Raw genomic sequence first — 57,671 nt, 5'->3', positions numbered from 1 at the left:
CTTTGACGATTGTCGGAGTCAAATCCTGCTGGATGTCCAAACCGACTTCGTCAAGCGCACCTGCCGGCCATACATAACCTGCAGAAGATGTCACGTCCTGCACGGCGATGCTTTTGCCTTTAAGGTCTTCAAGGGAATTGATATCGGAATCAGCTTTTACGACGAATTGCGCCAGATAGTAGTCCACTAGTTCATCCGTCGGTGAACCATCTTCTGGATTGACACCGTAGCGCTGGGACTGAAGGATAACATCGGCTGCACCCTTTTCATGTGCCAAAACATATGCTGTAGGCGGCAGGAATCCAACGTCTACCTGGCCGGAAGCCATCGCCTCGACGATAGTGTTGTAGTTGGTGGATACGCTTACTTCGACAGGAATATCCAATTCTTCCTCAAGAAGTCCTTCAAGCGGTTTTGCTTTTGCTTCAAGTGTCTCGGCATTCTGGGAAGGAACGAACTGCACACGAAGTTCTTCCAGATCTCCTTTGCCGCCGCTGCCGCCTTCTGCGTTTGAATCGTCAGATCCGCATGCGCTGAGCAAGCCTGCTGCCAGAAATAGAGTCGCGCCGACACCTGCAATTTTCTTAAACATGATATACCCCCAAAAATTGTTTAATTTGCACTGCATGAACAACTATATCACGACTTGTTCCAGTTTATGTTAACTTACTGTAATAAGAATGTAAAGATGGTTTTGTCATGTTATGATAGATAATAGCAAAAACTGTTTCAATTCAGAAAATGAGGTCGGGGGAATCAATAGAATGCCAGATAAAACGACAAATATCACACTGCTTGTCACTAGTGATGTGCATGGAAATATCTTTCCTACTACATACCGGGATCACGAACCAGCTCCTCAAGGACTGGCGCGGACTGCTGCTTTGATCAAGAGGATCAGAGAAGAAAATGAGCATGTCTTGCTCCTTGATAACGGAGATATGATACAGGGGACGCCCTTGACATATCATCATGCGAAATATAGATCTGATAAAGATAACCCAATGATCAGCTGCATGAATGAGCTCGGGTATGATGCAGCGGTGATAGGCAATCATGAGTTCAACTATGGCAGGCCGTACTTGCAATCAGCGATTCAGCTTGCGGATTTTCCTTATCTTTGCGCCAATATCCTGGATGAGGCAAAAAAGGAACCTGTTTTCGGTAAACCATATCTAATAAAGCAGATTGAGGATGTCAAACTGGCCATCATCGGTGTCACGACTCATTTCATACCGAACTGGGAGGACCCTCATCATATCGAGGGTCTTGCCTTTGAGCATGTATTGGAATCTACGAGGAAATGGGTGAAGGAAGTCAGGGAGAAGGAGCGGCCGGATGTCCTGATTGTTGCTTATCATGGCGGCTTCGAACGGGATTTGGAAACCGGGGATCCGACGGAATCACTCACTGGAGAAAATGTAGGTTATGAAATTTGCCATTCAATAGAAGGGGTCGATATTTTAGTGACGGGGCATCAGCATAGAACCCTTGCCGAAAAGGTGAATGATGTCACGGTTGTGCAGCCAGGATCGAATGGTGCATTTTTAGGTGAAGTATCGATTGCTGTCGAACATTCATATAATAGTAGGAAAAGTGTTGTATCAGAGTCGAAATTGCATGACATAACGAATGAAATAGATCCGGATGAAACGATTTTAAACCTAGTTTCTTCCTATGAAGAGGAAACACAGAAATGGCTGGACCAGCCGATCGGAAAAATAGAGGGAGATATGATCATCCACGACGCCTTTGAGACGAGGGTGAAGGAAACCCCGTTTATCGAGTTCATCAATAAAGTCCAGATGGATGCAGCCGGTGTGGCTATATCCAGCACGGCATTGTTCCATAATGCTTCACCTGGTTTCCCGCAAAATATAACGATGCGGGATATTGTCTCTAATTATATCTATCCCAACACCTTGAAAGTAATCGAAATTTCCGGAGCGGATATGAAGCAGGCGCTGGAACTATCCGCTACCTATTTCACTTTGGATGAGGAGGGACAGCTGGAGGTAAGCCGATCCTTCTTGGAACCGAAGCCGCAGCATTACAATTATGACATGTGGGAAGGAATCGAATATACATTGGATATCAGCCGTGAGGTGGGAGACCGGGTGCAAGGATTGTCCATCGAAGGCAGTCCTGTCGTGGCAGATCAAATGTATCATGTTGTCATGAATAATTACCGAGCTGCAGGTGGAGGTGATTATATCATGTTCAAAGGGAAGCGAGTGGTTCGGGAGTTTACCACAGACATGACGGAACTGATTGCTGACTACATCAGCAAGCGCAAAGTAATAGAAGCAACTTGCAATCATAATTGGCGTGTGAGCAAGTAAGGAACAGGGGCATAAACACCCTGTTTCTTCTTTATTTGGAAAATAAAAGGGAATTGTAGGGTTGTTTTTGTAACATTTATCCTAAGAAAAGCGAAAAAACGACAATTTTTCGAGGGAAAAACGTGATTGTAAACAAAGTCAACAAGAATTTCAAACTTATATCGTTCCAATATATGGAATAAATCAAGGTCTTTTATTACAGAAAACCCCTCTAAAGCTAGGTTATCCTCGGTTTTATTACAGGAGTGTTACAGTGTGACAATAATGTTTCTGTAAGCGGAGCTTGTAATATAACCTTAAACTTCCTGTAACCCACTCCCCTTCGCCCATGTGTTAGCATAAGTCTTGTTAGAAATTTAAGGAGGTAAACGACGAATGAAAAAAACAGTCGTATCTTTAGCTACAGGACTAGTAATTGCGGGGGCATTCGGTACATCAGCATCAGCTGCTGAATATAATGTTCAAAAAGGGGACTCCCTTTGGAAAATCGCAGATAAATACGAAGTTAGTGTTAATCAGCTTAAAGAACTTAACCAACTTGATTCTGACCTAATCTTTCCTAATCAGAAATTGACTATAGATAAAGAAACAAATCAAGCAGACACATACACAGTACAAAAAGGCGATTCTCTTTCTAAGATCGCAGGGAAGTTCAACATTTCGGTAGGCGAGCTAAAAGCTTGGAACAGCCTGAATTCCGATTTGATTGTAATAGGTCAGCAACTGGCGGTGACTGGTGGCGCGGTAGCAGAAACAGCACCAGTGAAGCAAGAAGCTCCTAAGCAAGAAGCAGCTCAGCAGGAGGCTCCTGAACAGGAAGCTCCTAAGCAGGAAACAACCCAGCAAGAAGCTCCTAAGCAAGAAGAAAAGCAGGAAGCACCTGCACAAACAGAACAAAAAGCAGAACCTGCTGAACAAGAAGCAGCTCCTGCCAAAGAAGAACAAGCGGCTGCAAGCACTAGCCAGGAAGCAGCAAAAGAAATCACAGTATCCGCAACTGCATATACTGGTCAATGTGAAGGTTGCTCTGGTGTGACAGCTACTGGCATCGATTTGAATGCAAATCCGAATGCAAAAGTCATTGCTGTAGACCCTAGCGTCATTCCTTTAGGATCTAAAGTATGGGTGGAAGGCTATGGTGAAGCAATCGCCGGCGATACTGGCGGTGCAATCAAAGGTAATAAAATCGATGTACACGTACCAGATCAAGGAACTGCATTGGACTGGGGACGTAAAACTGTAACAGTAAAAGTGCTAGACTGATAAGAATACCTTGAACAGGTGGAGCAAATGGCGGTTTGCTCTGCCTGTTTTTATTTATATTACAGTTTACCCGTTAGTGTGCAGGGTAAACGCTTCATCATTTGAATTTGCAGATGATTTACCTGTTTCATTTATTTGGTGGACTTCTCCTTCCCCGCGGAAAAGGCCGATGAGACTGAAACTGATGATCAGCAGCACAAAAATGCCGATCAGCCATTTTTGCATATAATTTCCCCCTTTTTATGTGTATACTAGTATCTTACAAACTTTTTAAGCGTACATCTATGGAAATTTCACATAATAATCATGGAAAAAGTATGAAAGAGGGAACGATATGAAGCTTTTCGAGGATTTGAATATAAAGCATGAACGGCTTGACGTATTACATAAATTGGGTTTGACTGAACCGACTCCAGTACAGCAGCAGGCTATTCCCGAGATCCTGGCGGGGAAAGATGTGATTGCCAAAGCACAGACGGGTACAGGGAAGACGCTCGCATTCCTGCTTCCGATATTGGAGATGCTCGAGGCTGACAGTGCAGGTATTCAGGCACTCATCCTCAGCCCGACGAGGGAGCTGGCGATCCAGATTTATGATGAACTGGCGAAGCTGATTCATCCCGAGGAGGAAATCGGCACATTGGCTGTCTATGGCGGTCAAGATATCATCAAACAGCTCAAGAGACTGGAAGGCAGGGTGGATATCGTCGTCGCGACGCCAGGGAGGCTGCTCGACCATATGCGCCGCGGAACAGTGGACCTTTCCCATGTCCGGACATTTGTCCTGGACGAGGCTGATCAGATGCTCCATATGGGGTTCTGGCACGATGTGAAGGATGTTGCAGCTGCGCTTCCCGAAGCTAAACAGACTCTGTTGTTCTCTGCGACCATGCCGAAGGAAATCCGTCAGCTGGCGGCTTCCCAAATGCAGAAGCCAAAGGAAATCACGATCGAATCAAACAATGTGACGTTGAAGGAAATCAAGCAGATTGTCCTGGAGATGCCAGATCGGGAAAAGCGGAATACATTAAAGGTTTTATTGCAGATGTATCGTCCGTTTGCTGCGATTATTTTCTGCAGGACAAGGAGGCGAGCTTCCGAGCTGCACGGCTATTTGCGCGGGCTGGGGCTTGAATCCGATGAGCTGCATGGCGACCTGTCGCAGGCAAAACGGGAACGTGCCATGAAGAATTTCCGGGAGTATAAGACACAATTCCTTGTTGCGACGGATGTGGCGGCTCGGGGATTGGATGTGGAAGGTGTGACCCATGTCTTCAACTATGATCTGCCGGAAGATACGGAAAGCTATATCCACCGGATCGGCCGTACGGGCAGGGCTGGCAGTACAGGTCTGACTGTAGCCTTTGTTACACCGCGTGATCGACAGCAAATCAAACAAATTGAAAAAGAGACAAAACAGCGTCTGCCGCGGAAACAACTGATTTTCGGGGAAAATGGCAAGCCGGAATTACTGGATGCAGAATAATTGTCCCTTGACAAACAAAAACGAGGGTACTACAATGAATCCAACATAACTGATACGTGAGCGACGACGAAGAGTAGTAGCTTATGTGGTCACTTCAGAGAGCCGGTGTTAGGTGGGAACCGGTGTGGCGCATATGTGAATGGACTTCCGAGCACCATGGCTGAAAATGACAGTAGGCTGTGGCGGCAACTCCCCCCGATAAGAGGAGCAAAGTGAGCTAGTTCGCTAGCTAACAAAGGTGGTACCACGGGTAATCTCGTCCTTTATAGGAGGGATTGCCCTTTTTTTATACGCATAAATCGTGGATGAAGAGGAGTACATGCTGTTGGATTTGCACAGAGAGCCGGTTGTGGTGGGATTCCGGTCAAGTCGGCAGCATGGAATGGACTTCAGAGAGATTCCTTGAACATTAGTAGGGGAATCCGGTTTCCCCCGTTACCGGGATAGGATATCAAGGCTCATTGCCTTCGTATCCGAATGAGCGGAAAGCAAGAGCTTTCAATAGAGGTGGCACCGCGGTGAAGAACCGTCCCCTATGTACATGAATCGATTCATGTACATAGGGGACGGTTTTTTTATTACAAAAAAGAGGGAGCGAAAAAGATGAAGGTTGCAGAAAGCATACGATTTGAGAAGAAGGAATTGAACGGAGATACATTGACACCTGTCGCGATTTATAAACGGCTGGCAGGCGAGAAGAAATTTTTGCTGGAAAGTTCGGTTCATCACGCAGGAAAGGGACGTTATTCCATCATCGGTGCCAATCCATACAAAGAATTGATCGGCAGAGGACGGGAAACGCTGCTCAAGGTATCCGGTCAGGAGGAGAGGGTATCGGGGAAGCCGTTGGAGATTTTGAAAAGTCAGATAGGCAGGATGGAGCTGCCGCTTGATTTTCCTTTTTATGGCGGGGCGGTCGGTTATATGGCATATGATTCTATCCGGCAGTATGAAGCAATAGGTGATGTTCCGGAGGATCCAATCGGTATGCCGGAAATACATTTCATGTTTTATGAGGACATCATCGTGTATGACCATAAGCACCAGCAAATCACTTTGCTGGCGATTGATGGCACAGGCAGCCGGTCCAAGGATTTGCTCCGGGCAAGGCTGGAGGAAATGGAGGAGGAAATAACAGCCTACAAAGACATACCTGATGCAGTACTGCCCCCAGTCCGATTCCGGCCGGAAACGGATCAAGCGACATTCATGAAGATGGTGGAAGATGCCAAGGCATATATCAAAGCTGGCGATGTATTCCAAATAGTGCTTTCCCAGCGGCTGACAGCGGAATTTGATGGAGATGCTTTCAGCTTCTACCGGAAGCTGCGAGCCAGCAACCCTTCACCATATATGTTTTTCCTTGATTTTGAAGACTATATCGTATTGGGTGCTTCGCCTGAAAGCTTGATCAAGGCAAGCGGCAATGAAGTGACGGCTAACCCGATTGCGGGATCGAGGCCGCGCGGAAAGACGCTGGTGCAGGATGAGCAGCTGACGGATGAGCTTTTGGCGGATGAAAAGGAGCTGGCAGAGCATCGGATGCTTGTCGACTTAAGCCGCAATGACCTGGGGCGTGTGTGTAAGGTGGGAACCGTAGAGCTGACCAAATATATGGCAGTGGAAAAGTATCAGCACATCATGCATATCGTTTCCGAGGTACGGGGAGAGCTGGCTGATGGCATGTCTGGATTGGATGCACTGATAGCTGCCCTTCCAGCCGGGACGGTATCCGGTGCCCCGAAAATACGGGCAATGGAACTGATCAATCAATTCGAAAGGAAAAAACGGGGCCTTTACGCTGGGGCAGTCGGTTATATCAATATGAATGGCGATCTTGATCTGGCGCTGGCAATCCGGACGATGATCGTAAAGGATGATAAAGCATATGTACAGGCGGGAGCCGGTCTTGTATATGACTCCGATCCGGAGACGGAGTATCACGAAACGCTGCATAAAGCGAAATCTTTAACGGAGGTTGGTTCACATGATCCTGCTGATCGATAATTATGATTCTTTTACGTATAACCTTTTCCAATACATGGCGGAACTTGGCGAAGAGGTCAAAGTTGTCCGGAATGATGCGGCCACGATCCGGGAAATCGAAGTGCTGGATCCAGAGGCAATCATCATTTCACCTGGACCAGGCAGACCGGAGGATGCCGGTATTTGTATCGAAGCCATCCGGTACTTTGCCGGCAGGATTCCAATCCTTGGCATCTGTCTCGGGCACCAGGCGATAGGCGCAGCCTTCGGGGCAGATATCGTCCGGGCTGGCCAAATCAAGCATGGCAAGACATCGACACTTCGTTATGTAGGGGAACCAGCCATCGAGCACATCATCAAAGATCTGCCCATCATGCGCTATCATTCCCTCGTCATTGATAGACGCACTGTTCCGAATGAATTGGCAGTCATTGCTTATGCAGAAGATGACGAGGAAATCATGGCTGTCCAGCATAGCCGTTATCCTGTTCATGGATTGCAGTTCCATCCAGAGTCCATCGGGACCGAAGCGGGCAAGGAGATCGTGAAGTATTATATTCAACTCATGAAAGAAGGGGAAAGTAATGGAACCATTATTGGCTAAGCTTGCAAATACAAAGGCTTTGACGTATGCAGAAGCATTGCAGGCATCACGTGAATTGCTGGATGGCAGCATGCCGGATGCTGTAGCAGGAGCCTTCCTTTCCATGCTGCAAACCCGCGGGGAAACAGCCGATGAAGTGGCAGGCATGGTGGCGGCGATCCGGGAGAAAGCGCAGATCATCCCGCTTCAAGCAGCCGATGTGATGGATAATTGCGGTACAGGAGGCGATGGGTCGCAGAGCTTCAATATCAGTACGACAGCAGCCTTTGTCATTGCAGGTGCCGGCATCACGATAGCCAAGCATGGCAACCGCAGTGTATCCAGCAGAACCGGCAGTGCGGATGTACTGGAGAAGCTGGGTATCCCATTGTATTTGCCTGCTGAGGAGATGACGCATCTGCTTGAAGAGAATGGCATCGCTTTTCTGTTCGCGCCGCATGTACATCCAGGTTTGAAGCAGGTGATGCAGCTTCGCAAAGTGCTGCGTATTCCGACGATTTTCAATTTGATCGGGCCATTGACGAATCCGGTTCGGCTTGATTCACAGCTGCTCGGCATTTATCGTCGCGACATGCTGGGGATGATGGCAGAAGCTCTTGATAAGCTGGGGCGCAAGCGGGCAATCGTCATCAATGGTGCGGGGTACATGGATGAAGCATCATTGGCAGGAGAGAATCATCTTGTTTTGCTTGAGGATGGCAAGCAGGCAGCCTTCACTCTCCATCCGGAAGAAGTCGGCCTGCCGGTATATCCGCTTGAAGCGATCAAGGGCGGCGATGCAGCTGAGAATGCAGATATCCTGCTGCGTGTATTGAACGGAGAAGCTGGCGTCCACAGGGATACGGTCCTATTGAATGCAGGTCTGGGCATCTTTGCCAATGGCAAGGCAGCCTCCATCCAGGAAGGGATCCAGCTTGCCAAGGAAAGCATTGATAGCGGGGCGGCAAGACAGAAGCTGCAGTATTTGATCGATTATAAAAAGGAAGTGACACCATGACATTTTTGGCAAAAATACTAGAAGAAAAACGAACAGAAATCAGCTTCCTGAAGCAAACCTATCGTCCGACGGCAGCGCAGCGTCAGCCGATTTCCCTATATGAACGATTCCAGGAGCAGGAACAGCTTCAAATCATTGCCGAAATCAAGCGTGCTTCGCCTTCCAAGGGTATGATCAATCCCGATGTGGTGCCGGCGGATCAGGCTGCAATGTACGAAGCGGCAGGAGCGGGAGCCATTTCCGTCTTGACTGATACACCGTTCTTCAAAGGTACGATGGACGATTTGGCAGCTGTCCGGGAAGCGGTCGAAATCCCGATATTGAATAAAGATTTCATCCTTGATGAAATCCAGATAGACAGGGCTGCGGATTATGGTGCCGATGTGATACTGCTCATCGTTGCAGCTTTGGAACAGGAGCGGCTGCATGCTCTTTATCGGTATGCGGCATCGAAAGGGCTGGATGTGCTGATAGAGGTGCACAATGAAGGGGAATTGGCACAAGCGCAGGAACTCGGGGCAAGGATTATCGGTATCAATAACCGGAACTTGAAAACCTTCGAAGTTGACTTAGGCGTGACAGAGCGACTGCTCAAAAAAATCGATACCTCGGCTACACTTGTCATCAGTGAGAGCGGCATGGCGGTGCCGGAAGATGCAGCTCGCGCAGCAAAGGCAGGTGCAAGGGGTATCCTTGTCGGGGAAACACTCATGCGTGCATCTGATGTATCCTCCGTCTTGAAGTCACTTCAAGTTCCTGTGGGAGCTGCATCATCATGATCGTGAAAATATGCGGAATCCAATCAGTCGAAGCTGGGAAGGCTGCAGTGGAAGCTGGGGCTGACATGATTGGCTTCGTCTTTGCCGACAGCAGAAGGAGAGTGTCGCCTGAGCAGGCAGCCAGCATCACCCGACAGCTGCCGCCAAAAGTAAAAACAGTAGGTGTGTTCGTCAACGAACCGATCGAAAGTTTGCAGGATATTGCCGAGACTGCGGAACTGGACTATATTCAGCTGCATGGGGATGAAACGCCATCCTACGTCAGATCCATCAATAAGCCCGTCATAAAGGCTTTTTCAGTAGCATCGGAGGATGACTTGCAGCTGCTGGCGGCATATCCATGTGATTATTATCTGCTGGACAGTCCGGCGGAAGCATACCGCGGAGGTAATGGTACCACGTTCGATTGGTCGCTGGCAAGCTCCGACGCAATTCCGAGGGAAAAGCTTTTCCTGGCAGGAGGATTGCATGCCGGGAATGTACAGCAGGCCATCCGGGAAGTGCATCCTGCAGGAGTCGATGTCAGCAGCGGCGTGGAGACGGAAAGACAAAAGGATCCAGTTAAAATACAGCAATTTATTACAGCGGCAAAGAGAGGGAAGTGAAAAAATGGCTATTTATCCGACAGAAACAGGACTTTACGGCAGTTTTGGCGGCCGATTTGTACCGGAAACATTGATGCCGGCCATCTTGGAGCTCGAGCAGGCATTCCAAAAAGCAAAGACGGACCCAGCCTTCCAGGAAGAGATGCGTTATTATCTAAAGCAATACATCGGCCGGGAGACACCGCTTTATTATGCAGAGCGTCTTTCGGCGTCCCTGGGCGGTCCGAAAATCTATTTGAAACGGGAAGACCTCAATCATACAGGTGCCCATAAAATCAATAATACAATCGGCCAGGCGCTGCTGACACAGCGGATGGGCAAGAAAAAGGTCGTCGCGGAAACAGGGGCCGGCCAGCATGGTGTGGCCACTGCGACAGTCAGTGCCCTGCTTGGATTGGAATGCATCATCTTCATGGGAAAGGAAGACGTCAGAAGGCAGGCTTTGAACGTTTATCGTATGGAGCTGCTTGGTGCGCAGGTCGTATCCGTCGATCAAGGGAACGGTACACTGAAGGATGCTGTAAATGAAGCGATGCGTTACTGGACGGCAAATGTCGAAGATACGCATTATATCTTCGGCACGGCTGCTGGTCCGCACCCGTTCCCGCAAATCGTCCGGGACTTTCAGCGTGTGATCGGTGATGAAACGCGCAAGCAGATCCTGGAAGCGGAAGGAAAGCTTCCGGAAGCGATTGTTGCCTGTGTCGGCGGCGGAAGTAATGCAATCGGCATGTTCTATCCATTCGTGGAGGATAATGAAGTGAAAATGTTTGGTGTGGAAGCTGGCGGTAAAGGGCTGCCGACAGGACAGCATGCAGCTTCCCTTACCGAAGGGAAAGCTGGCATCCTGCATGGATCATTATCCTATCTTCTGCAAAATGAGGACGGTCAAGTGCAAGAGGCTCATTCCATTTCTGCCGGATTGGATTACCCGGGTGTCGGACCAGAGCACAGTTATCTGAAGGATACAGGGCGCGTGACGTATGATGCAGTCACCGACGAGGAAGCGCTGGGGGCAGTACGGCTTCTGTCCAGGACAGAAGGAATCATACCGGCATTGGAAAGCGCTCATGCAGTGGCATATTGCAAAAAGCTCGCACCGGCGATGAAGAAAGAGGATGTGCTGGTTGTCTGCTTGTCGGGACGCGGTGACAAAGATGTAAATACAATCAGGGAAGCACATGAGACAGGAGGGGATCGGCATGAGTAAAGCAAAGCTGGATACGGCATTCCAAACAGCGGCGGATGCTGGGGAAAAAGCATTCGTACCTTATATCATGGCTGGTGATGGCGGCTTGGACAGCCTGAATGAACGCATTCGTTTCCTAGCTGAATGCGGCGCAACAGCAATCGAGCTGGGACTGCCGTTCTCAGATCCGGTTGCTGACGGCCCGACGATCCAGGCAGCAGGCATACGTGCATTGGAAGCTGGTACGACGGTTCAAGCGGTTTTGAATGAGGTGGCAAAGGAGAAAGCGGGCCGTATCGTGCCTCTTGTCATCATGACTTATTTGAACCCAGTCTTTGCTTATGGAGTGGAAGCTTTTGCGTCCGCTTGTGCGGAAGCAGGGATATCCGGTCTCATCCTGCCTGATTTGCCGCTCGAGGAAGAAGGGCTGGTAACCGAAGCACTGAAGAAGCATGACATTGCATTGATCCGTCTGGTCGCATTGACAAGCACTCCGGAAAGGATCCGGGCACTTGCAGAGCGTGCGGAGGGATTCCTTTATGCAGTGACGGTGGCAGGAACGACAGGAGAGAGAGCGAGCTTCGTCGATAAACTCGGTACGCATCTGATGGCATTGAAAGAGGTCAGCAAGGCGCCCGTGCTGGCAGGCTTCGGTGTCTCCACGCCGGATCATGTCAAGGAACTGAGCCAGTACTGCGACGGTGTGGTAGTAGGAAGCAAGATCGTCGATGCCTTGCATCGAGGGGAAAGGCAGCAAGTGAGAGATTTGATTGCATCCAGGAAGCAGGCCTGAGCATTGCTTCCTCCGGGCAGAGTCCAGGGAAAACAATTATTTCCCTGGACTCTTTTTCCATGTCATCAAATTGGGTTAATCTCGTTATCCAGTGAAACATTGCCAGCATTCATCCGTATATATAGGAAAACAGGGAAGAAAGGATGGTGCTGGTGCTTGAATTGAAAGATGTGACCAAAAGGTTCGGCAAGCATACTGCTGTAGATCAGCTGACATTATCAATACCGGAAGGAGAGATTTTTGGATTCCTGGGAGCTAACGGTGCCGGGAAAACGACTACATTCCGTATGATTCTCAATCTATTGGAGAATACAGAAGGAGAAATATTCTGGCGAGGCAGCAAGATTACATACGACCAGAGCAATGAAATAGGCTATCTCCCGGAGGAACGCGGGCTTTATCCCAAGCTTACCGTGAAGGATCAGCTCGTATACCTTGCCAAGCTTAGGGGAATGGCAAAGGCAGACAGTGTCAAGGCCTTGAAGAGCTGGCTCGAGCGGTTCAATATAACAGAATATGAAAACAAAAAAGTGGAAGAGCTCTCCAAAGGGAATCAGCAGAAAATACAATTCATATCCGCTGTATTACACAATCCTCGGCTGCTGATATTGGATGAACCATTCTCAGGCTTGGATCCTGTCAATGTGGAAATGCTGAAACAAGCAGTCATCGAGTTGAAACAGGCCGGGACCTCGATCATATTTTCCTCTCACCGTATGGAGCATGTAGAAGAGCTATGCCGTTACCTGTGCATCATGAAGCGGGGAAGGCCGGTCGTGGAAGGTGATTTGGTGGAAATAAAACGTTCTTTCCGTAAAAAGAACATCACCATTGCAGCAGACTATGATGTAACTTTCTTGAAAGACACAGCTGGTGTGGTGAAATATCAGGAGACACAGCAGGGATGCAAACTGCAGATTGCATCGTCGGAAGATGCCAAAACCGTTTGGAAGCTGCTGACCGAGAAAGGCTTCGTCACTAAATTCGAAGTGGGGGAACCTACTCTGAACGATATCTTCATCGAAAAGGCAGGTGAGTCCTATGCGTAAGTTTTGGATTGTATTTTCGCATACCTATCTATCCCGGGTGAAAACAAAAGGCTATATCATTTCAAGCGCAATCTTCTTACTTGCCATTTGCGGAATTTTTTATGTGCCGGATATCATCGATCGTTTTTCTGGGGACAGCGAAGATCCGGTGGTGGCGGTGATTGATGAGACTGAAAATCAGCAGCTCTACAAAGCATTGAGTACCAGTGCCGATGGATATCAGCCTATGCTGTTTGACGGCAATGAAGAAGAAGCAAAGCAGGCGGTAGAAAATGAAGAATATGAGGGTCTGCTCGTCTTGAGTCAGTCGGAGCAAAACCTGCCGCAGGCTGTTTTTTATGGGATGCAGCTGACGAATGGCACCAGCGATGATATCGAGGCACAGCTGCAGCAAATCAAAGTAGCGCAAGCTGCTTCGCAGGCTGGGGTGGATGAAGCAACCATCCAGGATATTTATACGCCTGTTTCTTTCCAGCGGGAAGCACTTGATGAGGAAGCAAAAACGGAAGAAGAACTGGCAGGATCATATGGACTTGTCTATATTTTAGTCTTTGCGCTTTATATGAGTGTCATTATTTACGGCATGATGATCGCAACGGATATTACCAATGAAAAATCCTCCAGAGTAATGGAGATATTGATATCCAGTTCCTCTCCGGTCGGTCAAATGTTCGCAAAGATTCTTGCGATTGGAATGATGGGGCTTACACAAGTCGCATTGATCACAGCTGCTGTGTATGCCATGATCCAAATCCGAGGCCAGGAACTGGGCGGAGGCTTCTTCGATTTTATCGGGATAGCCAATGCTTCACCGGTCACATTGACCTTTGCGCTGATCTTCTTTATTTTAGGCTATTTCCTATATGCCACCATATGTGCCGGACTTGGCTCGGTGGTAAGCAGGATGGAGGATGTCCAGCAGCTTGTCAGTCCGGTCATCTTTTTGGTGATGGGTGCTTTCTTCCTTTCCATATACGGACTTGGCTCACCTGATTCGCCGATCATTGTCGCTGCATCTTACATTCCATTCTTTACACCGATGATCATGTTCCTTCGCATCGGAATGCTGGGAGTACCCGCTTGGGAAATAGCTCTATCCATCGCCATTCTTGTAGCAGCAATCCTGCTCATTGCCTGGTTATCCGCCAAAGTTTATCGCGGCGGGGTCCTGATGTACGGAAAAGGCGGTTCGTTCAATCAGCTGAAGGAAGCGTTGAAGTTATCGGGTAATATAAAAAAATAAAAATTGATCAAGATAACAAAAGGCTGCCGAGACTTTCTTGGCAGCCTTTCGACTCATTATCAATGATTTTCAGCGACAGTGGATACTTGCCATGTAACGCCGAATTTATCTTTTACCTGGCCGTATAATGGGCTCCAAAATGTTTGCTGCAGTTCCATGATTACCTGGCCGCCGACGGAAAGCTTATCAAACACATCCCTTGCTTTTTCCGGTGTGCTGATGGAAACGGCGATCCCCACTTGATCACCCAGCTCAAACGGCTGTCCTGGAAATGTATCGGAAAGCATCAGGTCATTGCTTCCTATTTTTAAATGCGCATGCAAAACACGGTCCTTGGCTTCGGCAGGTATGGGATGATTCGGGTCTTCCGGCATATCACCGAAGGTTTGGATGCTCAATACTTGCGCATCCAATGCATCCTCATATAATTCGACTGCTTCTTGTCCATTGCCATTTGTGACGATATAAGAATTGATGCCCTGTACCATTTTCAACATCCTATCTGTAGTTATTTCAATCCTGTAAGATATTCGCTGTCAATGGCGGGATTCCTGTCCGCAAGCAGCAAAAAACCATCCATCAAGTCGTTGAAATTGATGGATGGTTTCGAATTATCTTCCGAAGTTCGTAAACACACCGCCGACGTAATCGGTCACATTTTCCGGTTTGACGTTTTCTATTTCGTCCCGGTAATCGTCTGGATCATCTTCGGGTTGATAACCGATTTTGGCTGCATCGCGATTGTCAAAATAATCATTATGCAGGGAAGAGACACCATAATGGACAGCTGTACCAATCCGATCTGCCTCCAGGCATCGGACGATCAGCTGATTCATATCCCTGACGCTTATCCATGTGTTCAGGTTGCGATGTTCAGCAGGCTTTTCCAAATAGCTGCCGATACGCAGGCTGGCAGTCTCGATGCCATGTTTTTGGTGATACATATTGGCCAGGTTCTCACCGAAGGCTTTGCTTGCGCCATAGTATGTATCAGGCAAATGAGGGGCATCCGGACCGATGGATTGATTGATAGGATGGAAGCCGACTGCATGATTGCTGCTGGCGAAAACGATCCTTTTCACTCCATGCTTTTTGGCTGCTTCATATATATGGTAGGTCCCATTGAAATTATTTCGGTTGATTTGCTCATATGTGCTTTCGGTTGCAATACCGCCGAGGTGGACGATTGCATCCGCGCCTTCAGCAAGTTTCTCCACTTCTTCCAATACCGCTAGATCCGCCTGCCGGAAGTCCCCGAATTCCTTCAGTTCTTCGTCCTGCTTGATATCCGTCAAAACCAATTCATAATCCTGATGGATAGCTTTCACCAGATTCTTCCCGATATGGCCGGCAGCTCCCGTTACAAGTACTTTCATTTCTCATCCGCTCCTTCGCTGTTCAAATTCCAACAGCCATTCTTTTCGCCAAGGTTCCCAGCGATATCCTGAGACAATACCGTTCTTACCGATGACTCGGTGACAAGGCACGACGATGGCATACGTATTGCGTCCGACAGCACTGGCAGCTGCCCGCACTGCCCGTCCATTTCCAGCTTGTTCTGCGATTGCACTGTAATAGCTTGATTCCCCATACGGAATCCGGTTGATTTGCTCCCACACTCGTTTCTGGAAAAGGCTTCCGTTCATGGCAAGCGGCAGCTGGAACTGTGTGAGCTCCCCGGAAAAATAGGCTTGCAGCTGGGACTTGGCCAGCTGCGTCAGGGAGTTTTCGTTAGCCGGAAGTTCCTCGGCAAAGAGGATACTGGTAATGAACTGCTCCGTTGCAGTGATCTGTACATTACCTAAAGGCGTCTCGACATTACTTATATAAGACATGGCGGCCTCCTAAAGAACAAGCTCCAAAGCAGGGGCCTTGGAGCTTGTTGGTTTAATTGTACATTGCTACGATTTCTTTTTGCAGCTTCGTATCGGAAACATATTCATCATACGTCATTTCTTTATCCACAATACCGTTCGGAGTGATCTCGATCAGACGATTCGCGATACTGTTCACAAACTGTTGGTCATGGGAAGTGAATAGGATGACACCTTTGAACTTGATCAACCCTTCATTCAGCGATTGGATGGATTCAAGATCCAAGTGGTTCGTCGGTTCATCCAGCACCAAGACATTGGCTTTGCTCAGCATCATCTTGGAAAGCATGCAGCGTACTTTTTCTCCTCCGGAAAGCACACTTGCCTCTTTCAGCGCATCTTCTCCGCTGAACAGCATGCGGCCAAGGAAACCGCGCAAGAATGTTTCTGTCTGATCCTCAGGGGAATATTGGCGAAGCCAGTCAACCAAAGTGAGGTTCACACCATCAAAATACTCGGAGTTATCTTTCGGGAAGTACGATTGGGAAGTCGTGATGCCCCATTTATACTCGCCAGCATCAGCTTCCATTTCACCCATGATGATTTTCAGCAGTGTCGTTTTTGCGATTTCATCACGTCCGACCAGGGCCACCTTGTCTTCGCGGCCGATTGTAAAGCTGACATTATCCAGTACTTTGACACCGTCGATCGTTTTCGTGATGCCTTTTACCGTCAGTACATCATTGCCGATTTCGCGCTCTTGCTGGAATCCTACATACGGATAGCGGCGGGAAGAGGGTTTGATATCTTCCAATGTGATGTTTTCAAGCATCTTCTTACGTGATGTCGCTTGCTTCGATTTGGAAGCATTGGCACTGAAACGCGCGATGAAGGATTGCAGTTCTTTGATTTTCTCTTCTTTTTTCTTGTTTTCATCCTGCGCCATTTGCGTTGCCAGCTTGCTGGATTCGTACCAGAAATCATAGTTTCCGACATAAAGCTGGATCTTGCCGAAGTCGACATCCGCAATATGGGTGCAAATCTTATTTAGGAAGTGACGGTCGTGGGATACGACGATGACTGTATTCTCGAAATTGATCAAGAATTCCTCCAGCCATTGGATGGCCTGCAAATCAAGTCCGTTCGTCGGCTCATCCAGCAGAAGGACATCCGGGTTGCCGAACAAAGCTTGTGCCAAGAGCACTTTCACTTTCTCCGCACCAGTCAGTTCCGCCATCTTTTTGTCATGCAAGCTTTCCGGGATACCCAGTCCTTTCAAAAGGACAGCCGCATCGGATTCTGCTTCCCAGCCGTTCAGCTCTGCGAATTCACCTTCAAGCTCGGCAGCACGCATGCCATCTTCCTCGGAGAAGTCAGCCTTTGCATAAAGGGCATCTTTTTCCTCGATGATCTTGAACAGGCGCTCATGCCCCATCATGACGGTCTGCAGGACTTCATGCTCTTCATAACCAAAGTGGTTCTGTTTCAGGAAGGCAAGACGCTCTCCGTCGCCGATTGCCACATTGCCTGTTTGCGGCTCGACTTCACCGGAAAGTACCTTCAAGAAAGTGGATTTTCCGGCACCATTCGCACCAATGACCCCATAGCAGTTCCCTGGGGTGAATTTTATATTAACTTCTTCAAATAGCTTCTTATCGCCATATTGCAATCCTACATTATTTACCGTTATCATGTATTCTTTTTCCTCCATGATCAAAAATGTCACGCATGCCTTAAGCTTACGGGATTTATAGGTGTAAGTCAATGTTCTGAATTTTGTATGACGCAGGCAGGAGGCAAGAGCCGGCTTATCAAAATGAATCCTGTCAGGGTACTGTCCCATGCCCGGCGCTCCCGAAAAAAGCTGCCATGTGCTACACTATAGGAAGTGATTCGAGAAAGGATGTTTTCATGGGTAAAACGGTTGTACTGGCAGAGAAGCCATCTGTCGGCCGCGATATAGCTCGTGTTCTTGGATGTACGAAGAAAACGAATAGCTATATGGAAGGAAAAGACTATATTGTAACGTGGGCGCTTGGTCACTTGGTGACGCTGGCTGACCCGGAGACATATGACGATAAATATAAAACATGGAAGATAGAGGATCTGCCGATGCTGCCGGACAAGCTGAAGCTTGTCGTGATCAAGCAGACTGGCAGACAGTTCAGCACGGTCAAAACACAGCTGAACAGAAGCGATGTCAGCGAGATTGTCATTGCGACGGATGCCGGACGCGAGGGGGAGCTTGTGGCACGCTGGATCCTGGAAAAAGCACGTGTCAACAAGCCGGTGAAGCGGTTATGGATCTCCTCGGTGACGGATAAAGCGATCAAGGATGGATTCAAAAACCTGAAAAGCGGCAAGCAATTCGAGAATCTTTATAAATCGGCGGTAGCACGTGCAGAAGCAGACTGGTATGTCGGACTTAATGCGACACGGGCTCTGACAACGAAGTTCAATGCGCAGTTATCCAGCGGGCGCGTGCAGACGCCGACGCTGGCAATGATCCATCAGCGGGAAGAAGAGATCAAGAACTTCAAGCCGGAGACATTTTACGGTATCGAAGCCAAGACTCAAAAAGGGTTGCGCCTCATCTGGAAGGATCAGAAGCATAACAGTACACGCACGTTTTCCAAAGACAAGGCAGAACAGGTGCTGCGGAAGCTGGATCAGGTGAAGGGCACCGTGCAGGAAGTGGAGAAGAAGCTGAAGAAAAGCTATGCTCCGCAATTGTATGATTTAACGGAACTTCAGCGTGATGCCAACCGGCTGTTCGGTTTTGGCGGTAAGGAAACGCTCAATATCATGCAGCAGCTGTATGAGCGTCATAAACTTTTGACATATCCGCGGACTGATTCCCGTTATCTGTCCTCGGATATCGTCCCGACACTGAAAGATCGTGTAAAAGCCGCTGGCGTGGGAAGCTATGGCCGTTTGGCTACAAAAATCGCCAATGCACCGATCAAGGCGACGAAAGCATTTGTAGATGATAAAAAGGTATCCGATCACCATGCAATCATTCCGACGGATCAGAATGCATATGGTGCCGATCTTTCGGATAAGGAACGGAAGATCTATGACTTGGTCATCAAGCGTTTCTTTGCGGTGCTGTTCCCGCCATTTGAATATGAACAGACGACGTTGACTGTCGAAGCTGCGGGGGAAGTGTTTACCGCCAAAGGGAAAATCGTGAAGAAACAAGGCTGGAAGGAAGTCTATGCGAATCGTTTCGATGACGAGGAAGCTGATGATGACCAGACGCTGCCGAATGTCGAAAAAGGGGAGCAGTGGACGCTCGCATATCGGATGACAACGGGGGAAACAAAACCTCCGGAAAGATTCACGGAAGGTACCTTGCTGCATGCGATGGAAAATCCGGTCCGATTCATGGCCGGAGAGAACAAGGATCTTATCAAAACGATCGGCCGAACTGGCGGACTGGGCACAGTAGCGACACGCGCCGATATCATCGATAAGCTATTCAATACGTTCTATATCGAGAAGCAGGGCAAATACTTGAAGATCACATCCAAAGGGCGGCAGCTGCTGGAGCTCGTACCGGAAGAGCTGAAATCCCCTGCGCTGACAGCGGAATGGGAAATGAAGCTGGGTGCCATTGCCGAAGGGAAGCTGAACCAGAAGCAATATATCTCGGAAATGAAGCAGTATGCCAAAGAAGTCGTCACGCAAATCAAAAACAGTGAGCATAAGTACAAACACGATAATATAACTGGCACGCAATGCCCGGATTGCGGCAAGCTGATGCTGGAGGTCAATGGTAAACGCGGTCGTATGCTCGTCTGTCAGGATCGGGAATGCGGACATAAGAAGAATATCGCCAAAACGACGAATGCCCGCTGCCCTAACTGCCATAAACGTTTGGAGCTCCGCGGTGAAGGGGAAGGACAGATGTTCTTCTGTAAGTGCGGCCATCGTGAAAAGCTAAGTACATTCAACGAGCGCCGGAAAAAGGAAAAATCCAATAAAGCGAGCAAACGAGATGTACAGAAGTATCTGAAGAAGAACCAGCAGGATGATGGCTTCACCAATACTGCCTTGGCTGATGCATTGGCAAAATTCAAGAAACAATAAACGAAAGTAAAGACCTGCCGATTGGATATCGGCAGGTCTTTTTCAATGCATGCGGACTGGAGTCCCTTCTTGGAAGGCGAGTTTGCGAACGACCTCATCCCACACAATTTTCCCCCCATATAGGAGGAAGACAAAACCGAATACTGCATCCAAATATGCTTGGAATCCGAGGACGATCTTACGGATACGTTTCATGCCGATAAGGAGCAGTGCCCCGACGTACCAAGTGCTGTTGCCGAGCAAGAAACAAATGATCAGCAATAATGGATTGTGCAGCTGATCGGTACTGGCGAATTGCGGAAAAATACTGAGGAAGAACAGGCTGACCTTCGGATTCAGGAAATTGCTTAAAAATCCCATGCGAAAAGCATGTGTTTTCGTGATTGTAAATGTCGTGTTTTCCTGCTGTCGTTTCTGTCTGCGAACGAGATGGATAATCCTCTTGATTCCGAGATAAATCAGGTAACAGGCACCGAGAAGCCGGATGCCGGTGAACAGGAGGATGGATTGCTGCAGGATCATCGATAGACCAAGCAAGGCAAAACTGATATGTATAAGCAGACTGCAGCGGTTGCCGAGCAGTGTGATGAATCCGGATCTTTTGCCTTGTGCCAATGTGTTCCGTGTCATAAGCAGGAAATCAGGTCCTGGCGTTGCAGCCAAAGCAAATCCAAGCAGGATGATATCAAGCATAGGGAAAACCTCCTTTTCAAAGATTCTAACATTGTGGGGTGCGGAATGGCATGCACATAAAAAATCTCTATAACAGCAGGAAAGGGTCATTTTCTTATGGGAGGAATAAAGGAAGGAGGAGAGTGATATGCCGCCTAAACATATCGTTTATGCAGCGGCGATTGTGCGTAATGAAGCAGGACATATTCTTTTGATCAAAGGTCCGAGGAGGGGCTGGGAAATGCCTGGCGGGCAGGTGGAGGAGGGTGAATCCCTCGCCCAGGCAGCAGTCCGCGAAGTGAAGGAAGAAAGCGGCATTGAAATCGAAGTGACGAAGTTTTGCGGGATTTATCAAAATACCGGGAAAAGCATCTGCAATACATTATTCCTTGGCAGGCCGATCGGCGGTATTTGTACACCGTCTGAGAGAATCGAGAGCTGTCTGGATGAAGCCCAGCATCCCTTTTATGTAGCATTCTGATACATAGGAAGCACCTTGCTCAGGAAAAATAGGCAAGGTGCTGTTTCGTTTTCAGACGAAGATTGCAGGGAAAAGCCAAGTGAAACAGGGAAGGGTGACGTTATATGGCAATGCCGAAGGAAGAAGGTCTGGACCATACCCTGGCTTTCTTGAAGGAAGGGTATGAATTCATCCTGCATCGGAGGAAGAGCTTTCAGTCCGATGTATTCGAGACTACTTTGCTTGGAAAAAAGGCGATTTGTCTCGGCGGAAAAGAAGGAGCGGAGCTTTTCTATGATACAGATAAATTCATCCGAGCTGGTGCTGCTCCGAATCGCCTCGTCAAAACACTGTTCGGGGAAGGCGGCGTTCAGACACTGGATGGAGAGCAGCATAGAAATCGAAAAGAGATGTTCATGTCCATCATGACAAGAAACCAGCTTCAGAAATTGGATCAGCTTATCGAGAGGGAATGGGACCGGGCGAGTGAAAAATGGGATGAAGCAGACCAAATCAAATTATACGAAGCATCACACCATATACTGATGAAGGCAGCGTGTGGATGGGCAGGTGTACCGCTGGATGACGAAAAGAAAAGGACAGAACAAATGCGCCATTTATTCGAAGCGCCGGCTGCCCTTGGAGCTTCCCATTGGCAAGGGCGAGTCTCGCGTTCCGGTGCGGAAAAGTGGATCTCGGAGTTGGTGCAGCAAGTACGCAGCGGTGACTTGCACCCGATCCGGGAAGGCGCGCTCTATGTCTTTTCATGGCATCGGGATGCAGATGGCGAGCTTTTGCCTGCGGAGGTTGCGGCTGTTGAAGTGCTGAATATACTCCGGCCGATTGTCGCCATCAGTATTTACATTGTATTTGCCGCCCTTGCCCTGCATCAATTTCCGGAGGAAAAGAAACGCCTGGAACGAGGGGATGGCAGTATCCATCGTTTCGTACAAGAAGTCCGCCGTTTTTATCCCTTCTTCCCAGCGACGCTGGCCAAGGTGAAAAAGGATTTTGAATGGAATGGCTATCAGTTCAAAGAAGGCACGATGACATTACTGGATTTATACGGCAACAATCACGATCCGCATCTATGGGAACAGCCTGATTTATTCCGGCCGGAGCGATTTCTCGATTGGGATAAGAGCCCATTTGACTTCATCCCGCAAGGAGGCGGGGATTTCGGCATGGGACACCGCTGTGCCGGGGAGTGGGTGACGATCCAGGTAATGGAAGTGAGTGTGGATTTTCTTGTGAATAAGCTGAGGTATACGGTGCCGGAACAGGATTTGAGCTATAGCCATTCGTCCATGCCGAGCATGCCGAAGAGTCAGATGATACTGACAGATATTCGGAAAGTCAGCAGCTGATCCATGCATATTATGCGATAATGAAGAGGAGGGGATATGTATGGAAATCCTGCTTTTCCTTATCGCATTCACCGTACATAATATAGAGGAAGCTTTTTTCTTGCCTGAGTGGTCCGAGACAAGCAGATGTCGACGCACTGTGGAGCCTAAGGTCTTCCATTTTGCTGTGTTTCATGCCTGATCTTTTTACTTTTCGCCGCCGGGGAAAGAATCTTCAAGTTGTAGCTTCCAAGCATCGGCAATGATGCATTCATAAGGAGAGATATAGGGGGAATGCAGTATCCATGAGAGTATACTGCCTATACCAGAAAACTAGCATGAGAGAAGGAAGGGGATTTCCGCATGGAAACAGATTGGTATAAACTGGATAGCGCCGGCAAGCTATATGCTTCCACTGTTACATCCAGGGTTTCCACCGTCTTTCGTCTTTCGGCAAGTATGTATAAGTCGATAAACGCTGCATACCTTCAAGAAGCTCTGGAGGAAACACTGGAAGAGATTCCTTCTTTTAAAGTGGTCGTGAAAAGAGGCGTCTTTTGGTATTATTTCGAAAAAACAACGGCTATTCCCGTTGTTTCCGAAGAGCACTATTACCCTTGTTCCAATCTATTTTTCAGAGGACGCAACACATTTCCCTACAGGGTTCTTTACTATAATAAGAAAATCTCCTTAGAGCTTTCCCATATGCTGACTGACGGAACCGGCGGAAAGGAGTTCTTAAAGCTTCTCGTGAGGAACTATCTGAAAAGGGAAGGAATCAGTGTCCCGTCCCCGGGAAAAAAGCTAGGGGACTTTAATTTTGATAATGCATTCATCCAGCATTATGAAAAATCGGTTCCAAACTGGCAGGAGGCGCTGGATAAAGCCTATAAGATTCCTATCAGATTGGACAAGAGGGGAGTGTATCATGTTACAACCGGTAAGCTGAAAGTAGAGGTCTTGAAAGAGGTATCCAGAAAACATCAAACCAGCGTCACAACCTATTTGCTGGCATTATATACTGAGATTTTGATCGGCATTCAAGAACAAAATTCAAAAAAGAGGAAACAGCCCATCACAATGAACGTCCCTGTCAATCTGCGTAACTTCTTTGAAAGCAGCACACTGAAAAATTTCTTTGTAAGTGTTCCGATCACAATCGATCCCCGTCTCGGTACCTATAGCTTCGAGGATATTGTGGAAGCGATCAGTATCGAGCTGAAACGATATTTAAATGGTAAACAATTAAAGACGCTGATTGCCCGAAGTGTCAGGGGAGAACGGCATTTCCTGCTTCGGACGCTCCCTTTGTTTGTAAAGGACTGGATTTCCCCGCTGGTCCACGCCAGGTTTGGCGAAAACCTGTATACAAGTTCCATTTCCAATCTCGGGGTGATATCCCTTGAAAAAGAATTGGAAGAATATGTGCAGCGGTTTGATTTCTACCCCCCGCCAAGCATCGGCAACAAAATAAAAGCCGGCGTAATCAGCTACAAGGATGATATGTATATTACATTCGGAAATTTGTCGAACGATAGGATAGTGGAAAGGATGTTCTTCAGGAAATTAGTCGAAGAGGGCATCCAAATAAAAATTGAAACAAACAGGAGTGCATATTGATGGCTTACTGTCCTAAATGCGGGGTGAGTGTCGAGAAGGATCAGGTTCCTTGTCCGCTATGCTTTACCTATATACCAAAGGTCTTGAGCGATGAGGAATTGTTGGATACGAATGGCTTTCCGAAATATTACAGTTTGTATGAGAACCTGGTCAGTTTCTTTATCCGTATCATTTTCCGGGTTCTTTGTGTGTTGATGATATTGGGATTCCTGGTGCCTTCGTTGATAGACTTCCTATTGAATAAAGCCTTTACCTGGTCTTTATACAGCAATTTATCCATTTTGATGGGCTGGTGCTTCTTCTACGTTCTATTTGGCTATGTCAAAAGAACAAGAGATAAAATCATCGTTTTACTGATAACCATATGTGCTGGATTATTCGGATTTGACTTCATCCATGGATATACGGGCTGGTCTGTCGAGATAGCATTCCCGATATTGATCATAGCTTTGTTGCTGCTGTTGCTGAATATAGCAATTTATAAAAGAAATAGAAGCTGGTTCCGTCAAAGCGGATATATTATTTTTTCGCTTCTCATTCTGATCGTTGGAATCGATTTTGTCTTGAAAAGGTATTTGCATGCTGAAGATATCATCCTGCAATCTTCGAAAGACCTCCTTCCTTCTACTTTGCTGGGATCTGTTCTGCTGCTGATTTCCTATAGGATGCCGAAAAAATGGATGGAGAAATTAAAGCGTAAATTCCATATCTGATGTTTATCGTCCCAATGCAATAACAATGGAGAAGCTGAAGGAGGCTGGGACATAACTAATTTCCCAGTGCTTAAAACCGAGTCTTATTCTTGAGCGCTGCTTTCCACGGGCACGGCCTCAGCCTCCTCGTGGAAGGGTCCCCACTGCGGGGTCTTCAGCTCGCGCTGTTCCCGCAGGAGTCTCCGCGTTCTCCCTACACTGGGATAGATAACTATTCAAAAAACCGAACTTATGCAAATTTTCGTATGAAGATTTGCAGTATAGTTCGGTTTTTTATTTGGCTAAAACACTTTTGTCCCAGTCTCTTTTTGTTTGTCTTCATTGAATTGATATTCCCAAGAAAAGCCCTGCGTGGGATAAAGCGCCCACTCCGTGCTTTCTCACTTACCGCTCTGTTTCTAATCAGTCCCCTTCGCTTTTCGTAAGACCAAAGTCTTACTTAAGTTATGGCTGGGGGTCGTTATGGTGGAGGGGGAATGAAGGTAGACTAGGAGTATGAAAGGAGTGAGGCGTGATGAAGAAGGTTTTATTGATCATTGGCGCTGTCATTGCTGGGGCGGTGCTGCTGGCGAACCTTGGGTCGCTGCTTGTGCTGGCTGTCAGTGTGGCAATTGGTTATTACGGTTTGAGGAGATTCATCATGACCGATAGTGTCGGTGCCAAGATTGGCTGGGGCATTGTCATTGGGATTGGTGTTTGCATCTCCCTTTCCAATCTGCCGGCGTTGATCGGTTTGATTGCCCTGGCGGCGCTGTACTATATGTACAAAGCTTGGAAAAAAGAAAAGGAAGCAGAGAAGTTCGATTATACTCTTTAATTTAAAGGAGGAGCATAGTGGACGATTACTTGGAGCAGCGAGTACGTGTGCTGGAGCTGGAAGTGGAGGAGCTGAAGGAGAAGGCAAAGCCGGGTCGGGATAATACGTGGATATGGGCGTTTATTCCGATTCTGGCACTGTTGATTCCAGTACTGGCACTTGTCGGAGATATATTCTAATCAAAAAGGAGAGATACACATGGAAAACATTTTTACTCGAATCAAACAGGCGGTTGCAGCAGATTTTCACGAAATCTTGGATAAGAAGGAAGAAAAGAATCCAACGGTGCAGCTAAGCCAGTATATCCGTCAATGTGAGCAGCAGGCGAAGAAAATTCGCGAGTTGATCGAGAAGCAGTATCAGCTGAAGCATGATTTTACAAAAGAATATCATGCAGCACAGGCAATGGCGGATAAACGGGAGCGGCAGGCAAAGCTTGCGGCAGAGCAAGGGGAGGCTGAACTGGCCGAACAGGCACAAGAGGAGCGCGGACAATACCAAGAGCGTGCAGATAAGATCAAGGCAATGATGGAAAAAGCTGCTTCTGATCTGCAGGAGCTGGAGAAAAAATACGTCCAGATGAAGCATAAACTGAAGGATCTTTACGTGAAGAAAATGGAATTCGCGGAGCGGGAAAATGTCGCGAAAGCACACCGCGGGATGAATGAGATCCTCAAGCACAAGCCGGAGTTTGAATTCGCCTCCAACAAATTCAATGATCTGGAAGGATATATCGACCGGCTGGAGCGAAAGGTGGATGCGGATTATCGTAAGATGACACTGGATGCCAAACTGGCAGAGCTGGAAAGGAAATCTAGTTAAAATAAGCATGACGTGGTAATCTAGGAAGGACACAGACGGCTGTGTGCTTCCTTGTTTACACTTGCCGCATGAAAGGGGTGCCTCGGAGTGAAGCCGAACGATATGATACGCTGGCTGCTCATCACGGCAGCAGTGGTTTTCCTGGCTGAATTATTGCTATCGGGGACAGGTGTGCTGATTGGCATCGGTATGGGTATACTGTTCATCTATCTCGGAAAACGGCAGTTATCCGGTCGTAAGGGGACGATTTTATTTTGGCTGGGCATAGTCATAGTGGCCATGAGTTTATTGCAATCATTCGCTTTTTATTTAGTTTTGACAGCTGGAATCATCTATTACTTTTCCAAAATCCACGATACGACGGATAAACCGCAAACCTATCAGCCATCTTTTGACCAAGCATCATCGGAGGAGTCGGTCTTCGAAAAAAAATCATTGTTTCAAAATAGCTGGTTCGGTGCGCAGTCGGCAGGCGGCAATGTGTACGAATGGCAGGATACCAATATTCAGTCATTCATCGGCGATACGATCATCGATCTGAATTATACGGTACTGCCGAAAGAAGAAGCTGTGCTGATGGTGCGTAAAGTATTGGGGAATGTACGGATCATCGTTCCATATGATATAGAAGTGGATGTGCATCATTCCGTTGTTTATGGATCGATCGCCATCTTTGAGCATAGGGAACAGAACAGCTGGAATAAAGTGATTCATATGCGTACAAAAGGCTATCAGCAATCCTCCCAGCGCATCAAAATCGTCACAAGTGTTGTAGCTGGCAAGCTGGAGGTGGTGCGCGTATGAGCAATATCGTCAAACGCCATGTCGGTTTTGGCATGCTGTACAGTCTGCTTTTGCTTGCGGGATTGGCGGCATTGTATCTGCTGGATTTTCCAATCGATGATTGGAAATCGATTTGGACCATGCATGAAAGTAATATGCCGTTTTTGATTGCAGCACCGCTTTTCGTCTTATTTTCAGGTGCGATTCTTGGATTGTTTTCCGGCCTGTATTGGCGGAGGCGCTGGCATCAGGCAGCCCGGGAACTGGAGAGCATCCGGGAGGGGCAGCAGCCTTTGAAGAAGCGCAGCTTCAGTTTATCCGAGCTGCAGCACACCTGGGCCGAGCTGGAACGTCTGCAGGCTTATATGAACGAACAGGCTAAGCTTGCACAGAAATTGACGAATGAGCGGGTGATCGACCGCGAAGAAGAGGTCCAGCGCATCGTCTCGGAAGAGCGAAATCGTTTGGCAAGGGAGCTGCATGACTCTGTCAGCCAGGAACTGTTCGCGGCCTCCATGCTGATTTCCGCCCTGACCGAATCCGAAGAAGGAGAGACAGCAATGTTCACTGCATTGAAGCAGCTTGAAGCAATGGTCCAGCAATCGCAGCTGGAGATGCGGGCGCTGCTTTTGCACCTTAGACCTGCAGCCCTGAAAGGGAAGACGCTGCAGGAAGGGATGGATATGCTCCTGGAAGATCTGCGGGCGAAGGTGCCGCTTTCGATTGAATGGGAGCTGGATACCTTCCCTGTGGAAAAAGGTATCGAGGATCAGCTATTCCGTATCGTGCAGGAATCTGTATCCAATACGCTGCGTCATGCAAAAGCGGAAAGTCTTTCAATCAAGCTTCTCCAGCGTGACAGCTTCATCATCCTGCTCGTTGCGGATGATGGTATCGGCTTCGAAATAGGCACAGAACAGCCGGGAGCTTACGGTTTACAAAATATGAAGGAAAGAGCAGCGGAAATCGGTGCCCATCTGCGGGTGGTAAGTGTGCCGAACCAAGGTACACGCTTGGAGGTGCGGGTTCCGATGCTTGATAGGGAGGAAGAATGGACATGATCAAGGTTCTATTTGTAGACGATCATGAAATGGTGCGGATCGGTGTTTCGGCATATCTATCGACGCAAGCCGATATCGAGGTCATCGGAGAAGCGGACAATGGGGAGGAAGCGGTTCGACTGGCGCTGGAATTGAAACCGGATATCATCCTGATGGACCTTGTGATGGACCGGATGGATGGGATAGAAGCGACCAGACAGATCGTAACGGCCTGGCCCGAGGCTAAGGTGATTGTCGTCACGAGTTTTCTGGATGATGATAAAGTGTATCCGGCCTTGGAAGCGGGTGCAGCCAGTTATCTGCTGAAAACATCCAAAGCAACGGAAATAGCCAAGGCAATAAGATCTACATATAATGGAAATGCTGTTTTCGAACCGGAAGTGACGAATAAAGTGATGGCTCGCATGCGGCAGCCGCAAGCTCCTGCCTTGCATGAAACACTGACAGCAAGGGAGCGGGAGGTATTGCTTTTGATCGCCAAGGGAAGATCCAATCAAGAGATCGCCTCGGAGCTGTTCATCGCCCTGAAGACAGTAAAGGTGCATGTCAGCAATATATTGAGCAAGCTGGAAGTGCAGGATCGCACGCAAGCGGCCATCTATGTGCATGAAAATGGATTGCTCCAGTGAAAAAGCAGGCTTCCCTTTAAAGGGAATGCCTGCTTTTTTATAAACCGAATGTATCGTTCGGGATATACAGTTTGAAGCTCAAGTCATCATTCGGCAAATCGAATTGCTCTACTTCCACATGGAAGTTGTTTTGTAATTCCATCTGCGTGACAGCGACATAGATGGATTCCTTATCTGGATTGATTGTGACCCATTCAGGCATCTTATAATATCTGTCTATATATTTAAGGACCTTATCATTCGGCAGGGATAGACTTCCAAGGGAGATATCCCGCTGTACGAGCAATAGATCCCCATTTTCCTGTACTTGCGGTTCAAGGGTGATCTGCAGCGGAATCCTTACGCCGAATGCAGTGATTCCCCCTCTCAATTCCACAGCATCATCCCCGAGTACAACCGAATAATTATCGGAGTCATCGTTCAGTTCCTTGTCGATGTATGCGTTGATCAGTTCATTGACGTTTGCTTTGGTCGAGCTGATTGTGAACTCGGAAGAATCCGAGCTATCGAATTGGGCTTCCTTTGGCGGCTCCGGAGCCGGACTGAATGCCGGAAGGAAGATAAGCAAAAGCAAAAGCAGCAGGACAACACCGTTTGCAATAGCCAATATTTTAAAGTATTTTTTCCAGTCCCGCTGTTTCGGCGGCCGTGTTTCATTTTTTCTGTTTTCCATGATAGTCACACCTGCCTATTCATCGTCTTCCTGTATAACAGGTTTGATACTCTCCAATACCCGTTCGGCAACTTTTCCATACCCGACTTCATTTGGATGGAAGTAGTCATCAGCCAATAAAGCTGCTGTCTGATTATGGAATAAATCGGCTGTTTCAATATAATGCTGGTCTTCTTCTTCTGCAACCTGCTTTCCAATGGCATTATATTCATCTACGATCGTGCCGAGCTGATCCTCGATTTGAGGGAAGGATTCCTCAAAAGGATTATAAAAGCCGATCAAATATACTTCAGCATCGGGATTCAATGTCCCGATTTTATTGAATACTTCTTTCATCCGTTCTTCATAGGACGGCATGGCCGCGCTGTAGTCATCGTAATCCAGATCAGTGAAGTGATCCTTAGTCACTTTCATGATATCATTGGCGCCGATCGTAATCAGGACAACATCTGCATTCTCGATGGAGGCCGAGATGACAGGATCGTCCAGTCTTTTCAGCAGCTGATCCGTTCGATTGCCGCGTTTGCCGAAATTATCGATTTTGACGTGATCATCTGTTTCTTCGAACGTTTGCTTTAGAATGCCGACATACCCGCCATTCCCTGTCGTGTCTCCCACTCCTTGGGTCAGGGAATCACCGATTGCGGTGATATGCAGATCTTCCTTGATGAAGAGGCCGATTGTATCCTTGAGCAATCGCTGGAAAGCCTTCTTTATTTCGGAGGAAGTATCTGCTTCTTCTTCCGATGCAGCCGGATTTTCCGCGGTGTCATTGGAATTATCGGTTTCACTAGGTACAATTTCGGTAGGGGCATTCGTGACCGTTGCTTTTTTATCGGTTCCTGCAAAAACAATCACTGCCCCGATTACAATGGCGAGCAGGAACGATGCAACCATGTAGTAGATTTTTCTTTTATGCAAGCATCATCACCCTCGATCAGCAGAAATATGATTGCGTATTCCCGCCATTTGGGCGGCGGGATACTGAAAATACAATTGTTAATTGGTTGTAAAACTATATCTTACTAGATTCAGAGAAGGTTGGGTAGTGGGAACAGCTGGTACCCCGCAATGTTTTGCTGAATGTTTTGTTGGGAACACGTTTTACTAAAAGGGTAGGAGGAGCACAGTATGAAGGAATACGGTGCTATGCCGAATAAGGATGTATCAGGCTGGTACGTGAAAATGGAAGATGCTGCCGTTTTGGAGGCAGAAGGACTTGCCCGGGAAAATGCACCCAGCAAACTCATCATCTGTGATGCACAGCATGAGGTAAAAGAAGAGAGACGGTTTTAAAAATACCGGCTTTTGTTGCCGGTATTTTTTAACCCTTTGGGCAGTTCCTGAATAAGCTGAACAGCAGGAGGTGCAAGTATGGAATTTTCCTTGCTGCTGTTAGCTTTTTCGGGAATCGCATTGATCAGTATCGGAGTGCTGCGTCATGTCACCAAGGACCCGTTTGTTTTATTCATCCCAGCTGCTGTAACGGCACTGCTGCTGCTTGTAACCAGTATATTCTCTGTCCTGTTCCAGGGGGAACTCATCAAAGGGACATTATACATCTTTGCTTCTATCTTATGTGGATTATTCGTGATATTGCTTTTCTTGCCACCTTTTCGTAAATGAAGGTGGCTTATTTTACAGCTTCGGCATGCTTCAGCTGCTTTGTCGTCAGACGCTTCATGCGGATGCCGGATATGGTGTAGAGAAGCAATGCCCCCCAAATGCATGTGAAAGCAATCAAATGTGCATGTGTGAATGCTTCACCGAATAAAGTGACACCCAAAATCAGCATGAGTGTTGGTGCAATATACTGGAGCAGGCCGATCGTCGTCAAAGAAAGTCTGCGGGCGCCAAAGGCGAATAGCAGAAGCGGCGCTGCTGTGGCAGCTCCGGATAAGAATAGGACGACAGCTGTACCAGCTGATATGGGATCACTGTCCGCAGCAGGCACAAAGAGCAAATAAAGGATAGCCAATGGGGTGACGAACATCGTCTCGATTGTCAGTCCGAACATAGGCGGGATCGTCACTACCTTTTTAAGCAGGCCATAGACAGCGAAAGTGATTGCCAGCAGGAACGACACCCAAGGAAATACCCCATAACTGAAGGTGAGATATATGACGCCGATAGCTGCAAGGATGAAGCTGATGATCTGTAAAAGCGTGCTTTTTTCCTTCAGGACGATCATGGCGAGCAGGATGCTGATGAGCGGATTTATGTAGTAACCCAGGCTGGACTGCAGGACATGACCGGAATTTACTGCCCAGATGAATACGAGCCAATTGAGGCTGACCATGATGGAAGCTGCGAACAATCCCCAGAATGCGCGTTTATCCAAAAACAGATCCTTCAGCTGTCTGATGAAGGGACGGATTTTTCCCAGCAGAAGGACGATTAGGATCATCGTGACAAAGGACCAGACAATTCGATGGGCAAGCAAGTGGCCGGCATCGATTCCCTCTAATAAATTCCAAAATAACGGCAGTACGCCCCACATCACATATGCGATGGCGGCATATACGACACCTGACTTGGATGATTGCGATTGCATGATGGCATGCGCCTCTCTTTCTAATCTCTGTATGGATTAAGTGTAAGGTTTGTGTATCGGGGTTTTCAATACTTTTATTCTTTAAAGGGTAGAGAAGTTGTCAATGCCCGATAGAATGCTATATATTAGTATGGGTAATTGGAAATATATGAAGGGAGACGCTCATGTGCATATATTTGCGTATTTATTAGGATTATTAACTATCATAAATATCCTCCTCGCACTGGCAATTGTCTTCCTGGAACGGCGCGATGCCAGTGTCACATGGGCATGGCTTCTCGTACTGGTATTCATACCGGTGGCGGGCTTCGTGATTTATTTGCTTTTTGGCCGCAAACTCTCGGGCAAGATCTTCACCTGGGATACGAAGTCAAGGCTTGGTGTGAAGAAACAAGTGCAGGCCCAATTGCGTGCCATCGAGGAAGATACATTCGTCTATGAGCAAGAAGCAGTCAAAGAATACAAAGACCTTGCCTACATGCATCTGCGCAATGATGATGCCATCCTGACACAGGGGAACGAGGTGGAGCTGTTCACGGACGGCCAAAAGAAATTCCATGCGCTGCTGCATGATCTTTCACAGGCGAAGGACCATATCCATCTCCTGTATTATATCGTGCGCAGTGACAAGCTGGGGGAACGGCTGGCTGACGTGCTTATCAAGAAAGCACAAGAAGGTGTCAAAGTCCGGTTTCTGTATGATGATATGGGTTCGCGCAGCATCAAAAAGAGCTATGTGCGCAAACTCGTGAAAGCTGGAGTGGAGATTGAAGCTTTCTTCCCGTCTTTCATACCAAAAATCAACCTGAAGCTCAATCACCGGAATCACCGGAAGCTGGCGATCATCGATGGAAAAGTCGGCTACATTGGCGGCTTTAACATCGGAGATGAATATCTGGGCTATGATAAGAAATTCGGTTATTGGCGTGATACGCATCTGCGGATAACAGGAGAGGCAGTAAGAGCAATGCAGACGCGTTTCATTTTGGACTGGAACCAGGCCTCGCGCCATGATATCGAGTATGAGGATCGTTATTATTTGTCGGAACCGACGGGTAATATCGGAGTACAGATCGTCTCAAGCGGTCCGGATTCCGAGTGGGAGCAGATCAAACATGGCTACATCAAGATGATTCTCTCAGCCAAGAAATACGTCTATATCCAGACACCATATTTCATCCCTGATGAAAGTCTGGCGGATGCAGTGAAGATTGCAGTGCTGTCAGGGGTGGATGTACGGATCATGATCCCGAACAAGCCCGATCACCCATTCGTCTATTGGGCGACTTATTCCAATGCAGGTGACTTGATCAATGCCGGGGCAAAGGTTTATATCTACCAAAATGGATTCCTCCATGCCAAGACGATCGTTGTCGATGATAAGATATCTTCCGTCGGGACAGCGAATATCGATGTCCGCAGTTTCAGGCTGAATTTTGAAGTGAATGCATTTTTATATGACGAAAATACGGCGGGGGTATTGAAAGAAAAATTTGAAGAGGATATCCTATTATCAACGGAACTTTCACATACACTATATCAACAGAGATCAAATTGGATCCGTTTCAAGGAATCCCTCTCACGTTTGATCTCCCCGATCTTGTAGCCTAAAGTTTGGCGGAAAGAAGGAACCCAAGTGAAATCGAAACCATGCATCGCATCTTTGACAGTGAAAACGTCCCATGTACTTCCTCCCGATACGAATACCCACGGTACGCTTTTCGGAGGAACGCTTATGGCTCATATCGATGACGTAGCGGCAATCGCTGCCTATCGTCACGCCAGGCAGCTTGTAGTGACAGCTTCAACCGACAGTGTAGACTTCCTTGCACCAGTGAAAGAGGGAGATACAATCTGTGTCGAAGCTTTTGTCACATGGACGAACAATACCTCCATGGAAGTCTTTGTCAAAGCCGTGACAGAGGACTTACGCACAGGAGACAGAAAAGTATCGGCGACTGCGTTTGTTACGATGGTTGCACTGGATGAGAACAATCAGCCAGTCGAGGTGCCGGAAGTATTCCCGGAAAGTCCCGAAGAGAAATGGCTGCATGATGGTGCACCGCAGCGTGCTGCTTACCGCAAAGAACGTTTGAAGCGTTCCAAGGAGATGGCGGTGGCATTCGGAACTGATTATCCATGGTTCCGTAATGACGGACGCAACTTCGAAGAAGAATGAGCAAGACGAGCCTGTTTCACCGCAGGCTCGTCTTTTTTATGTCAGTATATTCTTTTCTGCATATTCCCGCAGGTCGGCAGCTGTTTTTGTAAGCTTTTCGATTTCGATCATGAACTCGTTCACCAGCTTGGCTTCTTCCTGTGTGGAACTGGAAATATCCTGAAAGTCATTTTGCATTTGATGGATGGAGTCCTTGATCGCATTCAATGTGTCCTCGATGCTGATCGTTGCATTTTTCGACTCGACACTCAGCTTGCGGACTTCAGCAGCTACGACGCCAAAGCCAGCTCCGGCGCTGCCGACGCGTGCTGCCTCGATAGCGGCATTGAGGCCGAGCAGATTCGTCTGTTCACTGATGCCTTTGATCGTTCCGGCAATATCGGTTATTTTGGCTGAATGAGCCACCGTATTGCGTGTGTTTTCCGAGATTTGCTCGGTTGTTGCGGAGAGCTCCTCCGAATGCGCGGCGATATGCTGGATTTTTCCAAGTAGGGCATCCGTGACACTTTCCATGCTGCTGATGATGTTTTTGAATAAATCCTGCTTGGCTGTCGTAACCGCGCAATTCATCCCGCCAATCATATTGCCGGCATCATCCTTTATCGGAATGGAGATGCTGTCGAAAGGTACACCGAATTCCTCTTTCGGCACTTTTACGACTGTGACACCTTCCGGATTGACTTGCTTGAAATGTTTATAGTCTTCTGGCAGCGGATCACCAGCCTGGTGATGGAAGTTAAGATCTGCGCTTGGAGAATAGTATAGATACTGCTCAGCATCAAAAATGGTGATCATTGCTTCCTCTCTGAGCACTGCTTTTATATATGGTACTGCCGTGATGATCGCTTCTATCTTTTTTTTTCAATGTCATCCCCCTTAAAATTCATACATTTGTATCTATCGGAGGAAAACGGAAATAGTTTAGTGTTTTTGATCACAAAAAAGAGAGCTGCAATATTTACAGCTCCTCTTTTTCCAATGGCTGGATCAAATGGCTGAAGAAGTCATTCAGCAGCTCGTAATGGTGCTTCAATTCCCGTCCATCCCCGTCATGTACAGTCAAATATTCGATTCGTTGATAAATGCTGTGGATCTCATGCTTCTGTTCCTCGGTGAGCGCCTGAACATCCAGGACGAGTGATGCGTCCATATCCTTTGGTTCCAATTTCTTCAAATCCTTGCCGTATTCTTTATGCGGATTTGCCATCAGCTCCTGCGCGATGTCACTGAGGAAATAAGCCATGAAAAGGTCTGCTTCCTGCTTATATTCATCATGGAAGTAAATGCCCATCAATTGATCCAGATGGCGGACATTGGTTTTATTGCGGACGATTTGAATTTGCTTCCGATTGAATACACTCACCAGGATAGGTGCTGCTTCCAATACGGAAAAACGGTACCAGGGCTTACGAGAGCGGATGATATGCCGCTGATCGACCCGATGGGATTTCCCGTCCTCCAAATATTGCTTCAAGCCATGCTCCAGTTCCTGTTCATCATCCACGCATAGAAGCAGCGTCTGCTCATCCTGCTGCACAAGCTGCTTGTAATCAATGTAGGAAAAGAAGGGCTGTTTCAATTGAGCAGCTTTTGAAATACAGGGCAGGAAGTGCTGTTTACCGATTTGCCATTGCCGCATCTTGCTGCTGTTAAAGCAGAAATACTGATTCGATCCGGTTTTTATGCCGTGTTTGGCACTGGCAAAATGCTTCAGCGGCCGTACATTCGTGTAGCGCTTTTGGCTTTCCTGGTAAAAATGCAATTTCCATTTATCAGCTGGATTCAAATCCTGTCGCCGGCGGATGATACCGTGAGGCTTTTTCCGGTCCGATAGGATGTATGCCTTTGCTTGCTGCAGTTCCTGAACGGACTGGGTGCGGATGAACTCAATTGCATCGCTGCTGCTCGATTTATCGAAAAGCAGCAAGGAGCTTGTCGTCGCCGCGCCTTTGAACCAGCCCATTTGGATATCGGTGTTGATGATTATTTTCAGGCTGCCGTCCTGGAGGAAATACTCTTTTATCTTCGTGCCATATCTAGCATTCAGGAAGTCGGAAGGCACGATGAAGGCAGCACGTCCGTGTTCGTTCAGCTGATGCAGGGATTTAAGCATGAATAGACCGTACAAGTTTGTATATGTAGAAAGCAAGATGCCCATCTTCTGCCGGAATAGATTCAAGTAAATCTCTTTTTCATCATGGTTTCGGAAAGTTATATAAGGCGGGTTGCAAATGATGCCATCATAAACCTTTTCCCAGTCAGCTGAAAGGAAATCCTGTTCATATAGGCGGATGGAGGACTGGGATGTGAAAAAGTCTCGGTTAGCCTCCAAAATCTCTTTATCATCATCATATGCATCGATTGTATATTCATCGGGTATATCTTTGATCAGCTTCCCCAGACCGACGGCGGGGTCAAGCAGACGGCCGCCATCCAGATTGTTCAGCACCCACTGTTTCATCATATCTGCGGCCGCATCGGGAGTGAAATATTGACCATAATGGCGGCGATGGAGCGCAGAGCTTTTATTTAAATATGATTCTTCCAATCGAGATTCTTCCAACAGGGCACACCTCCAAGGGCAATAGGTACAAAAAACTAGATTCATTGTATTATAAAACCTACATACTTTTCCAGTGAAAGGAGGGAATTTGACAAAAAACCCGATGGATGGACAAGTTTTGATAATATTAACCATACAGCTCTGATGATATGCAGGCTGGTTGATAGACAAGGAAGAAAAGGAGTATAATACAACCAGTTATAAAAAATGACAGCATGTATGCAAAAAGGGGTTACGGACATGAACAAAGCATTGACAATTGCAGGCTCAGATTCCTCTGGAGGAGCGGGTATCCAAGCGGATCTGAAGACGATGCAGGAATTTGGCGTATACGGAATGTCTGCTGTGACGACGATCGTCGCAATGGATCCTTACAATAATTGGCATCATAATGTATTTCCGGTTGATGTGAATACGGTGAAGGAACAGCTGAACACGATCGTTGTCGGTGCAGGCGTCGACGCAGTGAAGACAGGAATGCTTGGTTCCCCCGAAATCATTGAATTGGCAGCCAAGATGATCGAAGAAAATAATATTCCGAATGTAGTCATCGACCCGGTGATGGTATGCAAGGGTGCAGATGAAGAACTTCAGCCGGAAAACACAGTCAGCCTTCGGGAGAAGCTGGTCCCGCTCGCAACCGTCATCACACCGAACTTATTTGAAGCAGCCAAATTAGCGCAAATGCCATTGATTCACTCAGTGGAAGAAATGAAAGAAGCGGCACAGAAAATTCATGCCTTGGGTGCAAAATATGTTCTTGTCAAAGGCGGCAGCAAGCTGGAAACGGACAAAGCGATTGATGTGCTTTATGACGGGGAAAACTTCGAGATTCTTGAAAGCGAGAATATCGATACTACTTATACGCATGGTGCCGGATGCACAAGCTCTGCTGCAATCTGCGCATTGCTCGCAAACGGAAGCAGTGTGAAAGAAGCCATATACGAAGCGAAGGCATTCATTACCGAAGCGATTCGCGGAGGCTTTAAGCTAAATGAATATGTAGGCCCTGTCAATCACGGTGCCAGAAAGTCCATGCAGCAGCAATAAGCAAGGATGGATAAGGAAAAAGCCGCCTGTACGGGCGGCTTTTTCCTTGTTCGGGAAGGAGGAGGAAATGCGTATTTTCAGCGTGGAAAATCTTACGAAAACATATGGGGATAAACAGCTGTTCCAAGCAATAGGATTTCATATCGAAAGCCGTGAACGAATCGGACTTGTCGGTGTCAACGGGACGGGAAAGTCCACATTGCTGAAGGTGTTGGCCGGTATCGAAGGTGCAGATGCCGGGGACATCGACCATAGCAAGACATTTCAGCTCGCTTACTTGGCGCAGGAGCCGGAATTGACTCCTGGCAGGACGGTACTGGAGGAGGTGTTCAGCGGATCCAGCCCGATCCTGCAGACGATCCGCGCCTACGAAGAAGCGCTTTCGGATTTGGAGCGGGAACCGGATGATGCCAAAGTGCAGAATCGGTTATTCAACCTTCAAGCCAAGATGGATGCCGAAGACGCTTGGGATGCCAGTACCCAGGCGAAGACCATTTTGACGAAACTGGGTGTCGATTATTACACAACCTCTGTCGATGCTTTATCAGGCGGACAGCGAAAACGTGTAGCACTGGCAAAAGCACTCATTCAGCCTGCGGATTTATTGCTCTTGGACGAGCCGACAAACCATCTTGATAACGAGACAATCGAGTGGCTGGAAGGCTATCTGCCTAGTTATCAGGGAGCCATCATGCTGGTGACGCATGATCGTTACTTCCTGAATCGGATCACCAGCCATATCTTTGAACTGGAGATGGGCAGGCTATATCGATATGAAGGAAACTATGAAACATATTTGACGAAGAAGGCGGAGCGGAAAGCACAGACTCTCTTGGATCAGGAAAAGCATCAAAATACACTGCGCCGGGAGCTTGCATGGCTGCGCCGGGGGGCCAAAGCACGTACGACAAAACAAAAAGCACGAATCCAGCGTGTCGAGGAAATGAAAGAGGCTAAGTTCCAGACGCAGGATAATGAGTTGAATCTCCAGGTCGGAGCTGCCCGACTAGGCAAGAAGGTATTGGAAGCGAAAGATCTGACAGTCAAATTCGGTGATGAAACATTATTCAGTCATTTTGATTTCCTATTCAAGCCAGGTGACCGCATCGGCATCATCGGACCCAATGGCAGCGGAAAAACATCTCTTCTGAATACACTCGCAGGCAGGATTTCCCCGACAGCCGGGGAAGTGGAAACAGGGGAGACCGTCAAACTTGGCTATTACACGCAGCTGCAGCAAGACATGGATCAGCAGCTTCGCATCATCGATTACATCAAGGAAGTAGCAGAAGTCATCCATACCGCAGATGGCAATGTCATTACGGCGGAACAAATGCTCGAGCAATTCCTTTTCCCGCGGAGTCATCAATATACGTATATTCATCGTTTATCCGGAGGGGAAAGGAAGCGATTGTATCTGCTCCGTGTGCTGATGGAAGAGCCGAATGTCCTTTTCCTCGATGAACCGACCAACGACCTGGATACAGAAACACTGGGGATCCTTGAGGATTACTTGGATACCTATCCTGGTGTGGTCATAACGGTTTCCCATGATCGTTATTTCCTGGACCGTGTAGTTGATCAGCTGATTCTCTTTGAAGGCGAAGGAGTCATCTCCACATTTTATGGCAACTATAGTGAGTACCGGGATAAAGTGCAGGAACAGCCTAAACCGCAGCAGGAGAAAAAATCGGAACCAGTCCAAGAGAAGAAAGCAAAGAAAAAGCAGAAGCTCTCTTACAAGGAACAGCAGGAATGGAACACGATCGAAGATGAAATTGCGGAGCTGGAACAGCGGATCGAGGCTTGTACGACAGGCATCACCGAAGCAGGCAGTGACAGTGAGCTTGTCCAGAAACTATTTGCCGAGCAGCAGGAGCTGGAACAGCAATTAGAGCAAAAGATGGAACGATGGGAAACATTATCCCTCCTGATAGAAGAAATCGAAAAGCAAAGGTGACCGATTGGGTGAGAAAGCCTGTTGGAAGCCAGAAAGAATGTCCAGGCATAATTCGTGTGAAATTGCTCATACTCTACTAGAATGGAAGAATAGTCTGAAATCAATGACGGGAAGGATGAATCCAATGCCAGAAAAGGAATTATTGGAAAAATACGCGGAGGTTGCTTTGCGTACAGGTGTGAATATACAAAAGGATCAACCTCTATATATCATGGCACCTATCGATGGAGCGGAGTTTGTCCGACTAATCGCCAAGCGCGCTTACGAGCTGGGGGCCAGTGAAGTACATATCAATTGGTCCGATGATACGCTGACCCTTTTGAAGTATAAACATCAATCCGAAGAGGTGCTGACAGACATTCCTGATTGGGTTGTGGAGCAGCGCGCTTATTATATGAAAAAGGGAGCGGCTCTCCTGCAAATACGTTCCACCGATCCGGATCTTTTGAAGGATGTCGATGGAAGCAAAGTGGCACAGGCAACAAGAGCGACTGCCCAGGCCCTGCAGCATCTGCGCAAGTATACGATGAATGATATCATCCCTTGGACGATCATCACGATTCCGACAGATGCCTGGGCGCAAAAAATCTTCCCGGGCAAATCTGCAGAGGAAGCAACGAAGCTGCTTTGGGACTCCATCTTTAAAATTGTCCGTGTCGATCAGGAAGATCCTGTCCAGGCCTGGAAAGAGCACAATGCAAAGCTGCACCATGCCCGGGATGTCCTGAATGACAAACGTTACAAAAAGCTCCACTTCAAATCCGAAGGAACGGATCTTGTGATTGGTTTACCGGATGGACATATTTGGAAGGGTGGTTCATCTACGACAGAAAGCGGTACGGAATTCAATCCGAATATGCCGACGGAGGAAGTGTTCACGCTTCCGCATAAATATGATGTGGAAGGGACAGTCACAAGCAAGAAACCGTTGATTTATGACGGGAATATGATCGATGACTTCACGCTTACCTTCAAGGAAGGAAAAGTTGTTGATTACAAAGCGGAAGTGGGGCAGGAAACGCTCAAGCATTTACTGGAAACAGACGAAGGTGCTTTGCGGCTTGGCGAAGTGGCTTTAGTGCCCCATGAATCGCCGATTTCCCAATCCGGCCTTATTTTCTACAACACCTTGTATGATGAGAATGCATCCTGTCACATTGCTTTAGGGAAAGCTTATCCGACAACGCTTGAAGGCGGTTCGTCCATGACGGAAGAAGAATTGGATAAACATGGCGTCAATGATAGTCTTACACACACAGATTTCATGATCGGTTCAGCGGATCTAGCCATTGACGGTATCTTTGCAGATGGGACATCCGAGCCTGTATTCCGTGATGGAAGCTGGGCAATCAAATTCGATTAAAAGAAAACCCGCATCACTGGAATGCATCCAGTGATACGGGTTATTTTATTGCTCGAGTATAGCGTGATGCACGAGTACTGCACGGATGCCGTGGTAGTCACATGGTATATCCAATTGATCCTTGATTTCCCTGAGCTTTGGCAGCTCTTCATGCTGCTTCAGCACATGGAGAACGGCATTTTCCTGCTCCTCGGTGAAAAATTGCCTCAGATCGAGAGCTTTTCCTTCTGCATAAGCTTTGAACAAATGATTGCTGACAGTCATCGGAGTCAAGCCTCGTTCCTTGGCTATGTTTTCCATCGGTATACCTTGACTGAAGGCATCATAGCTGATGAGATGACTCGGTGTATCCTGCCTTTCCTGCAGGAGAGGCTTTTGATCGATGTCCGGGTTGGATGCTGTCTGCTCATATTGCTTCAGCACTTCGAGGAACTGCTCTCCATATTGTTCCATCCGTCTTTCCCCGATCCCCTTGATACCGAGCATTTCCTGCTGGGTATGCGGGATATATCGGCATAGCTCTTTCAATGTTGCATCCGAAAAGATGACATACGGAGGCAGTCCTTCTGCTTGTGCGATGCCTTTACGCAATTCACGCAGTTCCTGGAACAACGCCTCATCATAGTCCGCTTCGGCAGATTCCGTCGCTTTGGCGATCTGCATCATTACTTTCCTTTCGCCTTTCAGTATACGGACAGCTTCATCCGTTAGTGTCAATACAGGGTATTTATCATCGGTTGGAGCAAGGATCATTTCTGCGGAAAGATAATGGATGAACTGTGTGATATCCTTTTCCGTACGGTTTTTCATGATGCCATACGTAGAAAGTCCATCAAGCCCGAATTGCTTGATCCGCTTGTCCTTGGACCCTTTCAAAACCTTTGCAACCAAAACGGCTCCAAAGCGCTCGTCCATCCGTTTGACACAGGAGAGCACCATTTGCGCTTCACGAGTCATATCCGTCTTTTCGAATTCATTCAAGCAATTGCTGCATCTGCCGCAATCCTCGGGAATATGCGGATCCTGGAAATAGTGAAGCATATAGGTCTGTAAACAGCTTTGTGTATGGCAGTAATGGATCATTTGCTGCAGTTTCTGATACTCCGCTTGTGTGTCCGAGGCAGAATTCTCAATCAGGAATTTCAGCAGATGCACATCCTGGCCGGAGAAGAGCAGGACACAATCACTCGGTTCTCCATCGCGGCCTGCCCGGCCAGCCTCCTGATAATAGGCCTCCATGTTCATTGGCAAGGCATAATGCAGTACATAGCGTACGTTACTCTTATCGATTCCCATGCCAAAAGCATTCGTCGCAATCATGACACTGACTTCATCCTGGATGAAGGAGATTTGCGCTGCCTGGCGATCTGCTTCGCTCATCCCGGCGTGGTATTTAGCCGTCTTTATTCCTTGGCGGTCGAGAAACAGGGAAAGCTGATCGACCAGCTTTCTTGTTGGTGCGTAGATGATACCTGTATCTCCTTTGCGTTTTTGGATGAAATCGAGGATATAGCGCTCTTTATCGGCTCCTTTCACTACCTGGAAGCGCAGGTTCTCACGAGCGAAGCCGGTGCGTACCGTATAGTCTTCCTGGATATGCAGCAATTTTTGGATATCATCTGCCACCTGTGGTGTTGCAGTGGCAGTCAAAGCCATCACTGGAGGCGTATCTGCCAGCTTATCCAGGATGGAGATGGCAGATCGGTAGCTTGGACGAAAGTCATGTCCCCACTGGGAGATGCAATGCGCTTCGTCAAATGCAATCAAGCTTATCGAAAGCTTGCGGATCATTTGCAGAAAGCGAGCATTTTCCAGCCGTTCAGGCGCCACATAGAGAAAGGTGAATGCACCTTGGGCAGCTTGCTGCATCGTCCATTCCAGTTCTGCTGCTTCCAATGTACTGTTTATATAAGCGGCAGGTATGTCCATTGCTGTCAGAGCATCCACCTGATCCTTCATCAAGGAGATAAGGGGAGAGATGATCAGCGCAGTACCCTGCCGCATCAAGGCCGGGACTTGGTAGCATATCGATTTACCACCGCCTGTCGGCATGATTGCTAACGTATTTTCATCATTCATTGCATGACCGATCACTTCGGCTTGACCTTTTCGGAAGGTGTCATAACCGTAATAATCCTTGAGTATTTGCTCGGCAGTAGCTTGCACGTTCAAAATCCTTTCCTCATTCATGTTATGTACAGCATAACACGATTCTGTGCAAATCAGCATTTTAGTCGGAAAAATAAGAAACTGCCCGTATCTGATACAGGCAGTTCCTTATTTTTATACCGTCGCCTCGCTGTGCGGGCGCTTCAATTCAATTTTAATTTTTTCCAGGCGATTATCCCGTACGGATTCAACGGTAAAGAGCATGTTTTCATATTCCACGACTGTATCAGCATCTTCGTCCGGGATTGATCCGATGCGGCTTAGGATGAAGCCGGCAATCGTATCGAAATTTGGTACGTCGATATCTGTATCGAAGTAATCGTTAAACTCATCGATTTGGAGGGAACCGCTCGCCATATACGTATTGTCATCGATGCGTGTCAGCTCTCCCTCGATTTCATCATATTCATCGTCGATATCCCCGACGATCTCTTCGATCATGTCTTCCATGGTCACGATACCAGAGAAACCGCCATATTCATCGATCAGGATGGCGAGATGATTATGCGTCTGCTGCAATTCCTTCAGCAAATCATCGATGTATTTCGTCTCGGGCACAAAATGTGCTTCCCGCAAAATCGTCTCAAGACGGACGCCATCGAATCCATACTCCCGGACTGCTTTGAAATAATCCTTCATGTTCAGAATACCGACGATGGTATCGCTATCTGTCTGATAGACCGGAATCCTGGAGTATTTCTGTTCCAGCAGAATGTCAGCCAGCTCCTCTGCCGGGGTATCGATACTCAGTGTGAATGTATCCGTACGGGGGGTCATGATCTCACGTGCAATCTTATCATCAAGATCGAATACACCTTTGATCATGCCGAACTCATCTGCATTCAATATACCTTCCTCCTGACCGGTCTGAGCCAGGAGCTTGATCTCTTCCCGAGAAACCTTTTCGGCTTCTGCGTCATTTCCCACACGAGTGATTTTTACGAGCATATTCGTGGAGAAGGAAAGGAACTTAACGAATGGCATTGCGATTTTACTGATAAATAGAATCGGTGTGACAGAGAATCTGGCTATCCTCTCCGCGTTTTGAAGGGCAACCCTTTTTGGGAACAATTCACCGAATACAAGTGTTACATATGACAGCAAGACAGTAATCACAATAACGCTGATTTGCTGTGCATAAGGGATATCTCCCAGTACACCGGCGAATCGATTGGCAAGTCCGGTAGCAGCTGAGGCACTCGAGAAGAAGCCTGCCAGCGTTATACCTACTTGAATCGTAGCAATGAACTTACTCGGATCGGCGATGAGCTTCTGCAGCAATGCTGCTTTTTTATCGCCTTCATCCGCTTGCTGCGAAATACGATTCTTATTCAGTGAGACCAATGCGATTTCCGCCGCAGCAAAAAAAGCATTCAGGACTGTTAAAATACCAATCAATACGAGTTGGAGTAAAACTGGACTCCCAGGATCATCCGGACTATTCATGTATAAAATCTCTCCCTTAAAAAAATAAACGCAAAAAATGCGTTTTCATTATGAATATTATAAGCTTTTTTTATGCGTAATCCAACTAGTGTGCACGTACTGTAGTATATCCTGTGAATTGGGAATTATTCCAATGCCCGCAGCTGCTGGCGGAGTGATCGGATCTCCATTTCCATTTCTTCCAGCTGCCTTTCCATATGGGATGCTCCAGCACCGCTTGATGCCAATTTATCCGCATCTGCCTGAACGCTTGTGTACGACATTTTTAACTCGGCCAGTTTTGCTTCCAGCTCTTGCCTATCCATATCATCACCTCTACACTTAGAATAGGGAAAATCAAGTCTCTACGTCAAGCGGGAGGGGAAGGAATGCGTTTTGTACAGGAACATGATGTGCATCGTCTGCTGGCAAAAGCTGAACAGTCATTGCTGCAGCATGAAGCAGAGAATAATTTATTGTTAGGGCTGCTGGGAAGAGTGGCGGATGGAGAGGATATGGGATCGATTTTTGGATATGGGGAGGATGACCATGGAATTTGCACCGTCTTCTTGCATACAAAGGGAAATCGTATCATCCTTTCTCATGACACGGTATGGAAAGACGAAGAAGCTGCCCAGCTGGCCGGATTTGTGAATACATTGACGCCCGACCTTCCTGGAGTCATCGGACCAGTGGAACAGGCAAATCAGTTTGCACGAGTTTGGTCCAGGCTTTACGAAAAACAGATGAAGGTCCATATGAATCAGTTCATCTATCAGCTTGATCAAGTGGAGGATGCCGGTGCCGCCGCAGGGGAAATGCGTCTGGCAGGCAAAGAAGATTTCCTCTTGCTGCGGGATTGGCTCGTGCAATTCGGGAAAGCCACTGGCGAAGATATGACGGAAGAACGAGCGAATACAGTGATCGGCAGGATGATCACCCAAAAGCGAATGTATGTCTGGACGATCGATGGCAATGTCGTGAGTATGGCAGGCTGTGCCAGAGAAAGCCGGCATGGGATCGTCATCAATGCAGTTTTCACGCCTGCAGAGCAGCAGCGCAAAGGATATGCCCAAAGTTTAGTGGCAGCACTTTCGGCTAAATTGCTCCATGATGGAAAACAATTCTGCTGTCTGTTCACGAATGCGGATGACCCAGGTCCGAATAAGCTGTATCAAAAAATCGGATACCGCCGAGTCGCCCGTAGCTGCGCTATCGATTTCTTATAAGAAAGGGCCGTCACAGTGAAGTGACGGCCCTTATCTGTATTTATGTTTTATATTTTGCCTTGGAAGGCAGCAAGTTCGTCGTAGAATTTATCGAATGTCGGAATATCCATTTGCTGGCCTGCATCGGACAATGCAGCAGCAGGATTCGGGTGCACTTCAGCCATGACACCATCTGCACCGACAGCCAATGCAGCTTTCGCGCACGGGAGCATGATGTCCTTTCGGCCAGTGGAATGCGTCACGTCGACCATGACAGGAAGATGTGTTTCCTGTTTCAAAATCGGCACGGCAGAAATATCAAGTGTATTCCGCGTCGCTGTTTCATAAGTGCGGATACCGCGTTCGCAAAGGATGATTTGTCCATTGCCTTCGGAGTGGATATACTCCGCAGCAGCTATGAATTCTGCAATTGTACCGGATAAAGCGCGTTTGAGCAGGATTGGTTTATTCGTACGGCCTGCTTCTTTCAGTAATTCGAAGTTCTGAGCATTACGCGCACCGATTTGAATGACGTCGACAAAATCCAGCGCTTTTTCGATGTCATGCGGCGTCACGATCTCACTGATGACAGCCAAATCGTATTCATCCGCTGCACGCTTCAGGATTTCCAAGCCTTCCACACCGAGCCCCTGGAAATCATAAGGGGATGTACGCGGCTTGAAAGCACCGCCGCGAAGCAGCTTGAGTCCTTTGTCTTTCAAAGATTCCGCTACCGCCGCTACTTGATCATAGCTCTCCACCGAACAAGGACCAAAGACAAAGCTTGCTTTGCCGGTTCCGACTTTTTCTCCTTTTAGGTCGATTACCGTATCTTCGTTTTTGTAAGAGCGGGAGACAAGCATCGGACGCTTGCTGGCAGCTTCTTCTTCCTTCGTCTTGGATTTCATCACAGCTTGGAAGATAGCATCCAAAGAGGATTCCCCGAGGACGCCTGTTTCATTCTGTGCTTTCAGCTCTGCCAGCAGCAGTTTTTCGGACTGGCTGCGCTCACTCTCGGGAAGATCCTTCAGCTGCTGCTTAAGGCTTGCCTGTTCGTTCAACAATTTCAACAGCTCGAAATGTGTTTGTTCATACTGCTTCTTAAGCTCCAAAACATTTGTAGTCTGCATAAATAGATCCTCCTTATAAGTTTAAATGCCCCAATTTGTCTTCAATAGCCCATCCAGCCGGTATCAGTTATCCTGCAAGCGAGAATTCCCGGATCCCGGGGAATCCCTTGCAAACCGCTGCCGCCCTGAGACGGGTTATGGAAGAAGCACAACATCAACATCGCAATCCGAAATAAATACAATGTTGAAAATATTATCCCTATACTACATGCTTTTATAAATAAATACAAATGAAAGCTTCGAGGTATGCAGAAAAAAGGACGATAGTACCTATTTACCCTGGATTTTTGCCTTGCCATGATTTTGATGAAATCTTTATATTTTTTTAACATTCATAGCAGGCTGCCGATCTTTTCGACGCTTGATAACATAATCGGACAGCGTGAACAAAAATACGAGCAAGAATAGGAAACTCGATATTTGGAACAGGGAAGAAGTCGGTACGAATTGATGCAAAATGCCAAGGATGACAGCACTCAGGCCAATGCCAAAATCGATAGATGAATAGTACATGCCATTGGCGATACCGCTTCTTTCAACATCCGTCTTGGATATCGTCCAAGCTTGCAAAGCGGGGATCATTGATCCATAACCAATCCCGAACAAAGCCCCGGAAAGGATGAAATACCAGTTTGCCGATGCGATGCTGAGTATCCACATAGCCAGGAAAGCTATCACGGAACAGCCCATGATCAAAAGCCAAGGTCCCTTGGCATCGAACAGGCGCCCTGTGAAAGGTCTCGAAATGGTAGCACATAAGGCATTGGCTAAATAGAAGAGGAATGTCCCGGTCAGATTCTGTTCCTCTCCAAAAAGGACAAGATAAGTAACGATGGAACCGTATCCGAATGAAGTCAGGAACGTGATGAATACTGGATAAGTGCTTTTCTTTTCGATCAATGATCGGAAAAATGAAAACTTCGGCGGCTTGGCTTGGTTCCGTGATAGTGCTTCAGGTTCTGCATAATGTGTAATCGACAGGAATAGGAAAGCTATCATGCCTAGTAAGACAGAGACAAGTACGAGGGTGCGGAAATCATAATTTTGATAAAGGAAAATACCGATGCTTGGTGCAATGATCATTCCAATCGTTATCGAAAGGCCAAAATAACCCATGCCTTCTCCGACACGCCTTCTCGGCACAAGGTCAACTGCGGCGGTACCGTTGGTGGTGGTGCCCCATCCCCAAGCTGCCCCATGCAGGAAGCGGAAGATCAGCAGAAGTGTGACAATTTGAGTGAAAGGATAAAGGATTGTACAGACGAGTAAAAGGAAAGAGCCGATAAGAACCGGCATTTTCCTTTTTTTCGTCAGCAGGATATGGCCGATGAACGGCCTGATCAGAATTGCTGCGACTGAAAAGGATGTCGTCACCAATCCTACTTGAAGGCTGCTGCCGCCGATGGAGGCAATATAAGGAGGCAGATTCGGCAGCAGCATCTGGAAGCTCATGAAAGTAAAAAGATTGCCCAGCAGCAGGAAAACAAAGGCCTTCGTCCATAAGGGAGGCGTATTGTTCATGATCATGCGCCTCCTAATCTGCCTGAATTCCGGCAGCTGATTTTTTCTTCATTCTATAATCGACCCATTCCCGGTAAAAGTGGGAAACGACCGCTTTGCAAACGGCATAAAACGGAATGACGAACAGAAGACCGAGGAAGCCGGCAATGTTTCCGGCAGCCAGAATCAGCGTGATGACTGTCAGCGGATGGATGCTCAAGACTTTGCCCATGACATTCGGGGAAATGAGATTTCCTTCGATCTGCTGGGCAATCAGCATGACGATGGCAGCCAGTATAGCCAATTTGGGCTCTTGGAAAAAGGCGACCAGGATGGCTGGCGCAGCTGCCAGATATGGCCCGAGAAACGGGATGACATTGAAAACGAGTCCGATGACAGCAAGCGTGAAGGCATATTTCAGCCCGATGAGCGAATAGCCGATGAACAGCATGGTGCCGACGCATACCGATACAATGAACTGGCCCTGGATAAAGGAGGCCAGCGTATGATTCACATCTTCCATCAGTTTTTTCACGCTTGCTCCTTTTTTCTCATCGAAGAATTTCGTGATGAATGGAATCAATTTTTCCCCATCTTTGAGCATAAAGAATAAGAAAAAGGGAATTAAGACAAGCGTGAACAGGAAGTTGACCAGGCTGGAAATGAAACTGATGAGATAACCTGGGATGTCCTGCAGACTGGATTGCAAGTTCGAAGCATAATTCATGATGGATTCTTCCACTTGATCCGGCAGGGCAGAGTGATTCTCTTCCCAATAATCCACGATGGACATAATTTCATTGGTTATTCCCGGGATATTATTCACCAAAGCCTGAAATTGCTTCTGCACGATTGGTGCAGCGAATTGGAATACGATATAACCCAATCCGATCAAGAGCAGGAATATCGTCAGGATGGCCACCCATTTCGGGAAACGGATCCTTTCAAGGAGCCGCACCAGCGGTTTGGTGATATAGAATAGAAGGCCGGCCGCGATCATCGGGAATGCGATGGCGCCTATGTATGCGGCTAGGGGCCGGAAAATGAAGCCCACTTTCGAAATCAACAGGATCAGGGTGAAAGTCAGGACAGCGGCCACAAGGCCTTGAAACCATTTTTTCTGAGTCAACTAAATCGTACCTTTCCAGTTATTGATATAGCCTAGCATAGCATAGCCGGGCTTCGGCGTAACCCTTTCCCAAAGTTTTTATTGAATTTCCAGCAAGATGGGGATTCTGCGCCATTTCACATTATAATGTGGTAAAATCTCACTATACTTATTTTTCAGGAGGAAAGCACATGGCATGGCAAGATACATATCAGAAATGGAGTTCATTTACAAGTCTTGATCCTAAATATAAAGAGGAATTGGCGAAAATCGCCGAGGATGAAGCTGCTTTGGAAGATGCTTTTTATAAAGAGCTGACATTCGGGACAGGCGGTATGCGCGGCGTGCTGGGAGCGGGAACGAACCGTATGAACATCTATACTGTCCGCAAGGCAGTGGAAGGGCTGGCAGTGTACATGGAGAAGAACGTTGCAGATTACAAGGAACGCGGCGTAGCAGTTGCTTATGATTCCCGTTACATGTCTGCCGAGTTTGCGGATGAAACTGCCCGTGTCCTGGGAGCGCATGGAATCCGTGCGCATGTTTTCGAATCGCTTCGTCCGACTCCGCTGCTATCCTTCGCGGTGCGTCATTTGAATGCTGCAGCCGGCATCATGATCACAGCGAGTCATAACCCGCCTGAATATAATGGCTTCAAAGTCTATAATGAAGACGGCGGTCAGATCCCGCCGGCGCAGGCAGAGGCAATCATAGCGGAAATTGCCAAAGTCGAAGATGAATTGGCGGTGGAAGTCGCGGATTTGGAGACAATCCGCAAAAATGGTCTGCTGCATTCCATTGGGGAGGATGTAGATAGTGCCTACCTCCAAGAATTAAAGACGATCTCAAACATGTCCGATTCTGCGAAAGAGCAGCTGGACAAACTCCAGATTGTATTCACACCGCTTCACGGTACATCCCATGATCTTGTCCTGCGCGGTTTGGACCAGCTTGGCTTCCAGCATGTACATGTGGTGAAAGAGCAGGCACAGCCGGATCCGGAGTTCTCGACCGTGGAATCTCCGAATCCGGAAGAGCATCAAGCCTTTACACTGGCGATGGAACAAGGTGCGGAGATCGGAGCGGATGTACTGATTGGGACCGATCCTGATGCGGATCGCCTGGGAGTTGCTGTACAGGACGGAAAAGGTGCATATCAAGTATTGACAGGGAACCAGCTTGGTACTTTGATGCTTGATTACGTACTGACCAATGCATCAGAGGATGATCTACACAGCGGGAGGCTCGTCAAGACCATCGTGACGACTGAAATGGGACGCGCAGTGGCAGCATCATATGGCGTGGAGACGATTGATACGCTGACGGGGTTCAAATATATCGGTGAGAAAATCAAGCAATTCGAAACCACCGGCGAGAAATTCCTCTTTGGCTATGAAGAGAGCTACGGTTATTTGATCGGTGATTTCGTACGTGATAAGGATGCTGTACAGGCTGCTATGATCGCTTGTGAAATGGCTGCTCACTGGCGGGCGCAAGGCAAGACGCTGCTGGAGGCATTGCATGTACTTTACGAAAAGCATGGCTACTTCCTGGAGGATCTTCATTCCATCACATTGAAAGGTAAAGATGGTGCCGCGAAGATCGCAGCGATGATGGATGCTGTCCGTGCCGATACACCACAGGAGCTTGGCGGTCTGAAGATCATTGCAGTGGAGGATTATTCCGCACAGACACGCCGTCATCTCGAGTCTGGTTCTGAAGAGAAGCTGACACTTCCTCAGGAAAATGTCATAAAGCTGCTTCTTGAGAAGGATAGCTGGGTGTGTCTGCGTCCATCCGGAACGGAACCGAAAATCAAAAGCTATTATGGTGTCAGCAGCGCGAGCTACGAAAGCAGCTTGAAGCTATTGGAGAAGCTGAAAGCAGATCTTGGCAAGTATCTGCAATAAGCAGTTGACATTGTTCTGATATTCGACTACACTGAGTGTGTGATAAGCGCAATATGCTTTTAAAGGGGAGTAGCTACACAATAAAGTCGTCATTCCGAGAGAAATCTCCGGCTTTATTGGCAACTCAGACGTTGTTAGCGAGACCTTTACCATCTTGGTAAAGGTCTCGCTTTTTTTGATAAAAAGCGTTACGCCTTCACTAAGATGGAGTATGATTGCAAAGAAAGTCGCATACTACACATAAAAGGAGCGTAACTACATGGATGCACAATTACTTTTAGAGTATGGCTGGGTTCTGATCGTCCTTGTCGGACTGGAAGGTATTCTTGCCGCGGATAACGCATTGGTACTCGCAATCATGGTTAGGCATTTGCCTGAAAAACAGCGTAAAAAAGCACTTTTCTATGGGCTGCTCGGGGCATTTATCCTCCGCTTCGCATCCCTATTCGTCATTTCCTTCCTTGTCGATGTTTGGCAAGTACAGGCAATAGGTGCTGCGTATCTACTGTTCATATCCATAAAGAACCTGTACGACAAGTTCAGTTCTAAAAATGATGATGTCACTAATAAGAAGCCGAAAAAAGAAAGTGGCTTCTGGATGACGGTCTTGAAAGTCGAACTTGCCGACCTTGCTTTTGCGGTCGATTCCATCCTTGCTGCGGTAGCACTGGCTGTTGCACTTCCGCCGACAGGCTGGGGAGAAGTAGGAAGTTTGGATACCGGACAATTCGCTGTCGTCCTTGCAGGCGGAATGATCGGTATCATCATCATGCGATTTGCAGCGAACATTTTCGTTGACTTGCTCCATACACGACCTGCTTTGGAAGTAGCAGCTTTCGTCATCGTCGGATGGGTAGGTGTAAAGCTGGTCGTGAGCACGCTCTCCCACGACTCACTTGGCGTACTGCCGCATGATTTTGCACATTCGACTGCGTGGAAGCTTATCTTCTATGGTGTACTGGTCGCTATTGCCGTGATCGGCTGGATTGTGTCTGGCAAAAATAAAGTCGAGCATAAGAAAGAGGATTCTGCTCAAACTGAATAAACTATAAAAGACCTTTCACTTAATGGTGAAAGGTCTTTTTTGAACAGACATTTTGTCTTTCAAGCTGAGAAGCGTTAAAATAGAAGACAGCATATAGATAGCAGAAGGGGACGAGTACCATGTCAGAACATCATTTTCATTTAGCGGCAGCCTGGCCGGGAGGAAGGAACAGCTCCGGTACAATCGAAGCAGGAAATCTGAAGACAGAAATCAGCATTCCGCCAGAAATGGGTGGTCCTGGCATCGGTACGAATCCGGATGAGATGCTGCTCGGAGCAGCGGCTACTTGCTATATCATCACTTTGGCAGCAATGATTGAACGGGCTCACCTGCCGCTGTCATCCATGAAATTGGAGTCGGAAGGCATCGTTGATGAAACCAATGGTGTGATCACATACAAGCGAATCATCCATCGGCCGACAGTATATTTAAAAGAAGAGGCGACGGAAAAGCAATTCCATATGCTGGAGAAGCTTGCTGTCAAAGCGGAAGAGAGCTGTATGATCACAAGAGCGATAAAAGGCAATGTAGAAGTGAGTCTGGAGGCAGACTTGCATATCGAGAAGCACCCTAAATAATTTTGCAAGATAAAGGACGGAAAGCGTATGAATAGTGAACGTGCGATGCATATTCTGAAGGAAAATGGCTTTAAACAGACAAAGCAGCGCGAAAAACTGCTGGATATTTTCCAGAAACGATCCCAGTATTCCGCGGTGACCGATCTTTGGAAAGAATTTCGAGAGGATTTTCCAAGCGCAAGTTATGATACTGTGTACAGAAATCTTTATACGATGTCGGAGCTTGGCATCCTGGAGATGACAACAATAGATGGAGATAAGCATTTCCGTTTCCATTGCAATATAGAAGGCCATCATCATCACTTCATCTGTAAGCAATGCGGCATAACGAAAGCGATTGATGTCTGCCCGATAGCAGACGTGCAAACAGCGCTGCCGGGCGGCTATACAATAGAAAACCATAACTTCGAGGTGTATGGCATTTGTCCTGCCTGTCAATAATTGATTGATAGGCAGTATTTTTTGTGACAGAAACGTAATAATTACTGTTTACAGATAGTAATGGTTACGATATAATCTCGATTAGAGCTTATATCGTAACGGGAGGAATACCATTGTTGAAGAAATCGTTATTTTTAATCAGTACAGCCCTGCTTTTCGTTTTGCTTGCAGCTTGTTCGGACAGCGGAAGTCAAGAAAGTTCGGAGAATGGCAAAATGAAGATATATACCACCATCTATCCGATTCAATACTTTGCCGAAAGAATTGGCGGGGACCAAGTGGAAGTGGAGTCCGTGATCCCAGCTGGCAGTGACGCACATAGCTTCGAACCAACCTCGAATCAGATGGTCGATATTGCGAAAGCAGATGCTTTCCTGTATTCAAGTGATGAACTGGAAACATATGCCAAGACGATCGCGGATGCTGTCGGTGACGAGGATGTAAAGATTGCCCAGCTTGCAGATGGCATCAATTTGCTTCCTTTTGATGAAGAACATGAGCATAGCCATGGAGAGGCAACAGAGGAAGAGCACGATCATAGCCACGAAGAAGCAACAGAAGAAGAACACGATCATAGTGAAGAATCAGCAGAAGAAGCACATCACCATGATCATGGCAGTATCGATCCGCATTACTGGCTTGATCCAGAACGTGCAAAACAGATGGCGGAAAATATGAAGAATACCCTTGTAGAACTGGATCCTGACAACGAAACGACTTATGAGGACAATTACAAGGCAGTCGCAGAAGAATTGGATGAGCTTGATCAGAAATTCCAGCAGGCGGTCGAAGGAAAAGAAAATAAGAAAATCATCGTGTCCCATGCTGCATATGGATACTGGGAAGACCGTTACGGTATTGAGCAGATTGCCATAACTGGTTTATCCCCAACGAATGAACCTTCTCAGCAGGAATTAGAGGAGATCATCCATACGGCAGAAGATAATAAATTGAACTATGTACTGTTCGAACAGAATATTTCGCCGAAGGTGGCAACCATCGTACAGGATGAAATCGGGGCTGATGTCCTCAGGATCCACAATTTGGAGACCATTACCGAGGATGAAATCGATGCTGGCGAAGATTATTTCAGTCTGATGAACAAGAATATTGAAACGTTGGAGCAAGCTTTGACCAATGAATGAACTGCCTAAGGCTGCCCGAGTTTATCTCGGGCAGCCTTTTATTAATCCTTATGTTTCGTGAATATTCTAATTTTAATATATAATGAAGATGTACATAAGTTTGTTTATGGAGGGGTTTGCAATGAAAAAATTCGAAGAACAGCTGCAGCAATTCGCCAGACTGGCCATCCAGACCGGCGTTAATCTGCAAAAGGGACAAGGGCTTCTGCTGGTTGCACCAATCGAAGCGGTACGCTTCGTCCGGATGGTTGCAGAAGAGGCGTATAAAGCAGGAGCTAAAGATGTACATACAGAATGGATCGATGACGAGCTGGTTCTTCAACGCTATAACCATGCTCCGATTGAATTTCTGGAGAACGTGCCTGCATGGAAATTCCATGCCCGCAATGAGATGGTGAAGGATGACTATGCAGTTCTGAATATCCTCGGTGAAAATCCAGATTTACTGGAAAAAGCCGATGGGGATAAAGTGGCGGCGTATATGAAATCAGCTGGAAAAGGACTGACACCTTATCGGGACTGGATGATGAAAGATAAAATGCAATGGTCGATTGTCGCTTATCCGACAGCAGCCTGGTCCAAAAAGGTATTCCCTGACAAATCCATCGAGGAGGCGCAGGAAGCCATGATGGAAGAAATCCTGCGCATCAGCCGGGTCACTGGAAATACAGACCCGAATGAAGCTTGGAAAGCGCATAATAAACAGCTGCATCTTGCAGCGGACTTCATGAATAAGCAGCAGTTCTCCAAATTGATCTATAAGTCCAAGGGAACAGACTTAACAATCGAGCTGCCAAAGGGTCATATTTGGAGTGGTGGTTCAGGTCCTACAGAAGCAGGGGTAGAATTCAACGCTAATATCCCTACTGAAGAAGTATTCACGATGCCGCATAAGAACGGCGTAAATGGAACGGTATCCAGCACCTTGCCATACAACTTCAATGGTCAGCTGATCGAAAACTTCCAGCTGACATTCAAGGATGGCGAAGTGGTGGACTATAAGGCAGAAAAAGGCGAGAAAGCGCTGAAAAATCTGCTGGAAGCTGATCCCGGCTCCAAACGTCTTGGGGAAGTGGCGCTAGTTCCGCATAAATCACCGGTATCACAATCGGGTTTGATTTTTTATAATACATTGTTCGATGAAAATGCATCGTGCCACCTTGCATTAGGGAAGGCGTATCCGACTTGTATTGCAGGCGGCAATGATATGACTGCTGCAGAACTTGAGGCAGCGGGTGTGAATGACAGCATCATGCATGAAGATTTCATGATCGGGTCAGCTGATCTTGATATCGATGGTGTAAAAGAAGACGGCACCACTGTGGCTGTCTTCCGTCAAGGAGCCTGGGCGCTCGAGTTCAACTGATCAAACCAAGCGGAGAATCGAATCCAGTCTTTGGCTGTTCCTGGCTTCTTCATAAGAAGCAAAGGGGCAGCCTTTTTGCCGTATGCGCTCCGGAACAGTATAAATGGTGAAGTCATCCAGTGTTAGCCCTGGATTTACTTCTTCCCAGAATAATGGAGTGCTGACAGTACCACTTGTCCGCTTCCGGGCGGTGTAAGGAACCGGTAATGTTTTCCCCTTCCCGAACTGAACATAGTCGATATACAGACGCTCATGTCGATTCTTTTTCATTCTCTCGATTGTAAAAAGATCAGGATGCTGCTGGACGAGTAATCTTGCCAAAGCTTCGGTGAAGGTGCCTGCTTCTTCATAGCTGAGCTGCTTATCTGGCAATGGAATGTACAGCTGCAGTCCTTTGCTGCCGGAAGTCTTTATGAATGCATGGAGATGCATTTGATCAAGCCAGTCTTTAAGCAGATTGGCAGCCTTGATTGCCAATGGAAGGGCATCTTCTGCCGGCGGATCAAGGTCGATGGCGATTTCCTGCGGCGATTCGCTGCCGATATGGTGAAAAGGGGCATGGAATTCGATGCTCCCATGGTTCGCAAACCAGATGAGAGTCTGAAGATCCGGGCATTGCAGCGCCTTCGTATCAGGAATGAAGTCTGGGGCATAATCTGGCCTGTGCTTCTGATAAAAGAAATCTGCTTCAACCCCGTCAGGACAGCGGATGATTGTCATTTCCCTATTTATCATATGGGGTAGCATGAACGGTGCCACTGCCCGGATATAAAGCAGGTAACGCAGCTTATCGATTCGCGCCTCTTCCCAGTAAAGCTTGTCCAGCTTGCTTAATTCAACTGTTTCCGGAAATTGGGCAAGATCAATGGCTGCTTGCTGTATTGTGCAATCAGCTGCTGCTATGGTCGGTGTCAAACTATGGAATCTCGGTTCGCGCAGCTCTTCGTCTGCCTGGCCAAGGCAGTCGATTTTTGCGCAGATGGCTGGAGGGAGTATCAGAAGATTATTGTCCTTGTTCCCGTTCTCTTTAAAAAAGGCAGTAAGAGCATGGCGCTCAGCCTCTTCCATCCCATGCTTGCATTTTCCGATCGGCACGAAATGACCATGCTCATCTGCCAGCTGAGCATGGAAATAATCAT

Annotated in this window: 57 protein-coding genes and 2 other annotated features (2 of these 59 only partly in view); of the genes, 38 read left to right on the top strand and 19 right to left on the bottom strand. The window is 47.5% G+C overall.

The features are described from left to right. Positions 1 to 592, bottom strand: the 5' portion of a protein-coding gene (locus tag CHH53_RS01085) for a phosphate/phosphite/phosphonate ABC transporter substrate-binding protein (RefSeq protein WP_095214270.1). Its footprint begins 341 nt before the window's first position; 592 of the gene's 933 nt are visible here — the first part of the coding sequence; its start codon is at positions 590 to 592; its stop codon lies off the left edge, out of view. 172 nt (positions 593 to 764) lie between these two features. On the opposite strand from CHH53_RS01085, the gene CHH53_RS01080 reads away from it, so the two are divergent. Both CHH53_RS01080 and CHH53_RS01075 read left to right on the top strand, forming a co-directional pair. After that, on the top strand, positions 765 to 2,342 hold the full coding sequence (locus CHH53_RS01080) for a bifunctional metallophosphatase/5'-nucleotidase (RefSeq protein WP_095214269.1): 1,578 nt from the start codon (positions 765 to 767) through the stop codon (positions 2,340 to 2,342). A 375-nt stretch (positions 2,343 to 2,717) separates the two neighbouring features. Next, on the top strand, positions 2,718 to 3,605 hold the full coding sequence (locus CHH53_RS01075) for a 3D domain-containing protein (RefSeq protein ID WP_095214268.1): 888 nt from the start codon (positions 2,718 to 2,720) through the stop codon (positions 3,603 to 3,605). 66 nt (positions 3,606 to 3,671) lie between these two features. Here CHH53_RS01075 and CHH53_RS17230 read toward each other — a convergent pair whose 3' ends face one another. After that, positions 3,672 to 3,830, bottom strand: a complete 159-nt coding sequence (locus CHH53_RS17230) for a hypothetical protein (RefSeq protein WP_158221445.1) — start codon at positions 3,828 to 3,830, stop codon at positions 3,672 to 3,674. 109 nt (positions 3,831 to 3,939) lie between these two features. Between CHH53_RS17230 and CHH53_RS01070 the strand changes: the two genes are divergently transcribed. The 10 genes from CHH53_RS01070 to CHH53_RS01030 all read left to right on the top strand — a co-directional run bounded on the left by CHH53_RS01070 (position 3,940) and on the right by CHH53_RS01030 (position 14,336). Further along, positions 3,940 to 5,091 (top strand): DEAD/DEAH box helicase, encoded by a 1,152-nt coding sequence (locus CHH53_RS01070; protein ID WP_095214267.1) that lies wholly within the window; start codon positions 3,940 to 3,942, stop codon positions 5,089 to 5,091. A 54-nt stretch (positions 5,092 to 5,145) separates the two neighbouring features. After that, positions 5,146 to 5,358, top strand: a binding site (T-box leader). Positions 5,359 to 5,384: 26 nt separating this feature from the next. Beyond that, positions 5,385 to 5,628: a binding site (T-box leader), on the top strand. Positions 5,629 to 5,694: 66 nt separating this feature from the next. Next, positions 5,695 to 7,098 (top strand): anthranilate synthase component I, encoded by a 1,404-nt coding sequence (gene trpE / locus CHH53_RS01065; RefSeq protein WP_198946009.1) that lies wholly within the window; start codon positions 5,695 to 5,697, stop codon positions 7,096 to 7,098. Beyond that, the gene (locus CHH53_RS01060; RefSeq protein WP_095214266.1) at positions 7,079 to 7,681 is read left to right on the top strand and encodes an anthranilate synthase component II; all 603 of its coding nucleotides are present in this window, start codon (positions 7,079 to 7,081) and stop codon (positions 7,679 to 7,681) included. Before trpE ends, CHH53_RS01060 begins: the two co-directional genes overlap by 20 nt. Further along, the gene (gene trpD / locus CHH53_RS01055) at positions 7,662 to 8,678 is read left to right on the top strand and encodes an anthranilate phosphoribosyltransferase (protein WP_095214265.1); all 1,017 of its coding nucleotides are present in this window, start codon (positions 7,662 to 7,664) and stop codon (positions 8,676 to 8,678) included. Before CHH53_RS01060 ends, trpD begins: the two co-directional genes overlap by 20 nt. Continuing rightward, a complete protein-coding gene (gene trpC / locus CHH53_RS17465; RefSeq protein ID WP_198946008.1) occupies positions 8,675 to 9,457 on the top strand; it encodes an indole-3-glycerol phosphate synthase TrpC in 783 nt (260 codons plus the stop codon). Before trpD ends, trpC begins: the two co-directional genes overlap by 4 nt. After that, positions 9,454 to 10,062, top strand: coding sequence for a phosphoribosylanthranilate isomerase (locus CHH53_RS17460; protein ID WP_198946007.1), 609 nt, complete (start codon positions 9,454 to 9,456; stop codon positions 10,060 to 10,062). The genes trpC and CHH53_RS17460 overlap by 4 nt, the downstream gene beginning before the upstream one ends. A 4-nt stretch (positions 10,063 to 10,066) precedes the next feature. Further along, the gene (gene trpB / locus CHH53_RS01045) at positions 10,067 to 11,272 is read left to right on the top strand and encodes a tryptophan synthase subunit beta (RefSeq protein ID WP_095214264.1); all 1,206 of its coding nucleotides are present in this window, start codon (positions 10,067 to 10,069) and stop codon (positions 11,270 to 11,272) included. Further along, positions 11,265 to 12,044, top strand: coding sequence for a tryptophan synthase subunit alpha (trpA, locus tag CHH53_RS01040; RefSeq protein WP_095214263.1), 780 nt, complete (start codon positions 11,265 to 11,267; stop codon positions 12,042 to 12,044). Before trpB ends, trpA begins: the two co-directional genes overlap by 8 nt. 149 nt (positions 12,045 to 12,193) lie before the next feature. Further along, positions 12,194 to 13,093, top strand: a complete 900-nt coding sequence (locus CHH53_RS01035) for an ABC transporter ATP-binding protein (RefSeq protein WP_095214322.1) — start codon at positions 12,194 to 12,196, stop codon at positions 13,091 to 13,093. Then, complete coding sequence (locus CHH53_RS01030; RefSeq protein ID WP_095214262.1) at positions 13,086 to 14,336, top strand: ABC transporter permease; 1,251 nt, start codon at positions 13,086 to 13,088, stop codon at positions 14,334 to 14,336. The genes CHH53_RS01035 and CHH53_RS01030 overlap by 8 nt, the downstream gene beginning before the upstream one ends. 59 nt (positions 14,337 to 14,395) lie before the next feature. On the opposite strand, the gene CHH53_RS01025 is transcribed toward CHH53_RS01030, so the two are convergent. The 4 genes from CHH53_RS01025 to CHH53_RS01010 all read right to left on the bottom strand — a co-directional run bounded on the left by CHH53_RS01025 (position 14,396) and on the right by CHH53_RS01010 (position 17,843). Continuing rightward, on the bottom strand, positions 14,396 to 14,824 hold the full coding sequence (locus CHH53_RS01025; protein ID WP_095214261.1) for a VOC family protein: 429 nt from the start codon (positions 14,822 to 14,824) through the stop codon (positions 14,396 to 14,398). 123 nt (positions 14,825 to 14,947) lie between these two features. After that, positions 14,948 to 15,712 carry an NAD-dependent epimerase/dehydratase family protein gene (locus CHH53_RS01020; RefSeq protein WP_095214260.1) on the bottom strand — a complete coding sequence of 255 codons (765 nt, stop codon included), beginning with the start codon at positions 15,710 to 15,712 and terminating at the stop codon, positions 14,948 to 14,950. Positions 15,713 to 15,715: 3 nt separating this feature from the next. Beyond that, on the bottom strand, positions 15,716 to 16,171 hold the full coding sequence (locus CHH53_RS01015) for a methylated-DNA--[protein]-cysteine S-methyltransferase (RefSeq protein WP_095214259.1): 456 nt from the start codon (positions 16,169 to 16,171) through the stop codon (positions 15,716 to 15,718). Positions 16,172 to 16,223: 52 nt separating this feature from the next. Continuing rightward, positions 16,224 to 17,843: an ABC-F family ATP-binding cassette domain-containing protein gene (locus CHH53_RS01010; RefSeq protein ID WP_095214321.1), complete on the bottom strand. Its 1,620-nt coding sequence runs from the start codon at positions 17,841 to 17,843 to the stop codon at positions 16,224 to 16,226. 218 nt (positions 17,844 to 18,061) lie between these two features. Here CHH53_RS01010 and CHH53_RS01005 point away from each other — a divergent pair, with 218 nt between their 5' ends. Next, positions 18,062 to 20,242, top strand: coding sequence for a DNA topoisomerase III (locus CHH53_RS01005; RefSeq protein ID WP_095214258.1), 2,181 nt, complete (start codon positions 18,062 to 18,064; stop codon positions 20,240 to 20,242). Between the two features lie 42 nt (positions 20,243 to 20,284). Here the strand turns inward: CHH53_RS01005 and CHH53_RS01000 are convergent, their stop codons facing one another. After that, positions 20,285 to 20,935: a LysE family translocator gene (locus CHH53_RS01000; RefSeq protein ID WP_158221444.1), complete on the bottom strand. Its 651-nt coding sequence runs from the start codon at positions 20,933 to 20,935 to the stop codon at positions 20,285 to 20,287. A gap of 127 nt (positions 20,936 to 21,062) precedes the next feature. On the opposite strand from CHH53_RS01000, the gene CHH53_RS00995 reads away from it, so the two are divergent. The 11 genes from CHH53_RS00995 to CHH53_RS00955 all read left to right on the top strand — a co-directional run bounded on the left by CHH53_RS00995 (position 21,063) and on the right by CHH53_RS00955 (position 29,165). After that, entirely contained in the window at positions 21,063 to 21,395 is a 333-nt protein-coding gene (locus tag CHH53_RS00995) for an NUDIX hydrolase (RefSeq protein ID WP_095214256.1), read from the top strand. A 104-nt stretch (positions 21,396 to 21,499) separates the two neighbouring features. Next, positions 21,500 to 22,741 carry a CYP152 family fatty-acid peroxygenase CypC gene (cypC, locus tag CHH53_RS00990; RefSeq protein ID WP_095214255.1) on the top strand — a complete coding sequence of 414 codons (1,242 nt, stop codon included), beginning with the start codon at positions 21,500 to 21,502 and terminating at the stop codon, positions 22,739 to 22,741. Between the two features lie 40 nt (positions 22,742 to 22,781). Continuing rightward, on the top strand, positions 22,782 to 22,922 hold the full coding sequence (locus tag CHH53_RS17225) for an HXXEE domain-containing protein (protein ID WP_158221443.1): 141 nt from the start codon (positions 22,782 to 22,784) through the stop codon (positions 22,920 to 22,922). Between the two features lie 161 nt (positions 22,923 to 23,083). Further along, on the top strand, positions 23,084 to 24,340 hold the full coding sequence (locus CHH53_RS00985; protein ID WP_095214254.1) for an alcohol acetyltransferase: 1,257 nt from the start codon (positions 23,084 to 23,086) through the stop codon (positions 24,338 to 24,340). Next, complete coding sequence (locus CHH53_RS00980) at positions 24,340 to 25,053, top strand: DUF6320 domain-containing protein (RefSeq protein WP_095214253.1); 714 nt, start codon at positions 24,340 to 24,342, stop codon at positions 25,051 to 25,053. The genes CHH53_RS00985 and CHH53_RS00980 overlap by 1 nt, the downstream gene beginning before the upstream one ends. A gap of 514 nt (positions 25,054 to 25,567) precedes the next feature. Then, complete coding sequence (locus CHH53_RS00975; RefSeq protein ID WP_095214252.1) at positions 25,568 to 25,870, top strand: lmo0954 family membrane protein; 303 nt, start codon at positions 25,568 to 25,570, stop codon at positions 25,868 to 25,870. 17 nt (positions 25,871 to 25,887) lie between these two features. Then, positions 25,888 to 26,049, top strand: coding sequence for a hypothetical protein (locus CHH53_RS17220; RefSeq protein ID WP_158221442.1), 162 nt, complete (start codon positions 25,888 to 25,890; stop codon positions 26,047 to 26,049). Between the two features lie 19 nt (positions 26,050 to 26,068). Beyond that, on the top strand, positions 26,069 to 26,692 hold the full coding sequence (locus tag CHH53_RS00970) for a PspA/IM30 family protein (protein ID WP_095214251.1): 624 nt from the start codon (positions 26,069 to 26,071) through the stop codon (positions 26,690 to 26,692). Between the two features lie 87 nt (positions 26,693 to 26,779). After that, positions 26,780 to 27,496, top strand: coding sequence for a cell wall-active antibiotics response protein LiaF (liaF, locus tag CHH53_RS00965; protein ID WP_095214250.1), 717 nt, complete (start codon positions 26,780 to 26,782; stop codon positions 27,494 to 27,496). Next, a complete protein-coding gene (locus CHH53_RS00960) occupies positions 27,493 to 28,536 on the top strand; it encodes a sensor histidine kinase (protein ID WP_095214249.1) in 1,044 nt (347 codons plus the stop codon). The genes liaF and CHH53_RS00960 overlap by 4 nt, the downstream gene beginning before the upstream one ends. Beyond that, on the top strand, positions 28,533 to 29,165 hold the full coding sequence (locus CHH53_RS00955; protein ID WP_095214248.1) for a response regulator: 633 nt from the start codon (positions 28,533 to 28,535) through the stop codon (positions 29,163 to 29,165). Before CHH53_RS00960 ends, CHH53_RS00955 begins: the two co-directional genes overlap by 4 nt. A gap of 37 nt (positions 29,166 to 29,202) precedes the next feature. On the opposite strand, the gene CHH53_RS00950 is transcribed toward CHH53_RS00955, so the two are convergent. Together CHH53_RS00950 and CHH53_RS00945 are read right to left on the bottom strand one after the other, a co-directional pair. Beyond that, positions 29,203 to 29,838, bottom strand: a complete 636-nt coding sequence (locus tag CHH53_RS00950) for a YpmS family protein (RefSeq protein ID WP_095214247.1) — start codon at positions 29,836 to 29,838, stop codon at positions 29,203 to 29,205. A 15-nt stretch (positions 29,839 to 29,853) separates the two neighbouring features. After that, positions 29,854 to 30,759: a GDSL-type esterase/lipase family protein gene (locus CHH53_RS00945; protein WP_095214246.1), complete on the bottom strand. Its 906-nt coding sequence runs from the start codon at positions 30,757 to 30,759 to the stop codon at positions 29,854 to 29,856. A 210-nt stretch (positions 30,760 to 30,969) separates the two neighbouring features. On the opposite strand from CHH53_RS00945, the gene CHH53_RS17455 reads away from it, so the two are divergent. Further along, positions 30,970 to 31,134, top strand: a complete 165-nt coding sequence (locus CHH53_RS17455) for a DUF2188 domain-containing protein (protein WP_095214245.1) — start codon at positions 30,970 to 30,972, stop codon at positions 31,132 to 31,134. A 78-nt stretch (positions 31,135 to 31,212) separates the two neighbouring features. After that, a complete protein-coding gene (locus CHH53_RS00935) occupies positions 31,213 to 31,464 on the top strand; it encodes a hypothetical protein (protein ID WP_095214244.1) in 252 nt (83 codons plus the stop codon). Positions 31,465 to 31,471: 7 nt separating this feature from the next. Here CHH53_RS00935 and rarD read toward each other — a convergent pair whose 3' ends face one another. Then, positions 31,472 to 32,392: an EamA family transporter RarD gene (rarD, locus tag CHH53_RS00930; RefSeq protein ID WP_095214243.1), complete on the bottom strand. Its 921-nt coding sequence runs from the start codon at positions 32,390 to 32,392 to the stop codon at positions 31,472 to 31,474. Between the two features lie 166 nt (positions 32,393 to 32,558). On the opposite strand from rarD, the gene cls reads away from it, so the two are divergent. Beyond that, positions 32,559 to 33,998, top strand: a complete 1,440-nt coding sequence (gene cls, locus CHH53_RS00925; protein WP_095214242.1) for a cardiolipin synthase — start codon at positions 32,559 to 32,561, stop codon at positions 33,996 to 33,998. 30 nt (positions 33,999 to 34,028) lie between these two features. Continuing rightward, entirely contained in the window at positions 34,029 to 34,571 is a 543-nt protein-coding gene (locus tag CHH53_RS00920; protein WP_095214241.1) for an acyl-CoA thioesterase, read from the top strand. Positions 34,572 to 34,607: 36 nt separating this feature from the next. Here CHH53_RS00920 and CHH53_RS17820 read toward each other — a convergent pair whose 3' ends face one another. Then, positions 34,608 to 35,366, bottom strand: a complete 759-nt coding sequence (locus tag CHH53_RS17820; RefSeq protein WP_095214240.1) for a methyl-accepting chemotaxis protein — start codon at positions 35,364 to 35,366, stop codon at positions 34,608 to 34,610. 163 nt (positions 35,367 to 35,529) lie between these two features. Then, on the bottom strand, positions 35,530 to 37,134 hold the full coding sequence (locus CHH53_RS00910) for an Eco57I restriction-modification methylase domain-containing protein (protein WP_158221441.1): 1,605 nt from the start codon (positions 37,132 to 37,134) through the stop codon (positions 35,530 to 35,532). 240 nt (positions 37,135 to 37,374) lie between these two features. On the opposite strand from CHH53_RS00910, the gene pdxK reads away from it, so the two are divergent. The 3 genes from pdxK to CHH53_RS00895 all read left to right on the top strand — a co-directional run bounded on the left by pdxK (position 37,375) and on the right by CHH53_RS00895 (position 41,507). Beyond that, a complete protein-coding gene (gene pdxK / locus CHH53_RS00905) occupies positions 37,375 to 38,184 on the top strand; it encodes a pyridoxine/pyridoxal/pyridoxamine kinase (protein ID WP_095214238.1) in 810 nt (269 codons plus the stop codon). A 67-nt stretch (positions 38,185 to 38,251) separates the two neighbouring features. Continuing rightward, a complete protein-coding gene (locus CHH53_RS00900) occupies positions 38,252 to 40,144 on the top strand; it encodes an ABC-F family ATP-binding cassette domain-containing protein (protein ID WP_095214237.1) in 1,893 nt (630 codons plus the stop codon). A gap of 124 nt (positions 40,145 to 40,268) precedes the next feature. Next, positions 40,269 to 41,507, top strand: a complete 1,239-nt coding sequence (locus CHH53_RS00895; RefSeq protein ID WP_095214236.1) for an aminopeptidase — start codon at positions 40,269 to 40,271, stop codon at positions 41,505 to 41,507. 45 nt (positions 41,508 to 41,552) lie between these two features. Here CHH53_RS00895 and recQ read toward each other — a convergent pair whose 3' ends face one another. The 3 genes from recQ to CHH53_RS00880 all read right to left on the bottom strand — a co-directional run bounded on the left by recQ (position 41,553) and on the right by CHH53_RS00880 (position 45,427). After that, entirely contained in the window at positions 41,553 to 43,673 is a 2,121-nt protein-coding gene (gene recQ / locus CHH53_RS00890) for a DNA helicase RecQ (protein WP_095214320.1), read from the bottom strand. Positions 43,674 to 43,790: 117 nt separating this feature from the next. Next, entirely contained in the window at positions 43,791 to 45,122 is a 1,332-nt protein-coding gene (locus CHH53_RS00885) for a hemolysin family protein (RefSeq protein ID WP_095214235.1), read from the bottom strand. A 125-nt stretch (positions 45,123 to 45,247) separates the two neighbouring features. Continuing rightward, entirely contained in the window at positions 45,248 to 45,427 is a 180-nt protein-coding gene (locus CHH53_RS00880) for an SE1832 family protein (protein WP_095214234.1), read from the bottom strand. Between the two features lie 63 nt (positions 45,428 to 45,490). Here CHH53_RS00880 and CHH53_RS00875 point away from each other — a divergent pair, with 63 nt between their 5' ends. Further along, positions 45,491 to 46,330, top strand: a complete 840-nt coding sequence (locus CHH53_RS00875) for a GNAT family N-acetyltransferase (RefSeq protein ID WP_095214233.1) — start codon at positions 45,491 to 45,493, stop codon at positions 46,328 to 46,330. 47 nt (positions 46,331 to 46,377) lie between these two features. On the opposite strand, the gene CHH53_RS00870 is transcribed toward CHH53_RS00875, so the two are convergent. The 3 genes from CHH53_RS00870 to CHH53_RS00860 all read right to left on the bottom strand — a co-directional run bounded on the left by CHH53_RS00870 (position 46,378) and on the right by CHH53_RS00860 (position 50,068). Further along, the gene (locus tag CHH53_RS00870; RefSeq protein ID WP_095214232.1) at positions 46,378 to 47,439 is read right to left on the bottom strand and encodes a bifunctional 3-deoxy-7-phosphoheptulonate synthase/chorismate mutase; all 1,062 of its coding nucleotides are present in this window, start codon (positions 47,437 to 47,439) and stop codon (positions 46,378 to 46,380) included. Positions 47,440 to 47,754: 315 nt separating this feature from the next. Then, a complete protein-coding gene (locus CHH53_RS00865; protein WP_233134734.1) occupies positions 47,755 to 48,960 on the bottom strand; it encodes an MFS transporter in 1,206 nt (401 codons plus the stop codon). 13 nt (positions 48,961 to 48,973) lie between these two features. Next, entirely contained in the window at positions 48,974 to 50,068 is a 1,095-nt protein-coding gene (locus CHH53_RS00860; RefSeq protein WP_095214230.1) for an AI-2E family transporter, read from the bottom strand. A 170-nt stretch (positions 50,069 to 50,238) separates the two neighbouring features. On the opposite strand from CHH53_RS00860, the gene CHH53_RS00855 reads away from it, so the two are divergent. From CHH53_RS00855 to CHH53_RS00830, 6 genes are all read left to right on the top strand, one after another. Continuing rightward, on the top strand, positions 50,239 to 51,957 hold the full coding sequence (locus CHH53_RS00855; RefSeq protein ID WP_095214229.1) for a phospho-sugar mutase: 1,719 nt from the start codon (positions 50,239 to 50,241) through the stop codon (positions 51,955 to 51,957). Positions 51,958 to 52,216: 259 nt separating this feature from the next. Further along, positions 52,217 to 53,002, top strand: coding sequence for a TerC family protein (locus CHH53_RS00850; protein ID WP_095214228.1), 786 nt, complete (start codon positions 52,217 to 52,219; stop codon positions 53,000 to 53,002). Between the two features lie 119 nt (positions 53,003 to 53,121). Then, positions 53,122 to 53,580: an OsmC family protein gene (locus CHH53_RS00845; protein ID WP_095214227.1), complete on the top strand. Its 459-nt coding sequence runs from the start codon at positions 53,122 to 53,124 to the stop codon at positions 53,578 to 53,580. 27 nt (positions 53,581 to 53,607) lie between these two features. After that, positions 53,608 to 54,021, top strand: a complete 414-nt coding sequence (locus CHH53_RS00840) for a Fur family transcriptional regulator (RefSeq protein ID WP_095214226.1) — start codon at positions 53,608 to 53,610, stop codon at positions 54,019 to 54,021. A 113-nt stretch (positions 54,022 to 54,134) separates the two neighbouring features. After that, entirely contained in the window at positions 54,135 to 55,166 is a 1,032-nt protein-coding gene (locus tag CHH53_RS00835; protein WP_340081519.1) for a metal ABC transporter solute-binding protein, Zn/Mn family, read from the top strand. A gap of 121 nt (positions 55,167 to 55,287) precedes the next feature. Further along, positions 55,288 to 56,532, top strand: a complete 1,245-nt coding sequence (locus CHH53_RS00830) for an aminopeptidase (RefSeq protein WP_095214225.1) — start codon at positions 55,288 to 55,290, stop codon at positions 56,530 to 56,532. Here CHH53_RS00830 and ligD read toward each other — a convergent pair whose 3' ends face one another. Continuing rightward, positions 56,533 to 57,671, bottom strand: the 3' portion of a protein-coding gene (ligD, locus tag CHH53_RS00825) for a DNA ligase D (RefSeq protein WP_095214224.1). It continues 646 nt past the right edge of the window; only the last 1,139 of its 1,785 coding nucleotides appear in the window; its start codon lies off the right edge, out of view; the stop codon is at positions 56,533 to 56,535.

This window comes from Terribacillus sp. 7520-G, assembly GCF_002271665.1.
Classification (GTDB): domain Bacteria; phylum Bacillota; class Bacilli; order Bacillales; family Amphibacillaceae; genus Terribacillus.
This window is presented reverse-complemented; position numbering and strand designations above follow the sequence as displayed.

What these genes read in the sequence shown, in the direction of transcription:
- CHH53_RS01080 (WP_095214269.1), top strand. Translation starts at nt 765, where the DNA reads ATGCCAGATAAAACGACAAATATCACACTGCTTGTCACTAGTGATGTG.
- CHH53_RS01075 (WP_095214268.1), top strand. Translation starts at nt 2,718, where the DNA reads ATGAAAAAAACAGTCGTATCTTTAGCTACAGGACTAGTAATTGCGGGG.
- CHH53_RS17230 (WP_158221445.1), bottom strand. Translation starts at nt 3,830, where the DNA reads ATGCAAAAATGGCTGATCGGCATTTTTGTGCTGCTGATCATCAGTTTC.
- CHH53_RS01070 (WP_095214267.1), top strand. Translation starts at nt 3,940, where the DNA reads ATGAAGCTTTTCGAGGATTTGAATATAAAGCATGAACGGCTTGACGTA.
- trpE (WP_198946009.1), top strand. Translation starts at nt 5,695, where the DNA reads ATGAAGGTTGCAGAAAGCATACGATTTGAGAAGAAGGAATTGAACGGA.
- CHH53_RS01060 (WP_095214266.1), top strand. Translation starts at nt 7,079, where the DNA reads ATGATCCTGCTGATCGATAATTATGATTCTTTTACGTATAACCTTTTC.
- trpD (WP_095214265.1), top strand. Translation starts at nt 7,662, where the DNA reads ATGGAACCATTATTGGCTAAGCTTGCAAATACAAAGGCTTTGACGTAT.
- trpC (WP_198946008.1), top strand. Translation starts at nt 8,675, where the DNA reads ATGACATTTTTGGCAAAAATACTAGAAGAAAAACGAACAGAAATCAGC.
- CHH53_RS17460 (WP_198946007.1), top strand. Translation starts at nt 9,454, where the DNA reads ATGATCGTGAAAATATGCGGAATCCAATCAGTCGAAGCTGGGAAGGCT.
- trpB (WP_095214264.1), top strand. Translation starts at nt 10,067, where the DNA reads ATGGCTATTTATCCGACAGAAACAGGACTTTACGGCAGTTTTGGCGGC.
- trpA (WP_095214263.1), top strand. Translation starts at nt 11,265, where the DNA reads ATGAGTAAAGCAAAGCTGGATACGGCATTCCAAACAGCGGCGGATGCT.
- CHH53_RS01030 (WP_095214262.1), top strand. Translation starts at nt 13,086, where the DNA reads ATGCGTAAGTTTTGGATTGTATTTTCGCATACCTATCTATCCCGGGTG.
- CHH53_RS01025 (WP_095214261.1), bottom strand. Translation starts at nt 14,824, where the DNA reads ATGGTACAGGGCATCAATTCTTATATCGTCACAAATGGCAATGGACAA.
- CHH53_RS01020 (WP_095214260.1), bottom strand. Translation starts at nt 15,712, where the DNA reads ATGAAAGTACTTGTAACGGGAGCTGCCGGCCATATCGGGAAGAATCTG.
- CHH53_RS01015 (WP_095214259.1), bottom strand. Translation starts at nt 16,171, where the DNA reads ATGTCTTATATAAGTAATGTCGAGACGCCTTTAGGTAATGTACAGATC.
- CHH53_RS01010 (WP_095214321.1), bottom strand. Translation starts at nt 17,843, where the DNA reads ATGATAACGGTAAATAATGTAGGATTGCAATATGGCGATAAGAAGCTA.
- CHH53_RS01005 (WP_095214258.1), top strand. Translation starts at nt 18,062, where the DNA reads ATGGGTAAAACGGTTGTACTGGCAGAGAAGCCATCTGTCGGCCGCGAT.
- CHH53_RS01000 (WP_158221444.1), bottom strand. Translation starts at nt 20,935, where the DNA reads ATGCTTGATATCATCCTGCTTGGATTTGCTTTGGCTGCAACGCCAGGA.
- CHH53_RS00995 (WP_095214256.1), top strand. Translation starts at nt 21,063, where the DNA reads ATGCCGCCTAAACATATCGTTTATGCAGCGGCGATTGTGCGTAATGAA.
- cypC (WP_095214255.1), top strand. Translation starts at nt 21,500, where the DNA reads ATGGCAATGCCGAAGGAAGAAGGTCTGGACCATACCCTGGCTTTCTTG.
- CHH53_RS17225 (WP_158221443.1), top strand. Translation starts at nt 22,782, where the DNA reads ATGGAAATCCTGCTTTTCCTTATCGCATTCACCGTACATAATATAGAG.
- CHH53_RS00985 (WP_095214254.1), top strand. Translation starts at nt 23,084, where the DNA reads ATGGAAACAGATTGGTATAAACTGGATAGCGCCGGCAAGCTATATGCT.
- CHH53_RS00980 (WP_095214253.1), top strand. Translation starts at nt 24,340, where the DNA reads ATGGCTTACTGTCCTAAATGCGGGGTGAGTGTCGAGAAGGATCAGGTT.
- CHH53_RS00975 (WP_095214252.1), top strand. Translation starts at nt 25,568, where the DNA reads ATGAAGAAGGTTTTATTGATCATTGGCGCTGTCATTGCTGGGGCGGTG.
- CHH53_RS00970 (WP_095214251.1), top strand. Translation starts at nt 26,069, where the DNA reads ATGGAAAACATTTTTACTCGAATCAAACAGGCGGTTGCAGCAGATTTT.
- CHH53_RS00960 (WP_095214249.1), top strand. Translation starts at nt 27,493, where the DNA reads ATGAGCAATATCGTCAAACGCCATGTCGGTTTTGGCATGCTGTACAGT.
- CHH53_RS00955 (WP_095214248.1), top strand. Translation starts at nt 28,533, where the DNA reads ATGATCAAGGTTCTATTTGTAGACGATCATGAAATGGTGCGGATCGGT.
- CHH53_RS00950 (WP_095214247.1), bottom strand. Translation starts at nt 29,838, where the DNA reads ATGGAAAACAGAAAAAATGAAACACGGCCGCCGAAACAGCGGGACTGG.
- CHH53_RS17455 (WP_095214245.1), top strand. Translation starts at nt 30,970, where the DNA reads ATGAAGGAATACGGTGCTATGCCGAATAAGGATGTATCAGGCTGGTAC.
- CHH53_RS00935 (WP_095214244.1), top strand. Translation starts at nt 31,213, where the DNA reads ATGGAATTTTCCTTGCTGCTGTTAGCTTTTTCGGGAATCGCATTGATC.
- rarD (WP_095214243.1), bottom strand. Translation starts at nt 32,392, where the DNA reads ATGCAATCGCAATCATCCAAGTCAGGTGTCGTATATGCCGCCATCGCA.
- CHH53_RS17820 (WP_095214240.1), bottom strand. Translation starts at nt 35,366, where the DNA reads ATGATCACCATTTTTGATGCTGAGCAGTATCTATACTATTCTCCAAGC.
- pdxK (WP_095214238.1), top strand. Translation starts at nt 37,375, where the DNA reads ATGAACAAAGCATTGACAATTGCAGGCTCAGATTCCTCTGGAGGAGCG.
- CHH53_RS00900 (WP_095214237.1), top strand. Translation starts at nt 38,252, where the DNA reads ATGCGTATTTTCAGCGTGGAAAATCTTACGAAAACATATGGGGATAAA.
- CHH53_RS00895 (WP_095214236.1), top strand. Translation starts at nt 40,269, where the DNA reads ATGCCAGAAAAGGAATTATTGGAAAAATACGCGGAGGTTGCTTTGCGT.
- CHH53_RS00885 (WP_095214235.1), bottom strand. Translation starts at nt 45,122, where the DNA reads ATGAATAGTCCGGATGATCCTGGGAGTCCAGTTTTACTCCAACTCGTA.
- CHH53_RS00880 (WP_095214234.1), bottom strand. Translation starts at nt 45,427, where the DNA reads ATGGATAGGCAAGAGCTGGAAGCAAAACTGGCCGAGTTAAAAATGTCG.
- CHH53_RS00875 (WP_095214233.1), top strand. Translation starts at nt 45,491, where the DNA reads ATGCGTTTTGTACAGGAACATGATGTGCATCGTCTGCTGGCAAAAGCT.
- CHH53_RS00870 (WP_095214232.1), bottom strand. Translation starts at nt 47,439, where the DNA reads ATGCAGACTACAAATGTTTTGGAGCTTAAGAAGCAGTATGAACAAACA.
- CHH53_RS00865 (WP_233134734.1), bottom strand. Translation starts at nt 48,960, where the DNA reads ATGAACAATACGCCTCCCTTATGGACGAAGGCCTTTGTTTTCCTGCTG.
- CHH53_RS00855 (WP_095214229.1), top strand. Translation starts at nt 50,239, where the DNA reads ATGGCATGGCAAGATACATATCAGAAATGGAGTTCATTTACAAGTCTT.
- CHH53_RS00850 (WP_095214228.1), top strand. Translation starts at nt 52,217, where the DNA reads ATGGATGCACAATTACTTTTAGAGTATGGCTGGGTTCTGATCGTCCTT.
- CHH53_RS00845 (WP_095214227.1), top strand. Translation starts at nt 53,122, where the DNA reads ATGTCAGAACATCATTTTCATTTAGCGGCAGCCTGGCCGGGAGGAAGG.
- CHH53_RS00840 (WP_095214226.1), top strand. Translation starts at nt 53,608, where the DNA reads ATGAATAGTGAACGTGCGATGCATATTCTGAAGGAAAATGGCTTTAAA.
- CHH53_RS00830 (WP_095214225.1), top strand. Translation starts at nt 55,288, where the DNA reads ATGAAAAAATTCGAAGAACAGCTGCAGCAATTCGCCAGACTGGCCATC.